The sequence below is a fragment of the Streptomyces sp. NPDC001135 genome (genome assembly GCF_053598395.1).
On record NZ_JBSFKD010000024.1, the window covers coordinates 1 to 57,158 of the forward strand.

Here is a 57,158-nt window from a genome sequence, read left to right on the forward strand (position 1 = left end):
GGCAAGGCTGTCCGCGGATCCGGCCGGCGAACGGCGGCCGGCGGCGCCACGGGCGGTGCCGGCGGCACCGGCGGCACCGGCGGACGCGGCTCCGACCGCCGGGGCGGCCGCCGCACCTCGGCCACCTAGCGCCCCGACAGGCACCGTTCGCCGGGTGAAACCGGATCCGTTCGCCGCGTGAAACAGGATCCGTTCGACTGGTGAAACAGGATCCGCTCCGCTTGCTCAACCGCCCCCGCAGGCCGCCCCGTTGAGCGTGAAACCGTACGGCGACCGGTTTCTGTCGTGCCAGGTGCCGAGGAAACCGAAGGAGAGCGTGCCGTGCGCGGCGACGGTCCTGTTGTAGTCGGCTGCGGTGGCGGTGACGCGGGAGCCGGTCTGGCGGGCGGTGGCGTCCCACATCTGGCCGACCCGCTGGCCGTCGCGGAAGGCCCACGACACGTGCCAGCCGTCGAGGGGGCGGTCGGTGGTGACGGTGACGGTGGCCTGGAAGCCGTCGGGCCACTGGTTGACGAGGACGTAGGAGACTCGGCAGGTGGCCGCCGGTGCGGTGGGCCGGGGGCCCGGTCCGGGCCGGTGCGTGGCGGAGGAGGCCCCCTGCGGTTCGGGGTCGGGCTGCGTACGGTGCGAACCGGCGGTCGTACGCGGCGCGGAGGGGGTGACGGCGGGTGCCGCCGCGGTCGAGGCCGGCGCGGCGGTCGCACGGGAGACGCTGGGGTCGGCGACCGGCTGCCGGTCGTCGCGGGCGGCGGCGGTGTCGTCGCCGGAGCCGCCGAACGGCATCATCGACACGCCGAGCGCCAGCGCCGACAGCAGCACGGCGGCGGCGAGCAGGCTGCCGCGCAGGACACGGCTGCGGCCGGTGCCCTCCGCCGGATCACCGCCGGTGGGGTCGGCGCCGCCGGGGCGGCCCGCGCCGAGGCGGACCTCTGCGGCGCGGCGGCGGCGTTCCAGGTAGGCGAGGCCGCCCCAGCCGATGACACCGCCGGCCAGTGCGGCGGGCAGCCCGCCGCCGTGCAGCCGCAGACAGGCGGCGGCCTCGGCGCACCGCACGCACGTCGCCAGGTGCCGGGAGAGGTCGTCGGGGGTGTCGGCGGCCGGCGAGCGGGTGACCGCGTCCAGCAGGCGGGCGTAGGAGCGGCACCGCGCGTCCATCGGGGTGTCGAGGTGGGCGCGGTGGCAGCGGTCCCGGAACAGCGTGCGGACCTGTTCGAGTTCGTCGGCGACGGTGACCGGGTCCAGGCCGAGCCGGCGGGCGACGGCGGGCAGGGGCAGCGCCTCCACCTCGGCCAGCCACAGCAGCGAGGCGTCGGCCTCCTGCATGTCCCTCAGGCCGCGCAGTGCGAGCGGGCGTTCCAGCGGCGGGCCCGGGAAGCGGGCGGCCTTCGGGGAGTTGAGCCACAGCCGGAGGTCGGGATCGAGCTTGTGTCCCTGCCCGTCGGCCTCCCAGGCGGCGGCGGTGTCGCGTACGGCGGTGAGCAGGGCCGGGATCGTGGGCAGCCGCGCGGTGCGGCGGCCCGCGCCGCGCACATGGGTGCGCGCGGCGGCTCGGACCTCCCGCATGCCGAGTGTGAACGCCTCCGTCGCCAGCTGATGGGCCGTCAGGGAACCGGAGGTGCACAGGTCCGCGTAGCTGAGCACCGCGTCCCAGCCCTCCGCGAACAGCGCGGACTCGGTGGCGTCCTGAGGGGTCGGCAGGTCGGGCATGGGACTCCTGCATCCACGAGCGAGGTCAACTCACCACGGTAAAAAGGGAGTTGCAGGAAACCTCGCGGCAGACTCAGAGCCTTTCACGTCCTCGACACAACTGACAAGCGGCCTGTTCAGATCCGGTTACCGATGGTGGCGGGGCGGACGCGGGACGCGACGGGTCCGCCGCATCCGGCCTCTGGTACGGATGCGGGCGCCGCCGCGCTCACCGTACGCCGGGTCGCCGAGCCGCCGCGTCGCCGAGCCGTCCGGAAGCCGAGCCGCCGGCCCGCCGCCGCACCGGATCACACCTCGGCCGCCTCCGCCACGGGTTCGTCCGCGGGCAGGCTGTCCATGAAGGAGCTGACGGAGAAGACCGCGCGGCCGGGTCCGGGCGGGCCGTAGCCGGGCGGGGAGGACAGCCCGAACTCCTCCATCGTCCGGCGGTAGGCCTGCAGCAGCCGGATGTGGTACTCCAGCGGCGCGCCCTGCGGGTTGGCCTTGCCGAGCGGGGTGGTGGGCTCCGGGCACCAGGTGGTGAAGCGGGGTGTGATGCCGTGCGACATGAAGAAGCGCAGGCCCTCGGTGGTGGAGGCGATCGCCTCGTCGACGGTGGTGAAGCCGAAGGGCTCGGCCATCTCCACGCCCGCCACGAAGTTGGGGATCACGTTGCGCGCGCCGAAGACCTCGGCGGAGTCCAGGATCCTGCGGTGCCACTCGTCGCGGCCGACGTACCGCTCCTTGCCGGGGCAGTACAGCTCGAACAGCCGGCGGTCCCACACCTCGAAGTTGGGGTGGTAGATCTGCACGCCGTAGTCCCTGAACCGCTGTACGTCCGCCTTGGGCAGCGCCTGGGCGACGACCTTGCCGATCCAGCGGCCCGGGAAGCGCTCCTCGATGGCCTTGGCGTAGCGGCCGTAGAAGTCGGCCTCGTCCCGCCCGGCAACCGTTTTCGTAATGGCGCCGCCGGTCAGCGTGTACGCGGTGGAGGCCTTCTGGGTGTCGTACCGGTCGATGATCTCGAGGGCCTCGAGGACCTCCTCGACGTCCTTGACTCCGGTATACGGTCGACCGGCGGCCTTGTGCTGGCGCCAGTTGTGGTTGATGTCGCAGTACTGGCACTCCTCCTTGGCGCCGAAGTACTGGCAGACCCGGAAGACGGTGAGGTAGATCAGGTAGCCCCACTGGATGGTCGGGGCCACCTCCATGACGGACTTTCCGTTGGAGAGGGTGTGCCGGTAGTACTCCGGCATGGGCGGCACACCGACGTCGGCGATGCGCTTTCCGTCGAGGTAGAGCCCGAGCAGCCCCTCCTCGTCGGCGGCCACCCGGTACGGCGAGGCCGGGTTCACCCGTACGGAGACGACGGTGCGGCGCAGGTCGTACGGGCCGCCGGTGAGGATGATCTCCTCCGGCGGGCGCCGCAGTGCCGCCTCGCCGAGTTCGGGCAGGGTGCCGTGGTCGAAGGAGAAGATGAAGTACGACTTCGGCTTGACCTCGCCGCTCTCGTTGTCGCTGAGGGCGGACGGGTCGAAGGCGACGCCGCCGCGGAGCAGGTCCTCCTTGAAGACGGCTTCCCGTGGCACGTGCGGGAACCGCTCCATCAGATCCTCGACCAGCGCGGTACGACTGCCCATCCGTCTGTCTCCTCCCGGTTCAGGCGTACGTCTGACACCGTATGCCCCCGCCTGCGGGTCAGCCGTGCCGGGTCCCCGCACGGCGCCCGATGTGTTCCGGTACGGCGGCCCGGGCGGGCAGTGCCGGGTCGGGCTCCGGCGCACCCCAGAGCGTGGTCAGCGGCAGGACCCCCGCCCACAGGCCGAGGGCCGCGTCGGGTCCGTCGCCGTCGTCCGGGGCACCGCTGCGGATCTTGACGGAGGCCTCCTCTAGGGAGAGGGCGAGGAGGGTGGTGGCGGCGAGCTCCTTGCGGCTGGGGCGACGGGCGTACGACCACTGGCCCGGCGCGGAGTGCTCGGTGAGCCGGCGCAGGCCCTCGAGCTTCTCCTCGGGGTCGGTGATCCTGCGCGGCGTGCCGTGGATCATGGCGCTGCGGTAGTTGACGCCGTGCTCGAAGACGGACCGGGCGAGCACCAGCCCGTCCACGTGCGTCACGGTCACGCACACGGGCGTCTCCGCGGCGAGACTGCGGCTGGCCACGGACCCGTGCAGATACAGCCACCGCTCGTCCCGCCCGTACACGGTGGGCACGACGACCGGCCGCCCGTCCACCAGCACACCGAGATGACAGACGAACCCGGCGTCGAGGATCGCCTCCAGCTCCGCCCGCTCCACACTGCCCTGCTCGCGCAGGCGGCGGTGGCGAGTGCGGTCGGTGACGGGCAGCCGGGCGGGCAGGGGTTCCTGGGTCATGGAGGAGAAGGTACCGATATCGCATTCACGGAGCCAGGAAGATTTCGGATACGCCAATAGCGCTGACGTAGACAACGAAATCCGCAGCACGTCTCCCTCCTGTGCCGGGCAGGATGAGAGGGTCGGCCCAGACGGACTCTCCGGGAGGGACGCAACTGTGACAGGGACGGCCGAGACCGCCGGGACGGTCACCAACTGGGCGCGCACCCTCACCTACACCGCGCGGGAGTTCCACCGTCCGCGCACACTCGACGCACTGGCGGCGCTGGTGGCGGACAGTGCGCGGGTGCGGGTGCTGGGCAGCGGGCACTCCTTCAACCGGATCGCCGACCCGGGTCCGGACGGCGTACTGCTGTCCACCGCCGGGCTGCCGCGGGTGATCGACGTCGATGCGGCGGCGCGCACGGTCCGGGTGTCGGGCGGGGTCCGCTACGCCGAACTGGCCCGCGCGGTCCACGCGCACGGTCTCGCCCTGCCCAACATGGCATCCCTGCCGCACATCTCGGTGGCCGGTTCGGTGGCCACGGGCACGCACGGCTCGGGGGTGGACAACGGCCCGCTGGCGTCGGCGGTCCGGGAGGTGGAGATGGTCGTCGCGGACGGCGGGGCCGGGACGATGGGCCGGGACGACCCGCGGTTCGACGGTGCCGTGACCTCCCTCGGCGCACTCGGCGTCGTCACCGCGCTCACGCTCGACCTGGAGCCGGCGTACGAGGTGGAGCAGCGGGTCTACACCGAACTCCCGCTGGCGGGGCTGGACTTCGACGCCGTGGCGGCTGCGGGGTACAGCGTGAGCCTGTTCACGCACTGGCGGGAGCCGGGCTTCAGGCAGGTGTGGGTCAAGCGGCGCACGGACCGGCCGGCGGTGGACTTCCCGTGGGCCGCGCCCGCGGCGGGACCGCTGCACCCGGTGCCGGGCATGCCCGCGCAGAACTGCACCGGGCAACTGGGCGTGCCCGGGCCGTGGCACGAGCGGCTGCCGCACTTCCGGGCGGAGTTCACGCCCAGCAGCGGGGAGGAGATCCAGTCGGAGTATCTGCTGCCGCGGTCGACCGCCGTCGACGCGCTGTATGCAATCGACGGTATCCGGTCGACGGTCGCCGGTGTTCTGCAGACCTGCGAGGTGCGGACGGTCGCCGCGGACACGCAGTGGATGAGCCCGGCCCACGGACGGGATTCGGTCGCGCTGCACTTCACCTGGGTCCGGGACGAGACGGCGGTGCTGCCGGTGGTGCGCCGGCTGGAGGAGGTGCTGGATCCGTTCGACCCGCGCCCGCACTGGGGGAAGGTCTTCGAGACTCCTTCGACCGTACTCCGCGGGCGGTATGCACGGCTCTCCGACTTCCGGGCCCTGGTCCGCTCCATGGATCCTTCCGGCACGTTCACCAACGCCTTCGTGCGGGACCTGCTCGGCCACCTCGACGGCTGACCGTCGCCCAGAGACTTTCTACAGCCCCTTTCCAAACTCCTTGTCGAAAGCCGTCCGCAGCCCATAGCCTGGCGCTCGCGCCGGTGCCCATGCCGCCCCGGCCTGGCCTGGACGGGATGGGAGGGGCAGCCGCGTGAAGCGCACATCACGTGACATCCGCACCGCGAACCGCTACGAGGTGTTGCGCCAGATCATCGCCGGGTCTCCCACCTCCCGGCAGGAGCTGGCCGCCGCCACCGGGCTCAGCCTGGCCACGGTGGCCACACTGGTCGGCGAGCTGCTGGACCTGCGCATGATCACCGAGGTCGGGTTCGAGGACTCGGCCGGCGGCCGGCCCCGGGGCCTGGTGGCCGTCAACGCGTCGGGGGGCGCGTTGATCGGCGTCGACATCGCCGAGACGTACGTCCACGTCGAGCTGTTCGACCTGGCGCTGAACGTGCTGGCCCGCGCAGACGAGGACATGCGGCCCGGCGAGAGCCGCCCGGAGCAGGTGGTCGGCCAGGTGGCCGCGGCCGTCGGCTCGGTGGTGGCGCAGGCCGGGGTCGAGGCGGCCCGGGTGCTGGGCGTCGGGGTGAGCGTGCCGGGGCAGGTGGACCGGGACACCGGCATCGCCGAGTACGCGCCCAACTGGGACTGGCACGACGTGCCGTTGCTCGATCTGCTGACCGAACACATCGCCTATCCGCTGCACCTGGACAATCCGCTGCGCGCCTGCGCGGTGGCCGAGCTGTGGTTCGGGGCCGCGCGGGGCCGCGGCGACGCGGTCGTGGTCAATCTGGGCACGGGGGTCGGCGCCGGTCTGGCCCTCGGCGGCGGGCTGCACCGGGGCGTGAGCAACAGCGCCGGCGAGTGGGGCCACACCACGCTCGTGCTGGACGGACGGCTGTGCCACTGCGGCAACCACGGCTGCGTGGAGACGTACGTCGGCGCGCCCGGCATCATGCAGAACCTGCGCGAACTGAGCCCGCAGTCAGCGCTGTTGCACCCCGGGGACCAGACCGCCACCATCGACGCGCTGGCCCGGGCGGTCGCCGCGCAGGACCCGGTAGCGCTCAAGGTGGTCCGGGACACCGCCCGCTATCTGGGCGCGGGCCTCTCCGACCTGGTCAATCTCCTCAACCCCGAAGTGGTCGTGCTCAGCAGCTGGGTCGCCTCCCGGCTGGGCGAACCGCTGCTCGACGAGGTCCGCCAGGCCGTCGCCCGGCACGCGCTGCGCCGCCCACTGGCCGCCACCGAGATCGTCCTCTCCCCGATCCCCACCGACCCGGTCTCCCTCGGCGCGGCCACGTTCGCGCTGGAGGGGGCGCTGCAGTCCGTCGGGCAGAGGACCGGCACCACCAAGCGCACCACCCCCGTAAGGAGCCGTACCGCACCGCCTTCATGACGACGGAAGGGATGCACGTGTCTCACCCCCGCAAGAGATCCCTGCTGCTGACAGCCTCCGCCGCGTTGGCCGTCACCGGAGCCCTCCTGGCCTCCCCGCCCGCGCGTGCCACCGCCGCCCCGGCCACCGCCGCCCCGTCCGCTGCCGAGGTTTCCCCCCACGCCGCCCAGACCATCGACGACATCGGCGCGTCCGGTGCCTGGTGGGTCAACGACCTCCAGCACTTCGATCCGGAGGTCCAGGCCCGGGTCGCTCAACTCCTCTTCTCCCGGAGGGGGTTGAACCTCAGCGCGTACCGCTACAACATCGGCGGCGGCGGTGTCGCGGTCACCACCCCGGCCCGTGCCGCCGAGGACTTCCTCGCCTCCGACGGCTCCTACGACTGGAGCAGGGACAAAGGGAGCCGGACGTTCCTGACGTACGCCGCGCGGTACGGCGTGAAGGACCTGATCGGCTTCGTCAACAGCGCGCCCGCCCGGTGGACGAGCAACGGCAAGAGCTGCGACGGCCGGTTGAAGGCCGAGAACGAGGGCGACTTCGCGGCGTACGTGGCCGATGTCACCGACCACCTCGCGCGGCAGGGAGCGCGCCTCGACTACATCAGCCCCTTCAACGAACCGGACAACGGTTTCGCCGACTGCGGCCAGGAGGGCATGCCCGTCCCCGTCGACCAGCGCGACGACATCGTGCGCGCGCTGGGCGCCGAACAGCGGGCCCGGCACCAGAAGACCGGCATCATCGCGGACGAGTCCAGCAAGACCACGCAGTTCACCAGCGAGGTCCCGCAGTGGATCACGCAGCCGGGCACCGCGCAGTACGTCGCCAGGCTGGCCCACCACACGTACAACGACCCCGACGACGGCCAGCTCGGCACCGTCTACGAGACGTCGAAGTCGGTCGGGAAGACACCGTGGGCGACCGAGATCTGCTGCTTCGGCAAGGGCACCACGGGCTGGAACCAGGAGTACGACCCGACCATCGACAACGCCCTGCTGATGTCGCGGATCATCTACAAGGACTTCGCGACCGCCCATGACTCGGCGTTCCAGTGGTGGGTGGCGCTCGCAAGCGGTTACGGCGCCGATCCGGCCACCAGGAACGACCAGGGCTGGAACGACGGCCTGATCTACTACGACCCCGACTACGCGGCCAACGGAAACCAGAAGCTGTACTTCACCAAGCGTTACTACGCCCTGGGTCAGTACAGCAAGTTCGTGCGGCCGGGCGCGGTCGCGCACAACGTGACCGGGGCCCCGGACGGCGTCGAGGTGTCGTCGTACGACCGGAACGGCCGGTGGGTGGTCGTGGTGAACAACCACAACACCACCGACACCGCGCTGAACCTGCACTTCAACGGCAAGGCGCCGGTACGGGCGGCACAGGCGGTGCGCACCTCGGCGGCCGAGGACTGGGCGACGGTGGCGAAACCGGCCGTCCGTGACGGAACCGTTTCCACAACTCTCGCTGCCCGCTCGATCACGACCTACGTCCTCGACCAGAAGGGGGTACGGCAGCTCGACGCTGACCGGCGCCCTGGCGGGCAGGCAGCCGGGCACGTGCCTGACCGCAGATCTCGTGTTCCTCTTCCTGCAGCGCTGGCTGGTGCAGGGAATCGCGCGGACCGGTATCAAGGGCTGAACTAGGAGACCGATGTCCTGTCCCCACCGCACCGTCACCGATTATGTCGAGGACGTCTCACCGGGCTCCGGGGCGCTGCCGCCCCGCGCCTGGTACGCCTCCTCGGACGCCACATCCATGTCCTTGAACGGAGTTTGGCGGTTTCGGCTGTCGCCGACAGCCGACGCCGAGGACGACTCCTTCGCCGAGGAGGGGTACGACGCCGGCGGCTGGAACGAGATCCAGGTCCCCGGCCACTGGGTCCTCCAGGGTCACGGTTCCCCGATCTACACCAACCACCTCTACCCCTTCCCGGTCGACCCCCCGCGCGTGCCGACCGAGAACCCGACCGGCGACCATCTGCGGGTCTTCGACCTGCCCCAGGACTGGCCGGACCTCGCCGAGGGCGGCGCGGTGCTGCGGTTCGACGGGGTGGAGTCCTGCGCCCGGGTATGGCTGAACGGCACGGACCTCGGCGAGTTCAAGGGATCCCGGCTGCCGCACGAGTTCGCGGTCGGCCATCTACTGAAGACTGTCGACAATGTACTGGCGGTCCGGGTCCACCAGTGGTCGGCCGGCTCCTACCTGGAGGACCAGGACCAGTGGTGGCTGCCGGGCATCTTCCGTGACGTCACCCTGCTGCACCGCCCGGCGGGCGCCGCCCTCGACTTCTTCGTGCACGCCTCCTACGATCACCGCTCCGGCACCGGAACCCTGCGCGTCGACTCCGACGTGGACGGCCGGGTGACCGTGTCCGAACTCGGCGTCGACATCGCGACCGGCGACAGCGTGACCGTGCCGGTCGAGCCGTGGTCGGCGGAGACTCCGCGGCTGTACGCGGGTGAGCTGGCCACCGAGGGCGAGCGGATCCCGCTGCGCATCGGTTTCCGCACGGTGGAGCTGTCGGACGGCCTGATCGAGGTCAACGGCAGGCCGGTGCTGTTCAAGGGCGTCAACCGGCACGAGTGGCACCCGCGGAAGGGCCGCGCGCTGGACCCGGAGACCATGCGCGAGGACGTGCTGCTGATGAAACGGCACAACATCAACGCCGTCCGCACCTCCCACTACCCGCCGCACCCGGCCTTCCTCGACCTGTGCGACGAGTACGGGCTGTGGGTGATCGACGAGTGCGACCTCGAAACGCACGGCTTCACCGAGCAGGCCTGGCGGGACAACCCCGTCGACGACGACCGCTGGACCCCCGCCCTGCTGGACCGGGCGGTCCGCATGGTCGAACGGGACAAGAACCACCCCTCGGTCGTCGTCTGGTCCCTCGGCAACGAGGCCGGCACCGGCCGCGGCCTGACCGCGATGGCCGAGTGGATCAAGGGCCGGGACGCCTCCCGGCTCCTGCACTACGAGGGCGACCCCACCTGCCGTGACACGGACGTGTACTCGCGGATGTACGCCGGCCACGCCGAGGTCGAGCGCATCGGACGCCGCCTGGACGGCGGTCCGCACCGACGGCGTGAACTCCCTTTCATCCTCTGCGAGTACGCCCACGCCATGGGCAACGGCCCCGGCGGACTCGCCGACTACCAGCGGCTGTTCGAGTCGTACGACCGTCTCCAGGGCGGCTTCGTCTGGGAGTGGATCGACCACGGCATCGCCCATCCGGAGCTCGGCTACGCCTATGGCGGCGACTTCGGCGAGGAACTGCACGACGGCAACTTCGTCTGCGACGGCCTGCTCTTCCCGAACCGGGAACCCTCCCCGGGCCTGCTCGAGTACAAGAAGGTGATCGAGCCGGTCGCCATCGACGGGGACGCCGCCGACGGCACCGTCCGCATCACCAACACGTATGACTTCGCTGACCTGTCGGCGCTGGCGTTCACCTGGTCGTACCAGGTCAACGGCGAGACGGTCGAGTCCGGCCCCCTGTCGGTGCCCGCGCTGGCGCCCGGTGGGTCGGCCGAGGTGAAGCTGCCCGAGCCGCCGGTCGCCACCGCGGCCGGCGAGGCCCACTGGACGGTACGGGCCCAGCTCGCCGCCGACACCCCGTGGGCGCCGAAGGGCCACGTCGTCGCCTGGAGCCAGTTCGCCGTGTCCGCGCGCCGGCTGCCGTCGGTCCCGGCGACCGAACGCCCGGTGCCCGGCGACGGCCGGATCACCCTGGGCCCGGCCGCCTTCGACGCCCGCACCGGCGCCCTGAAGACGGTCGGCGGGGTGGAGGTCACCGGGCTGCGCCTGGACGTGTGGCGGGCCACCACCGACAACGACGACGGCGCCGTCTGGCAGACCGACGTCCGCTACGGCCTGCTGTGGCGCAAGCTCGGCCTGCACCGCATGCGGCACCGGCTGGACGCGGTGGAGGTGGGCGACGACGCGCTGACGGTCCGCACGCGGGTGGCGCCGGCCGCCTGGGAGATGGGACTGTCGACCGTATACCGCTGGACGTCGGACGGAGATCGTCTACAGCTGACGGTATCCGTGACACCCGAGGGCGACTGGACGGTGCCGCTCCCCCGGCTCGGCGTACGCTTCGGATTGTCTGCAGCCGACCGTGTGCAGTGGTACGGCGGCGGCCCGGGTGAGGCGTATCCGGACAGCAGGATGTCGTCTGCGGTCGGCCGTTGGCAGTCGACTGTAGACGATCTGCAGACGCCGTACGTCCGTCCGCAGGAGAACGGCGCCCGCGCCGACGTCCGCTGGGCGGAGCTCGGCGGCCTGCGCATCGAGGGCGCCCCGGAGTTCTTCTTCACCGCCCGCCGCTGGACCACCGAACAGCTGGACGCGGCCGACCACCTCACCGACCTCATCCCCGGTGACACCGTCTGGGTCAACCTCGACCACGGCCAGCACGGTCTCGGTTCCCAGTCCTGCGGTCCCGGACCGCTCCCCCAGTACCACCTGAGGGCCGAGCCCGCGGAGTTCTCCTTCGTGTTCTCCACCGGCCGCGGCCCGCAGTCCGGTTGACCGGCACGGTCCTGAGTCCCACCATCGCGGCCGGCCGGGTCTTCTCCCGGCCGGCCGCGATGGTGTCCTGCGGGGGTTTCGTCCTCGTCGGCATGCTCCAGACGCTGTACGGCCCGGCGGTCCCGGGCCTGCGGGCCGCATTCGCCGGCCTGCGTGGTCGGTGTCCTGGCCCCGCTCCGCCACGAAGTGGGACGCCGTCTCCTCGGCGCCGACCACCGCTGTGAGACGCCGCGGCAGCGAGATGTCATCGAACAGCCTGTCCCTCAGCCGTGCCGGAGTACCACGCTTGATCTGTCGGGCAGGCTGCCTCGGTGCAAGAAGCTCAGAGTTGAAGCGACTTGGTCTGCAGAAATTCCATGAGGCCGTGCTCGCCGAGTTCTCGACCGACGCCTGACTGCTTGTAGCCGCCGAAGGGCGCAAGCGGGTTGTAGGCACCTCCGTTGAGCGTCACTTGGCCACACGCCATCGAGCGGGCGAAGGTGATTGCCTGCTCCTCGTCGGCTGCCCAGACGGAACCCGCGAGGCCGTAGTCGGAGTCATTGGCGATGCGCAGGGCATCCTCCTGGTCTTCGTACCTCATGAACGAGAGCACAGGGCCGAAGATCTCCTCCCGAGCAAGGCTCATCTCGGCGGTGACGTCAGCGAAGACCGTGGGACGGATGTAATAGCCCTTGTCACGTCCGTCGGGGGCCTCGGAGCCGCCCGCGACAAGGCGTGCGCCCTCTGCCAGGCCCCGACGGATGTGGTCGCGGACCTTTTCCTGCTGGGCGCCGCTCACGACCGGGCCCAGGCGGCAGTCGGGATCGGTCGGGTCCCCGGGAGCAAAGGCGGCAATCTCCTCGACGGCGATGCGAACCGCCTCTTCATAGTCATCCGCGTGGACCAGCGTACGCGTCAGCGCGTTGCAGGACTGCCCCGCGTTGCGGACGACGTCGGCGACATTGGCACGGACAGCCTCTGCGAGGTCTGCTCCAGGAAGGATGACGTTGGCGGACTTGCCGCCGAGTTCAAGGGCGACACGTTTGACAGCGGCGCCGGCAACAGAACCGATGTGCTTGCCGACCGCCGTGGAACCCGTGAACGAGACCATGTCGACCCCAGGGTGGCGTACCAGCGCCTCTCCGGCTTCGGTTCCCGTGCCGGTGACGAGGTTGAAGACTCCCTCGGGGATGCCTGCGGCCGCGAGGCACTCCGTGAACAATTGGGCCGACAGAGGTGTCAGCTCCGCAGGCTTGAGAACCACCGTGCAGCCTGCGGCGAGGGCGGGAACGACCTTGCAGACGATCTGATACAAGGGGTAATTCCACGGAGTGATCGCTCCGACGACGCCGACGGGCTCGAGCAGGACCAGTGAATTGCCCGCCTTCCTCTCGAAGGCGAAGTCGGCCACAAGCTTGGCGTGCAAACGCGTGATGGTGACCGGCAAGCCGGCCTGCACTCTGCGCGAGAATCCGATCGGGGTGCCCACCTCGGCTGTGATGAGGGAAGCCATCTGGTCCTGGCGGAGGGCGAGTTCGCCGGACAGGGTCGTCAGTAACTCGGCACGGCGGGTGGGCGCTGTGGACGCCCAACCCGGCAGTGCCGATCGGGCCGCATTGACTGCGGCGTCGACGTCAGCGGCGGAACCAGCCGGAACGGCACCTATAACCTGTTCGTTGGCCGGGTTGACCACATCGATCGAATCGGTTCCGACCGCAGGCCGCCAGCGCCCTCCGATGAACACCTCGTCGCGTGCCGTCACAAGCATCCTCCTCCGTGGATCACTGGTATCGGTGGAAACCTAACCCTGCAGGCTGAAAGCACACCAGGTTGCAGTAAGAGATCCAGTCGGCGAGGCGTGACGTGCCCCATACCGGAAACACCCGAAGAAATCGGCAGCGTTGACGGTCGACTGGTCCGAGCCGCCGTTGCTTTGGTTTCAGCGCCTTGAGAACCCCCGGCGGAATGGGCGATGTGAGGGGGCTCAGCGGTTCCGGGTTCGGTTGATGAGCAGCAGGGCGATGCAGACGATGGAGCAGACCGCCCCCGCGTACAGCAGGGGCGCGGTCCAGAACCACACCTGTTCGGTGCTGTGGCCGCTGGTCCAGTGGCAGGTGAGGGACGGAGGGAAGTGGTCCACGCTCACCGACGTCAGGCTGTAGTCCCGCCCGGCGTCCATGTACACGCCGTCGCCGGTCTTGTCCCCGCACACGTCGAGCGGGTTCGTGAAGGCGAGCCCGTAGACGGTTCCGGCTCCGTAGGCGGCGATCGCTGCCGCGCCGCCTATCACGGCCCAGCGGGCCGGCTGCGAGGGCTTCCTCCTGGTGACCCACAACGCGTACGGGAATGCCCCGACGACGAAGAGCAGGAGTGTGATCGCGGGTGGGCCGAACAGTGCGAACAAGGAGACCATGCGCCCTGACGCTACTCCCAGCGGGGGAACCGTTGCTGGTTCGCCCGGCTGGGTGACGTCGTCGCGAGTGCCGCCGGTCCGCGTGACCGCGAGTGGATGCCGCCGAGGGTGCGCGCCTCGCCACGGGACCGGTCAGCCGCTGTGATGTGCCGGCCGGATGCGACTGCTCCTCTGCCCACGCGTGGCTCACCCGGTACGCGGTGCTCCCTGACACTCGATGCCCGTGTCCGTGGCCTGTCTCGGTTCCGCGGCCTGTGTGTCGGCAGTGGCTGCCGGGGCCGCTGGGGCCGCTGGGGCCGCTGTGCGCGATCAGGCACACCCCCCGCGGGCCGGCAGCCCGGGGGGCTCGCCGGGGAGGGGGTCTCGGTGGTCGCGATCGGTCAGTGGCCGGGGTTCCCGCCGGCCCGTCCCGCGGTGGGACTGCCGGCCGGGTGGCGGGTCTTCGGGTGGCGCCGCTCGCGCTGAGGGTGGCGCCGCTCGCGCAGGTGGCGGCGGCCCTCATCGCCCCGATCCGCGGGCCGGACGAGGGTTTCGGCCGCCTGAGTGACGGCGCTGCCGCATCGCGTCGGTCAGGCCCTGCGGATCGGGGTGATGAGGGCCGTGAGGGCGAGCAGGACGCAGGTGGTGCCCGCGGTCAGGGCGGCCGGTGTGGTGCCCCAGCGTTCGGCGGCCCAGGTGAGCAGGGCCGCGCCGGCGGGGGCGGCGGAGTACTGCAGGGTCCAGTAGGCGGAGGTGACGCGGCCGAGCAGGTGCTCGGGGGTGACCTCCTGGCGCAGGGACATCGAGCAGGTGCCGGCGACGCCGACGCCGGCCAGGAAGGCTGCGGTGAGGACGGCGACCGCGAACACCGTGTGCACCCGGCCGAGGCCGGCGCAGGCCAGCCCGCACAGCGCGGTCGCGCCGATCCAGGCGGTGCCGAAGCCGAACAGCCGGCGGATGCGGGCGACGAGCAGCGACCCGGCGATGGTGCCGAGAGCACCGGCGCCCAGCACGGTGCCGACCGCGCCGTCGTCGTGGCCGAGGTCGTGCTTGAGGTGGTAGATGACCAGGTCGTTCAGGCCGAGGGTGAGGAAGCTGAAGCCGAACAGCAGCACCGTGAGCGAGCGCAGCAGGGGGTGCCGGTAGAGGAAGGCGACTCCGGTGCGCAGGTCCTGGCGTACGGTGCCGCGGCCGGGCGCGGGCGTGTCGTCGCCGGTCCGGGCGCGCAGGCGTACCCCTCGCAGGCACGCGGCGGAGGCGGCGAAGCTGGCCGCGTCGACGGCGACGGCGGCGGCCGGTCCGGTCCAGGCGGCGACGAGTCCCGCGCACGGCGGTCCGAGCACTCCGGCCGCCGCGGCGGTGGCGTTCAGCAGGCCGTTGGCCTCGGTGAGCCGTCCGGTGCCGACGAGGCCGCGGACGACGGTGACGTAGCCGACGGAGAAGAACATGCCGACGGCCTCGCAGACCGGCAGCACCGTGTACAGCAGCCACAGGTGCGGGCCGAAGGCCCACACGAGCGGGATCACGCCGTACAGGGCCATGCGCACGAGGTCGCAGGCGATGAGCAGGCGGCGCCGGTCCACGCGGTCGACCACGGTGCCGGCGAACACGGCCGCGAGGACGGCGGCGGCTCCGCCGACGGCGGTGAGCAGGCCCATCCGTGCCACCGATCCGGTGGCCTCGAGCACCAGCAGCGGCAGGGCGATCAGGGCGAAGGAGTCACCGAGGACGGACAGCGTCTGCGCGCCCCAGAAGACGGCGAAGTCCCGTTCCCGCCACAGGGGTTGTGTGCCGCCGTGCGCCTCTGCGGCCCCGTGCCTGTTCCCCTTGCGTGTCCCGCGCCCCACCGTTGCCCTCCCGCCGTCCGTTCACCCTACGCCCGGACGCCGCTCCCCGGTCATTCATGGATCGCCGGTTTCACCGGTCGCGGGGCGACGACATCGACGAACTGGGCGTGGTGTACGCGCCGATCGGCTGAGTCCCGTCCGGACGGGCACGTCCGCTCCCGTCCGGCGTCAGCCTTCCCGCGCGGTGCGCGAGGCTTCTCTCACGGGCCCCGCGCCGGGAGGATCCGCGGTGCCTGCTGGAGCGCAGCGGTTCGGGGTTCCGGCCGACTCGGTGCATGTGGCCTTCTACCGGCCGTAGGCCGTGGGGCCGCGGTCGCTCGGGCGGGCCGTGGCGTGTGCGCCGGTGCGCGTGGCGCTGGGCGGCCGGCGGCTGGGCCCGTCTCTTCGACCTCCGGTCGGGCGGGGGCGTACCGGTCCGCCGGGTCCTGCCGTTGCTGGTGCTGGTCGCGGCCCTGTCCGTGGCGATCGGGGCGCGCCGACCGGTGGGGAGAAGGCAGCCGCCCGGACGGTCGCGGACACCGGCACCGCCGCCGACACCGCCGCCGGGAAGCGCTGTCCCGCCGCGTACTTCGGCATCCGGGGCGACGTCGTCCGCGTCGAACGGCTCGACGCGAAGATCCCGGTCTCATCAAGGGGCACCGGCGGGCACTGCGCCACCCGAGCGGCACCCTCCAAACCTAGATGCCCTAGGATAGATACTAGGTATCCAAGGAGGAGGTGTCGGATGGCCCGAGCCGGGCTCACCGTCGACCGCGTCGTCGCGGCCGCCGCCGAACTCGCCGACGAGGCGGGCTTCGCGAACGTCACCCTGTCCGCGCTGGCCCGCCGCTTCGGCGTGAAGGACGCGAGCCTGTACTCGCATGTCCGGGGCCTCGCGGACCTGCGGACCCGGCTCGCGCTGTACGCGGGCGGCGAGTTGATCGACCGGATCGCGGTGGCCGTGGCCGGCCGCGCGGGCAAGGAGGCTCTGGCCGCCTTCGCCGGCGCCTACCGGGCCTACGCCCTGGAGCACCCCGGCCGGTACGCGGCCACCCAGATCCGGATCGACCAGTCCCTCGTCGCCGACTCCCCCGCGATGCGCCGCACCGCCGAAATCACCTACGGCATGCTGCGCGCCTACGGCCTGGACGAGCCCGACCTCACCGACGCCGTACGCCTGCTGCGCAGCACCTTCCACGGCTACTGCGCCCTGGAGTCCGCCGGGGGGTTCGGCGCCGACCGGGACGTCGAGGCCTCCTGGGACAAGGCGGTGCAGGCCCTGCACCTGGCACTGGAGCACTGGCCCCGCGAGGCCCGAACAGGAGAACACCGGTCATGAGCGAGGAACTTCACTACGACGTGACGGGCAGCGGTCCCGTGCTGCTCGTCCTGCCGGGCGGGGCCGGGCATCCGATGGGGTTCGGGCCGCTGACCGAGCGGCTGGCCGCGCGGTTCACCGTGGTCACGTACGACCCGCTCGGCCTCGCCCATGGGCGGCTGGGCCGGCCGGTGGCCGAGCAGCGGGTGACGGACTGGAGCGAGGGGGCGCACCGGGTGCTGGAGGCGGTGCTCGCGCCGGGCGAATCCGCGTACGTCTTCGGGACCAGCTCCGGCGGTGTCGCCGCCCTGGACCTGCTCGCCCGGCACCCCGGACGGCTGGCGCACGTGGTCGCGCACGAACCGCCCGTCGTGGAGGTCCTCGCGGACGCGGCCCGGCAGCGGGCGATGTTCGCGGAGGTGGCCGGCACGTTCCGGGCGGCCGGGGCGCGGGCGGCCGGGGCCCGGCTGGCCGCCGTGCTCGACGGGACACCCGCGCCCGCCCCGGCGGATGCCGATGCGCAACCGCCCGCGTCCGGCGAGGAGTTGGCCACTCCCTTCGGTGTCTTCCTCACCCGCGTCCTGCTCCCGTTCACCGGGTACGTGCCGGACACCGCCGCCCTGCGGTCCCTTGCCGCGCGTCTCACCCTGGTCGCGGGCAGCGGCTCCCGCGGCCGGCTGCTGCACCGTACGGTCGCGACGGCGACCGAGTCGGCCGGCGCCTGTTTCACCGAGTTCCCCGGCGGCCACCTCGGTGTGCTGGAGCACCCGGAGGAGTTCGCGCGGTGTCTCGTGGACGCCCTGTCCGCCTCCGGTGCCGGGGTCGCGCGGTCGTAGTCGCTGTTCGGTGGCGGGGCGCCCCTCGCCCCGAGCCCCGGGCGAGGCGGTCCGCGCCGGAGGGGTTGGTGGTGGCCGGACCCGGGACGGGTGCCGCTGCCGGTGGGGGCCCGGGTGCTGCGGGTGCCGCGGGGGCGCGGGCCCGGCCCGGCGGACCGCGCCCCTGTGCGGGGCGCGGAACGCTGCACCGGCACCTTCGCGGGCACGCATCTGCGGCTCGTGGACCGGAACGGGAAGTTCGCCGGCGGCGAGGTGGTGAACGCGAGGATCACGGGTGACATCGCGGTACTCAAGGACTCCACCCTCACCTGGGCCTACGCACCCGTCACCCCGGCCTACGCCACCGCTCTCGACGGGGCGTCAGCGACCACGACGCGCCTCAGGATCGCCCGTCTGAAGCCGTGAGACCCGCCCGCCGCAAGCGGTGAAGACGAAGACACCCCGCGCGCCGGACGCCCAGCGGACGCTCACCTCGCGTTCCTCCTCGTGGTCCTCCGTCACCTTCACGGACACCAGGTCCGTGAGGGGCCGGGGATCCGACTCGCCGGTGAGACGGGCGAGCACCACGAACAGCGTGGCCCGGCCCGTCCCCGTCCTCCCCGTCAGCCCCTCCGGCTCCGCCGACAGGCCCGACACGGGCAGCAGGTCGGCCCGGAGCCCGTCCGGCGCCGGCCAGCCGGTGACCCGCACCGGCGTGCCGGGTCCGGTCCCGGCCACGAGATGGGCGCGCACCTCCACCGCTCCCTCGGCGAGCACGAGGCTGGTGACGGTGATCCCGTCGCGCACGGTGTGCCGGGAGGCGATCCACCCCTCCCCCGTGCCGAGCGGCTCGATCCGGGTGCGGCCCGGATCACCGCCGACGATCACGCTGTTGTCGTACGACACCGTGGGTACGGTCGCGGTCGAGTAGGCGAGCCGGGTGTAGTAGGGGTCGTAGCGGACGTCCTCGCTGCCGTGGTTGTGCAGCCGGACCAGTCCGTCCGAACGGGTGGACTGCAGCAGCCAGTTGGGGACGGGGAGGGGGTGCACCTCGTCGGCGCGGTCCGCCGGGGCGGGTTCCTCGGGCGCCGTCCACACCTCGTGGCCGGGGGGCAGGAGCAGGCCGAGAAAGCCTTTGCCGGCCCAGTAGGGGGAGGCCGGGCCCGAATAGCTCTGCGCGAGTGAGGTGTCGGGGCCGAGCCAGCCCAGCGGGAGCAGACCGCGCTCGTCGACCGCGCCGCCGTCGAGGAAGTACCGCAGCGCGCCGGAGGCCAGGCGCCGCGTCTCGCCGGGCGCCAGGGGGGTCTGGCCGGTCAGGGCGCCGAGCCAGAGCGGGGCCGCGGTCGCGAAGCGGTAGGTGAGGGAGCGGCCCTGGTGCAGGGGGGCGCCGTCGCCGCCGAAGAGCCGGGCGTAGTCGGCGAGGTGGCGGGACAACCGTCGACCGTATACAGAAAGCAGTTCGCTGTCGTCCGCCAGCCATGCGTGGAGGACTGTATACAGGTGCATGGCCCAGCCGTTGTAGTAGTCGAACTTCCGGCCGTCGCCGTCGGTGTACCAGCCGTCCCCGAGGTACCAGCCCTCGATCCGTTCCAGGCCCCGGTCGATCGCCGTGCGGGCCGCATGGGGCCGGTGGCCGATCTCCTGGAGGAAGCCGCCGACGGTGACGGGGAACAACTCCCAGTTGCACGGCCAGGGTTCGGCGGTGAGCGCGTCCGCCAGCCAGTCGGCGGTGCGCTGCCGCACGGAGTCGTCCAGGCGGTCCCACAGCAGCGGCCGGGTCAGCCGCAGGGCGAGGGCGACGGACGCGGCTTCGACGAGCGGCTGGCTGCGGTCCTCGATGTGCGGCCAGACACCGCCGGGACCGGCCGCGAGTCCGTCGGCGTAGCGGCCGAGCGCGGTCTCGTCTTGGCGGAACGCGGCCAGCAGCAGGGTACGGGCGTATCCCTCCAGGCCGTCGGAGTGGTGGCCCGCGTGGCTCACCTGGTCGCCGGGGAGGTGGTAGAGGGCGCGGTCGGGGGTGGCGTAGGGCTCGACGGCGGCCAGCAGGGCGTCGGCGGCGGCCACCCAGTGGGCGCGGGTGTAACCGGTGTACGGGCTGGACGCGCGGTCGTCGGCGGGCAGTTCGATCACGGCGGTGCTTTCCTTCCTGGCGGGGCCTGGGGCGCCCGGTTCCGGTCGGGGCGCCCCAGGGCTTCATCCCACCCGCACGCCCGCGGGCACCGGACGCAGGGTGAGAAGTGCGTCGCGGACCAGGCCCGCGTAGACGGTGGCGCCGTGCACGGAGGTGTGCGTGTTGAGGTCGGTCAGCGGGGCGTGCTCGGCGGCGGCGACGGAACGGACGACGGCCGGGAGGTCCACGCCGAGGCCGTTGACCAGCAGGGAGGTGCCGTTGTCCAGGGTGCCGTCGGTGTGGAACCAGCGGCGGACGATCGGGGTGACGAGCACCGGTTCGCCACCCTGGTCCCGGACACCCGCGCCCAGGGTGTGCAGGTTGGCCCGGTAGGTGGCCTCGTCGGTGGTCGTGATGCTCGTGCTCGACGCCGTCTCGCCGCCGAAGCGGATCGTCACGTCGTACGTGCCCGCGGGGACGTCGCAGTGGCGGGCGGTGTCGGTGCAGTTCCAGGGAGCGCCGCGAGAGCCACGGCCGGTCCGCGACGCGCGCCGCGCCCTGAGAGCCACGGCCGGTCCGCGACGCGCGCCGCGCCCTGGGCGGCGCCGAGGCGGCGGGCCGGCTCCACGTGCCGGTCGAGCGGCCAGGCGGTGGCCGGCTCGCCCGGCGTGTCCTCCAGCCCCAGGGCCACGTCCCCGTCGGGCCGGTCCACGGCGGCCAGCAGCCGGGAGCCCCGGAGCCCGGACGCCCGCCCTGCACCGGCGAGCCCGGGCGCGTACACCCCGGCCTCGCGGCGCCAGAGTTCCAGTGACGCGGATCCCCCGACGCCGCCCGGCCCGCCGCCGTCGCCTTCGACCGCGTCAGCACCTTCAGGATGGCCGATCGGCGCCCGGCCCGGACCCGCCGGACGCCGGCCGTGACGCCGTTGCGGGGTTGTGGACGAGAGGGGTGCGGACCCGTCGAACCGGCTAAAAGCAGCCAGGAGTTCTTCGTGAAGCGAGCCGGGGAGCCGGGTGGTCATCGCCTCAGGTCGGTCAGATCCCCGACGCCGGCCTGACCGCGCCGTACCGCCGGAGTATTAGGAGTTTCCACATACCCCCGGCCTGGCTGGTTCATGTAGAAAACTACGAAGACCTGGCCTCGGCCTGCGGGGGCTTTCATGTCTTCCGCTCCTGGCTGACTTCGCTCGGTTGGCTGTGTACTCCTCACAGATGTTGCAACGGGGCAAGGCGAGTTGTGACGAAGCAAGGGATGAGTGCCGTGGGCTTCTTGCCTCCGCTCACCATCCTGACATCTTGCCGAACTAGGGGGAAAGCCTTGACTGAAACGTTGTCCGGTCGGGATATCGAGATTTCCTGGCCTGATCTGGGTATCACCGTTACCGCGGAACTCGACGACCGCAACACCGTGCTGGCCGATGCGCTGTGGGAGGCGTTGCCCTACCAGAGCCTGCAAGGGCATGCGCTGGTGGCGGGGCAGCATCTGTATCACGTGGCACCTGTCCATTCACTGCTGCATCTGTCCGCGTCGTATCGGCTTGCCGACCGGCGCGAGGCGCCCGACGGGACGGTGTTCTGTTCCGCTCTGCAGCACCTGGGCATCAAGTACGGCACGTTGACCGAACCGATGCCGGCCTCCCCGGTGGGCCAGGTCCGGCCGCAGGACATGCCCGCTCTGCTCGAGGCCGGACGCGCGGTGTGGGATGCGGTCTATGCGACGAAGAAGCCGGTCCTGGTGGAGGTCCGCAGGGCAGGCATGGGGGGCGGCCACCGCATCCCCCGTCTGACCGCCGCCGACCCCGACGCGGACCTGCTGCTCCGCGACGTCCACGCCGAGACCGAGCGGATCTGGCTGTCCGAGCCGGCCGAGCTCGGCGATCTGCACCGGGGGTGGATACCGTCCGGGGCCGGCAGCTTCGAGACGGTTCTGCCCACCCTCCTGTTCGTCAACGGTGAGACCCGCCCGCTGGGGTACGCCAGTTACGGCGGCCTGGTCCGGGCCGTGACCGGTGGCATGCCGATGGATTCGCTGCGCCAGATGACGCGCCTGCTGGTCGGTGTTCCGGCCGAGTTCCTGGGCTACTGCGGTCTGGAGAAGCTGTGGGGCTTCACCCAGCGTTTCCTGTCCTGCCTCGACCGCCTCGACCGTGACGACTTCCTGGCCGTGGTGAGCCAGATGGCCCTCTACGTCAACTGCCTGGGCGGGTGGAACCTGCATCTGTTCCCGTGGGACACCGGAGACCACCTGCGCCAGCTGCACTCGGCCGAAGCGGGTCAGCGGTCATGAGCGCTCTGCCCGAACGGACGGACGTCGTCGTCATCGGCGGAGGCGTCGTCGGCACCTCGGTCGCGTGTCATCTCGCCGAAGCCGGCGTCCGCACCGTCCTGCTGGAGCGCGGCACGCTCGGATCGGGATCGTCCGCGGCCACCGCGGGCGTTCTGCGGACCTACTTTCCCGGCGACCCCCACACCGGCGGCCTCGCCGTCCGCAGCATGGCGGCGTACCAGGCCTTCGCCGAGCGGACCGGAAGCCCCCTCGGTCTGCAGCGGGTCGGCTTCCTGGTGGTGTTCACCGAGGAGCACCAGGTGGAGGAGTTCCGGCGTACCCAGCCCGCCCAGCAGGCCGCAGGAGTGGATGTCGAACTGGTGACCGCGTCCGAAGCGGTGCGACTCAACCCGCTGCTCGGCGTACGCTCCGTCCTCGCGGCGGCCTGGGCGCCCGAGGCGTACGCCTGCGACCCCGCCGCCATCGTGCGCGGCTACGCCGCGGCCGCCCAGGAGGCGGGCGCCGTGCTGCACACGGAAACACCCGTCATGGGCATCGACCCCGACGGGCAGGTCCACACCCCGATGGGCAGCATCCTCGCCGAAACCGTTGTCTGCGCGGCCGGCCCCTGGTCGAGGACGGTCGCGTCCATGGCCGGTGTCGACCTCCCGATGGCCACGTATCCCATCGAACTGCTCCTCACCGACGCGCCCGCCGCCCCGGTCGGCACCCTGCCGATGACCCTGCACGCCTCCTCCGGCCTGAGGATCCGCACGTGGAGGGACCGCATCCTCATCGGGATGGGCCGCCCCGGTCCGGACGAGTCCCGGCAGGCGTGGCTGCAGCGGCTGTCCCGCCAGCTCAGCACCACCTACCCGGTCCTCGACGGCATCCGCCTGCACCGCGGGTGGAGCGGAGCCTTCGACGGCAGCCCGAACGGGAACGGTCTCATCGGCCGGCATCCCTCCCGCCCCTTCCTCTACGCGGCGGGGTTCTCCGGCCAGGGACTGTGCCAGGCACCCGCGGTCGGAGAGATCGTCCGTGACCTCGTGGCCGGCAAGTAGCCCTGGACGGAGAAGGAAACTGTCATGATTGTCTTGGGGTGCAACGGTTTCACTCGCGTTTCCGGAATCTTCGCCGAGCACTTCGGCGCGGTCGGTACCGAAAGGCACTACCTCCTCGGCCACGACGCGGGTGCGTCGCTCCTGGTGGACGGCGAGCTGGTCGCCGCCGTGGAGGAGGAGCGGCTGAACCGCGAGAAGAAGACCTCCGACTTCCCGGTCGACGCGGTGCGGTGGTGCCTTGAATCCGCGGGACTGAAGTTCTCCGACGTCGACCTCATCGCCATCCCCTGGGACTTCTCCGCCGAGGTCCTCGACGGAATGCTGTCCGACATCACGTCCGCGCCCATGGCGGCCCCGGCCAAGCTGGATCTCGTCAAGAACATCGGCGAACTGTTCACCGGTGCGGTCGGCCATGACGCGATCCTCGCCGACTTCGCCGCGCGCACCGGCTTCACACCCGATCCGGACAAGGTGGTGTTCGTACCGCACCACCTCGCCCACGCGATGACCGGCTATTACCTGGCGGGTATGAAGGACGCCGCGTTCCTCGTCAGTGACGGCCGCGCCGAACGATTCTCGTCGCTGACCGGAGAAATCCGCGACGGCCGGATCCGCGTCTTCGACGAGTCGGCCATCGGCGCGGAACATTCGATGGGGCTGTTGTTCGCCGCGATCACGCGCTACCTGGGCTTTGTGCCCAACAATGACGAATACAAGATCATGGGCCTGTCCGGGTTCGCCGAGCCCCCCGCGCCGAACCCGTTCCTCGAGCACATCGTCGAACTGCGCGAGGACGGGCGCTACACCTTCTGCAGGCCCCTCGAGACGGACAACCCGCGCGGCTTCGAGCCCCTCTTCGAGCAGCATTTCGGTCCTGTGGAGGACACCCTCGAGTACAAGGCCCGGGTGGCTGCCGCGGCGCAGGAGATGCTCACCGTCACAACGAACCACCAGCTCCGCGCGCTGGAGGGCAAGACGGATCTGAACCATGTGCTGTTCGAAGGCGGCGTGGCGCTGAACTGCCTCAACAACACCCCGCTGTTCGAGGCGTCGCGGTTCGACGACATGGACGTGAGTTTCGGTGCCAGCGACACGGGCATCACCATCGGCGCCGCGGTCCACGCCTGGGTGCATCACCCTGACTACGCCGGCGGCAGGAAGTCAGCGCCGCGGATCACTCCGTACCTCGGACCGGAATACGACGACGCGGCGATCGAGCAGGCCCTGCGGGAGTTCACCGGTCGGGTGGTGTGGAGCAGGCTGAGCGATGACGAGGTCGTCGCCCAGGTGGCGGAACTGCTCACCGAGAAAGTCGTCATCGGCTGGTACGAGGGGCGTCTCGAGCACGGCCCTCGGGCCTTGGGGCACCGCAGTATTCTCGCGAACCCCATGTTCCCGGACATCAAGGACATCATCAATACCAGGGTCAAACACCGCGAACCCTTCCGCCCGTTCGCACCGCTCGTGCTCGAGTCGGACGCGCCGAAGATCTTCGAGATGGGCCGCAAAGCGCGTTCGCCGTACATGACGTTCGTCTTCCCGGTGCGGCCGGAGTTCCGTGATGTGATCCCGGGTGCGACCCATGTGGACGGGACCTCCCGGGTGCAGACGATCACCGATGAGGACACCCCGCGGCTGGCGGCTCTGCTGCGCCGGTTCACCGAACTCACCGACGTCCCCTGTCTGATCAACACCTCGTTCAACGTCGCAGGCGAACCGATCGTCTGCACCCCCGCCGACGCGCTGAACTGCTTCCTCGGAACGGAGATCGACCACCTCGTGCTCGGCAACCATCTGGTCACCAAGGCGGAGGCCTCCCGATGACCGGCCGGACCTCCCCCGCCCGCACCCCCCGGGAACTCGACCGGGCGGTCACCGGCGGCATCGGTGACAGCCCGCTGCGCCCCGGCGGAACCCTCGAGGTGAGCGGGGAGCACGCCTCCTCCTTCGACCTGTGGGCGGAAGGCATGCTGGGGGGCGCCGCCCTGCGCAGTTCCCGCCCCTGCGCCGGGGTCACCTCCATCGGCATGGGCCCCGCGGTCCAGCAGCCCGGCGTCCACGCCGTACTCACCCTCCAGGGCGTCCCCGGCGAGAACGTGCACGGCCAGGGGTTCTCCGGCACCCCGGTCCTCGCCGAGGACGTCGTCCGGCACCAGGGCGAGCCGGCCGCTGTCGTCGCCGGCGGTCATCCCGAGAGGGCCCGCCGCGCCGTGGCGGGGATCGTCGTCGGCCCCGAGGTGCTCGAACCGGTCACCGACCCCGAGCGCGCCGCACACGACGACACGCTCCCCGGGCTCCACCCCGGCGGCGACGTCGTGCGCCACCAGCCCGTCACCAAGGGCGACCCCGGGGCCGGGGCCGACGTCGTGGTGTCCCGTCACGGAGGAGATCGAGGTCAAGGGCGGCAGGATCCGCAACCCGTCGTTCGCCGACTGCCTGATCCCGACGGTCCCGGACACGCCGCCGATGACGGTGCACGTGATCGGGAGGACCGGCCCCGACGCGCCGTACGGCGTGCGCGGGGTCGGCGAACCGCCCACCGTCTCCGCCACCCCGGCCGTCGTGAACGCCGTCCACAACGCGCCGGGTCCGAACCTCACCCACACCCCGGTCACGCCGGAGCAGCTCTGCGGCGTCCAGCCGCGACGGCCTCCCCTGCGCGCCGGCCCCCCGTACCCACCCCCCTCCACCCTCTCCACCCCTCCACGAAGGAGCAACCATGACCCTGCACACCCAGGAGACGAGCGTCCAGGAGTTCGAGCGCGTCTGGATGGGACAGGCGATCACGTTGGCCACCAACAGCGTGGCGAACGGCGGCGGTCCGTTCGGCGCACTGGTCGCCAAGGACGGTGAGGTCGTCGCGACCGGGAACAACCAGGTCACCTCGACCCTGGACCCGGTGGCGCACGCCGAGGTGAGCGCGATGCGCGCGGCCTGCAAGAAGCTGAACACCTTCTCGCTCGAGGGCTGTGTCCTGATCAGTTCGTGTGAGCCGTGCCCGATGTGCCTGTCCGCCGCGCTGTGGGCGCGCGTCGACCGGCTCGTCTACTCCGCCGACCGGCACGACGCCGCGGTGGCCGGCTTCGACGACCGCAACTTCTACGACCTGCTCGAGAAGAAGCCCCAGTCGATGTGGCCGATGTCGGTCGAGCACCTGGACCTGCCCAACCGCACGGCACCGTTCGACGCGTGGCTGGCCAAGGCCGACCGCATCGCCTACTGACGTTTCTGACGAGGAGTTCCCGTGACGATCACGCGGAAGCACACGATGCACCACTCGACGATCGTCGACGCCGACCCGGACACCGTCTGGGCCGAGGTCCGCGACCCCATGAAGCTGGTGAAGATCGTGTCCGGACCTGCGGTGAAGGACGTGGGCTGGGCCGAGGGCGGCGCACTGGAGCGGGTGCCGGCCCGGTACGACTTCACGCTGGTGTTCAACGAAGGCCTGGTCCAGCAGGAGGTCGCCGGACGCAACGAGGTGGAGCGGTCCTCCACCTACCGAGCCGTCGCGCCGACGTCGGGCGTCTCCGGCTATCTCGCCACCCTGCGCGTCCGCCCGATCACCAACGATCCGAACCGCAGCTACTTCGAGTGGTCACGAGAGCTGACGATCGCCGCCGGCGCCGACCCCGACGTCATCGAGGGGATCATCGCCATGATGGAGAGACAGACCGACTCCGTGCGGGACCACTTCGCGCCCTCGGCGAACTAGCCGGCCGGTGAAGGAGGCGATGGACGCCGGGCTCCCGGGGCGTGACCGGGAGCCTGCGGTCGAGCAGGCGGCTCCGGCTGCTCCGGCAGGCCGGGGCCGGCCGGCCGGTCGGGGCAGCCCGACGACGCTCGTGCTGCTGCGGCACGGTGAGACGCCACTGACGCCGCAGAAACGGTTCTCCGGCAGTGGTGGCTCGGATCCGTCGCTGTCGGAGGCCGGACGGCGCCAGGCCGAGGCGGCCGCGGCACAGCTGGCCGCCCGCGGCGGTGTGCAGGCGATCGTCGCCTCACCGCTGCGGCGCTGCCGGCAGACGGCGCAGACGGTCGCCACGCGGCTGGGCCTGGACGTAGACGTCGAGGACGACCTGCGGGAGGCGCACTTCGGCGCCTGGGAGGGCCTGACCTTCGCAAAGGTGCGCGAGCACTACCCCGATGACCTGACGGCGTGGCTGAAGTGCCCGGCGGCGGCGCCCCCGGGCGGCGGCGAGTCACTCGACGCGGTGGCGCGGCGGGTGGCGGCCGCACGGGACACGCTGCTGGCCCGGCATGCCGGGGGGACCGTGCTGGTCGTCTCGCACGTCGTCCCGCTCAGGACCCTGGTGCGGCTGGCGCTGGATGCGCCGCCGCGGTCGCTGTTCCGGATGGAGCTGGCGGCGGCGTCGCTGTCGGCGGTGACCTACCACGCGGACGGTGAGGCGTCGGTGCAGACGCTCAATGACACGAGTCATCTCCGGTAGGCGACACGGGCCACCTTGGGTGGGCGGCACGGGGGCCACCTTGGGTGGGCGGCACGGGGCACACCTTCGGTGGGCGGGGCGCCGGAAGGCGCCCGTCCCGAGCGGCCCTTGCCCCCTGGTGCATCGCGGAACAAATCCTTAGCGTCGAGACATGATCAGCAACACCTCCCCCGGCCTCGCCGACGCGCTCGCCACCGGGACGGTCGTACTCGACGGCGGCATGTCCAACCAGCTGGAGTCCGCCGGGTACGACCTGAGCGACGACCTGTGGTCGGCGCGGCTGCTCGCCGAGCGGCCCGAAGCGGTCGCGCAGGCCCATCTCGCCTACTTCCGCGCGGGCGCCGACGTGGCCATCACCGCCGGCTACCAGGCCACCTTCGAGGGCTTCGCGCGGCGCGGTATCGGTCACGACGACGCCGCGCGCCTGCTCACCCTGAGCGTGGACCTCGCGCGGGACGCCGCCCGGCAGGCCAGGGACGAGGGCGTCGGACGGCCTCTGTGGGTCGCGGCCTCGGTCGGGCCGTACGGCGCGATGCTCGCGGACGGGTCCGAGTACCGGGGCCGGTACGGGCTGAGCGTGGCCGAGCTGGAGCGGTTCCACCGGCCGCGCATCGAGGTGCTGGCCGCCGCCGCGCCGGACGCCCTCGCGCTGGAGACCGTACCCGACGCCGACGAGGGGGCCGCGCTGATGCGGGCGGTACGCGGGCTCGGAGTGCCGGCCTGGCTGTCGTACACCGTCGACGGTCGGCGGACGCGGGCCGGGCAGCGCCTGGAGGAGGCGTTCGGCCTCGCCGCCGACGTGGACGAGGTGATCGCGGTCGGGGTGAACTGCTGCGCCCCCGAGGACGTGGAACCCGCGGTGGAGATCGCGTCGCGGGTCACCGGCAAGCCGGTCGTGGTCTATCCGAACAGCGGGGAGGCCTGGGACGCCGAGGCGCGTGCCTGGACGGGGCGTACGCGGTTCGGCGCCGGGCAGGTCGTGACCTGGCGGGACGCCGGCGCACGGCTCATCGGGGGATGCTGCCGGGTGGGCCCTGAGGCGATCGCTTCGATCGCGCGGGCACTGGGCAGGACCTGAACCGCCCGTCCGGCACCGAGGCCCGTGGACGTGCCCCGGCGTCACCGCCGCGTACACACGGGACCACAGGCCTCCAGGGCGCTTGCCTCCCGGCGCGGGAACCGGTTGCCGTCGTGTGGCCGCGGGTGCCTGGCCACCGTCTGCCGTCAGTGGCGTCGGCTTGCGACCGACCGTCGTAACCGTCTTACCGCCGCGGCCAGTTCGGCTCCGGGGGCCCGGATGTCGGTGGCGGGGTCGGGGGCCGGGGCCGTGGGCGAGGTCTGCCAGAGGGTGAATTCCGCATCCCGTGGACCGTATGCGATATACGGTTCACCGTCGCCGAAGATCCGCACCGGGTGGGAGGCGTCCCAGGCCTGCCAGCCGGGGTTCCCGGTCGTCGCGAAGCGGACCCAGGCCCCGTGCATCGCGTCGCACAGATCCTGTGGGGCACCCTCACCGGCCAGCCTCTTCGATTCGGGTATGTCACCGCTGTCGAAGACGAATCCCAGCTCCAGGGCGTGGCAGGCGCCGAGGCCCGGAAGGCGGGACGGCCAGGCGAACTCGTAGAGGTAGGAGGTGCCGGGGCGGGCGTCGGCGAGGCGGTGCAGCGGGACGCGCAGCAGGTGGTCGGTGACCATCTGGCCGACGATCTCGGCGGTGCCGGCGTCGGGATGCAGGGTGCGGTAGCCGCGCGCCACCTCGTGGCCGGCGTGGCAGCGGGCCATGGCCCCGGCGAGGGCGACGGGGCCGAGCCGGTCGACGCGCTCCAGCAGCCCGCCGGGTACGAGCCAGAGCCGGTACTCGTCGCGGGTCCAGCCCAGGAGCAGTTCGACGCCGCGGGCGGCGTCACCGTCGGTCAGGGCCTTGAGCGGGTCGCGGGGCACGAGGTCGCCGTCCACGACGATGCCGAAGGCGGGTCCGCCCAGGACGGGGCTGCCGAGCCGGCCGACCTCGGCCTGGGTGCGCAGCAGCAGGTCGCGGTCGACGGTGGCGAAGGCCGCCGCGGTGGCGGGGATCCTCAGCCGGGTGGCCATGCGGCGCACCAGGCGCCGTACCTTGTCGCGCTCGGATGCCTCCGGCGGGCCGCTCTGCAGTACGGCGCGGCGGATCAGACCGCGGCTGTGGGGCGCGGCGAGCAGGACGCCGGCGCTGATGGCGCCGGCCGACTGGCCGCACAGGGTGACCTGGTCCGGGTCGCCGCCGAAGGCCCCGATGGCGTCGTGCACCCAGCGCAGGGCGGCGAGCTGGTCGCGCAGGCCGAGGTTGGGGGGTGCGTCCGGGAACAGGCCGTATCCCTCGATGCCGAGCCGGTAGTTGACCGAGACGCAGACGACGCCGTCCCGGGCGAAGGTGGCGCCGTCGTACACGGGTACGGCCGAGGATCCCCTGGTCAGGGCGCCGCCGTGCAGCCAGACGAGGACCGGGAGCCGGGCTGTGCGGCTCGGGTCCGGGGTCCATACGTTGAGGTTGAGGCAGTCGTCGCCGGGGATCTCCGGGTCGGAGAGGTACTGCGCGAACGCCTCGGAGTACGGCGGTTTCGGCGCGGTCGGTCCGAAGGCCCCGGCGTCACGGACGCCGTCCCAGGGTTCGGGCGGCTCGGGCGGGCGGAACCGGCGGGGCCCGACGGGCGGGGCGGCGTACGGGATGCCCCGGAAGACCGCGACGCCGTGCTCGTACCGGCCGTGCACGGCCCCGTACGGCGTGCGGACCACGGGGCCCGTCCGGTCTGTCCCAGCCGCGGGGTTCGCCTGGTCTGCCGTCATCGCCCACCAGCCCTTCGCCGCACACTCCTGCACGCGCGCACGTGTGCACTGTGCAACAACAGAGCACCACAAGAGCGTCCGGTATTCCGGTGCACGGGCGCGCGGGAGGGCCGTTCGGGTTACGGCGGGACGGGGAAGCGGGGGGGCGGTCACGTGGCGTACACGCGGTTGCCGAAGCCGAGCTGGTCGTGGCCGCCGCGGGGGGAGCCGTAGTCCCCGCCGCCACCTTCGGCGGGCGATCGCTCCGAATCGCCGAAGCGCCTGAGCGGACGGGGTTCCCACCCGAATGTTCCGGTAACCGATTACGCGCCGGGCAGCGGGAGACCTCAGTGCCCTCGCCGAAAGCGGAAGCACGCCTCTGCCAGTTCCGGCCCCACCGCTACCGATTGACCGCCCATTCCCGGCAGACCTAAGTTAGAAGGCGCTTTCTGAAAACGTTTTCTACCGACGTTTCGTCAGGAGAGTCATGCCCAGCCCTCAGCCGCCGCGGGCCGTGTTCGCGATGGACCCGGTGCACCTCCCGTTGCTCTTCCCCCCGCCGCTCATGGCCCGGCTGAGGCGGACGGCCGACCTCGATCCGGAGCTGGTCGTACGGGACTTCGCCGATCCGGCGGTGGCCGACGCGCTGGCCGCGGCCGAGGTGCTGATCACCGGCTGGGGCTGTCCGCACCTGGACGCCGGTGTCCTCGCCGCCGTACCGAAGCTGTGTGCCGTCCTGCACGCGGCGGGCTCGGTCCGCTCCCTGGTCGGCGAGGCCGTGTGGAAACAGGGTGTCACCGTGTCCAGCGCGGCCACCGGCAACGCCCTGCCGGTGGCGGAGTACACGCTGGCGATGATCCTGCTCCTCGGCAAGGACGCCTTCGAGCAGCGTGAGCGCTACCGCCGCACCCACGCCCGGCCGAGCCCCGCCGAGACAGCGGCCAGCGGCAACCTCGGCCGCCGTGTCGGGGTCATCGGCGCCTCGCGCGTGGGCCGCCGACTCATGGAACTGCTGCGGCCGTTCGACCTCACGGTCCTGCTGCACGACCCCTGTGTGAGCCCCGCCGAGGCCCACGCCCTGGGGGCGCGGCCGCTGCCGCTGGAGGAGTTGCTGCGGCGCAGCGACATCGTCAGCCTCCACGCCCCCGACATCCCCGAGACCCGCCACATGCTCGACCGGGCCCGGCTCGCGCTCATCCCGGACGGCGCCGTGCTGATCAACACCGCGCGCGGTGCGCTGGTCGACCAGGACGCGCTGACGCAGGAGCTGGTCTCGGGGCGCCTGCGCGCGGTCCTCGACGTCACCGACCCCGAGCCGCTGCCCGCGGGCTCCCCGCTGTACGAGCTGCCCAACGTCTTCCTCACCCCGCATATCGCGGGCTCGCTCGGCAACGAGCTCGAACGGCTGGGCGCCATCGTCGTGGAGGAGCTGGAGCGGCTGGCCGAGGGCGTGCCGCCGCGGCACGAGGTGCGGCACGCGGATCTGACCCGGGTCGCCTGATGCGCGCGCCGGGGCCCTGTCCACAGTCCCCCGGCTGTCCACAGGGCCCCCGCCCGCAGTGACGATGGAATACGGTCTGCGCACCGGCGCGGGCGGGGCGCCGAGCGGGTGATCGCGCCACGACGTCGAAGGAGCCGCAACGGGACGGCCGCGCCGTCCGGCGGGCGACCCGCCGCGTGACGCCGGTGGCGGCAACGGCCGGGCACCCTCCCCACGGGGTACCCGGCCGCTGGTCAGCGGACGGTTGCCGTCCGGCGGCCGGTCGTCTCGGGGTCGCTCAGTCCCAGACCTCCCTGCGCTGGTGGCCGCCTCTGGTGAGGGCCTCGATCGCGTCCACGGCGCTGCCGTCGTGGTCGCTGCCGGCGGTGCCCTTGCCGGTCTGGACGTTGGCCGCGCGGTCGACCTCCAGCCAGGAGTCGGCGTGGGAGTTGTCGACCACGGTGATCAGGCCGCCGGACGATGCCGCCGGCGCCGCACCGGCCGCAAGCACCGCGAAGGCGACCGCCGCCGCCATCCCGAGCCGGGGAACGGTACCGGTCACACGCCCACGCCCTCGGGGGTGAGCCGCTCGCGGGCGATGTTGCGTTCCAGCAGGCGGGTGGAGGCCTTCACACCCACCCCGCCGGCCGGGTCCACCTCCGGCAGCCGGCCGTCGGCCGCCTTCAGTACGGTGAGCGCGGAGTCCATCGCCTCGTGCGCGGCGAACAGGCACGGGGTGCTGTAGATCGCGACATCGACGCCGAGGTCGGACAGTTCGCCGAGGGAGAGGCGGGGCGACTTGCCGCCGGCGATCTGGTTGAACAGCAGCGGCTTGGTTCCGACGACCTCGCGGATGCGCTTGATCCACTCGACGCTGCGCACCCCGTCCACCAGGACCACGTCGGCGTCGGTCGCGGCCAGCCGCTCGGCGCGGTGCAGGATGTCGTGCTCGTCGGTGGCGTCCGTACGGGCGACGACGACCAGATCTCGCCGGGTCTCGAGGACCTTGTGCAGCTTCTCCAGGTACTCCTCCAGCGGCAGTACCTGTTTGCCGTCGGCGTGGCCGCAGCGGCGGGGCCGTTTCTGGTCCTCCAGGATCACCCCGGAGGCACCGATGCGCTCCAGCCCCTCGACGACGTGACAGGCGACCTCGGGGTCGACGTACCCGTCGTCGATGTCGACCAGCAGGTGATGGTGCGGGAACGCGCCCCGCAGCCGCTGGACGAAGGCCACCATGTCGGGCCAGGCGATGAATCCGATGTCCGGCAGCCCGTAGTACGAGGCCGCGAACCCGAACCCCGAGACGAACATCCCGTCGTAGTGCTTGGCCGCGATCGACGCCGAGTACATGTCGTAGACGCCGATCAGCGGTGTGGTCCCGGGCCCGGCGATGCGCTCGCGCAGCTTCTTACCGTAGGTCAAGGTCCGGCTCCTCCTGTGGGTGGGTGACGCGGGGCCGGATGGACCACCGCGCCTCGAAGCCCTTTGCCAAGACAAGAGCATCTCTAGATACTCACATGACCATCCATGTAAGCGAGCTTTACTCACTCCAATGGCGCAACCGGTTCACCGCAGAAACGTCACGCAGGAAGCCGTCCCGCCCAACCCGGCCCGCCGTTCAGGTGAGCCGGCCGCACCCGCCGCCGTACGACGCCTCGTCGGCGGTGGTCCGCGGTGCGGATGCGGAACAGCGGTCGCGCGGCCATGCGACGAGGGTAGGCCAGGAACCGCGGCCCGCTCCAACTCCCTTGAGCCACAGGACCGGTGACCGTGACCGCGCCCGGCACGAACGCCGCTCCCCGCTCCTGGACCGGGTGCGCATCCCGGCCCGGGTGATCAGCCCGCTCGACCCGGACACGGCGATCATGAAGGCCCCGCGGGGTCTCCTCCCGGGCCTCCGGTGTCCGATTCCTTCAAGACCGGGCCCTCCGCCCCTGCCTACGGTGACGGCATGACAGCACAATTCGCCCTGATCGGCGTGGTGGCTTCCGACATGGCAGCCTCGCTCGCCTTCTACCGTCGCCTCGGACTCGTCTTCCCCGAGGGGTCCGAGGAGCAGCCGCACGTCAACGCGGAACTGCCCGGGGGACTGGCCTTCGCCCTGGACACCGAGGACACCGTCCGCTCCTTCTACCCCGGCTGGCGGCCGCCCGAGAGCGGCGGGCGCGTGGGGCTCGCCTTCCGGTGCGGGTCACCCGCCGAGGTCGACGCCCTGTACGAGGACCTGGTGGACGCCGGGTACCACGGGGAGCTCAAGCCGTGGGACGCGTTCTGGGGACAGCGGTACGCCACCGTGCACGACCCCGACGGCAACGGCGTCGACCTGTTCGCCCCGCTACCCGCCGCCGAGTAGCTCCCCGAGCGGCATTCCCGTCAACTGCCGCACCTCGCGAGCGAGGTGGGGCTGGTCCGCGAACCCCGCGCGGACGGCCGTCTCAGCGTACGGCGTCCCGGAGCGGGCCAGCGCCAGCGCCCGCTGCAGCCGCAGAATGCGGGCCAGGGTCTTGGGTCCGTAGCCGAACGCGCCCAGGCAGCGGCGGTGCAACGTGCGGGTCCCGACGCCGAGTTCGGCAGCGGTGACGGAGACCGGACGGCCCTCGTCCAGGCGCTCCACCAGCCGGTGCAGCAGCGGATCGGGGGCGGTGGTCCGCTCGGCCTGCTCCAGGGCGATGTCCTCCAGCGCAGTCGCCGGGTCGGGTGCCGCCTCGACCCGGTCGCGCAGCCGCCGGACCCGGGCGGCGGGCCACAGATCGGCCAACTCGACGCGCAGATCCCGAAGTTCGTGCGCGGGTACCCCGAGCAGAGCGGGCGCGGTACCGGGGAAGAAGCGGACGCCTGCCCAGAAGCGGGGCGGGCCCTCGGGGACGTAGGGGCGGGTGTCGGGGCCCGCGACCAGCAGCCGGCCCTCGCTCCACAGCAGGTCCATGCAGCCGTCCGGCAGCACGGCACCGCCAGCGGCCCCCTCCGGGGTGTTCGTCCACACGACCGCGCCGGTCAGCCGGGACGCCCGCTCCGCGTACACGGGGCCAGCCTACGGCGCCAGGCGGCGGGCGTGCGGCACGATCTCCCGCTCACCTCGGGCGCCGGTCCGGGGGCGCCGGTGACGCCGGGCTGTGTATCGCGCCGTCCGCCGCCACCTGACGTTCCTCGGTCGGAGCGCCGGCACGGCCCCCGGTGTCGGGGGCGCCGAGCAGCGGAAGACCGTGCCGGGTGCGGAAGCGGCGGGCGTAGGCGGCGGTGACCGCGGCGGCCAGGGCGAGCAGCAGGAGGGAGAGGACGCGGCCGAGCAGCGGCACCACGTCGGTCGGCAGCGTGGCGGCTGCGAGTGTGCCGATTCCCCCGTCGAGCAGCTGCTCGGCGCCCCAGACCACGGTCAGCACACGCAGGCCCCGGCGGAACTCGGCGGAGTCCCGCCACAGGCCCGCCCGTATCCGGGCCGCCGGACCCCGGTGCAGGCGCTGTCCCAGCTGGAAGGCCAGCGGCCTGCCGGTGAAGCCGGTGCCGAGCACCCAGCCGCCGACCACGAGGGACAGCGCCGCGTCCTTGAACAGCAGGAGCCGCGTGCTGCCGCCGATCAGGGTGGTCAGCGCGGCGAGGGCCAGCAACACGGTGAAGAACAGGTCCACGCCGTCGATGCGGCGCTGCCGGACCGCGCCGGTCACCAGGCGCAGGGCGGGTGGCGCGCCGCTGAGCAGCAGGGCCGGGCCCTGTCCGGCCCCGAGGGCGCGAGCCGCGTAGTAGACGAGGAGCGGCAGGGCGATGTCGGCGGCGATCGCGAGCAGCGGACCGTGGGCGGACCCGCCCGTGCTCACCCCCGTGCTCGCCTGCGTACTCGCCCCCGTGCGTGGCCGCCTCGCCCCCGTGCGTGGCCGCTGCTCCCGGCCCGTCGTGTCCACCACGTCCACCATCTCGTCCGCCTCCTCGCCCTGCGTCATGCCGCTGCCGGACGGCACCGGCCTGCGGAAAAACGCTAGGTGAGGGGCAGGGCAGGACGGATCGGAGCACGGGTGGAGAGCCGGGTGGAAGAGGGGTGGAACGCCGCATCACTCGCCGGGTGGAGAACCGCCCCCCTCCCCCGCCCGCGCCACAGACGCGCCGCACCACGCTCGCACCACGGCCCCAGCCACACCGCACCACAGCCACACCGTGCCGAAGCCGCGCCGCACCCTCAGGGCCGGCCCCCGCCCCGGCCGGCCCGGTGTTCCTGCGGGCTCACGCCGTACACGCGCTTGAAGGCGGTGGAGAGGGCGAACGCTCCGCCGTAGCCGACCTGGCGGGCGATGGTGTCGAGGGTGAGGTCGGTGTCGCGCAGCCGGTCGGCGGCCAGAGCGAGCCGCCAGCCGGTCAGGTAGGACATCGGGGGTTCGCCCACGAGGTCGGTGAAACGGCGGGCGAGGGCCGCGCGGGAGACCCCGGCCTTGGCGGCGAGCGCGGCCACCGTCCAGGGGTGCGCCGGGTCGTCCTGCACCAGGCGCAGCGCGCGGCCGACGACCGGGTCGGCCAGCGCCCGGTACCAGGCGGGGGCCGCCGCCTCCGGACGGGAGAACCAGGCCCGCAGGGCGCTGATGAGCAGCAGGTCCAGGAGGCGGTCCAGGACGACCTCCTGGCCGGGTTCGTCGCGGACGATCTCCTCGGCCAGCACGGGAGTGAGCGGGCAGTCCCACAGCTCGGCGGGGAGGGTCAGCAGGGGTGGCAGGGCGGCGAGCAGGCGCCCGGTGATCTCGCCGCGCATCAGATAGGTGCCGATCAGCATCACCGTGCCCGCGTCGGGGCGGTCGCCCCAGGTGCGCACCCCGAGGTCCATGGAACCGTTCAGGGAGGTGCCGTCGGGGTAGCGGCACTCGCCGCCGGGCAGGATCAGCGCCTGCGGTGCGGTGTCCGGCCGGTCGCCACAGGTGTACGGGTCCGGGCCGCGGGCGATCGCCAGGTCTCCGGGGCCGAGGCGCACCGGCACGCCGTCCGCGTCCGGGGTGACGCAGGCGGTGCCGCGCGCCATGACCATCACGGTCAGCGGCGCCTCGTCGTGCACGCGCACGGCCCAGGGCGGGTCGAAGCAGGCCCGGATCATGAAGGCGCCGTGCGCGCGCGGACCGTCCAGCAGACCTGCGAGTGCGTCCATGGGGGCAGCGTAGACGCACGCTTATGGGGGCGAGCGGTTCGACGATGTCGCCCGGCCCGGCAGGGCAGTTGACTGACGGGCATGACGCAGAACACGGAGAACACGCAGAGCACACGGACCACGCAGACGGTGCAGACGGTGCAGACGGTGCAGACCACGCGGAGCACCGCGCCGAACGCGCGCAACGCACGGAGGACGCAGCGGCCGGAGAACGCGGGAGCCGAAGCGCGCACGCCGGACGCGGCGGTGTCGACGGTGGTCGTGACCGGTGCCTCCGGCCGTACCGGCAGTCGGGTCGCGGCGGCGGCGCGCGCCGCGGGCCTGACGGTCCGGGCCGCCTCCCGCGCGCGGGGTTTCGACGTGCACGATCCGTCGACGTGGGAACCGGTGCTGCGCGGCGCCGACGCCGCCTACCTCGTCCATCCGTTCGACGTGGGCGCGCCGGACGCGCCGGACACCGTCGGCCGGCTCGCCGGTGCGGCGGTGCGGCTCGGGGTACGGCGGCTGGTGCTGCTCTCGGCCCGCGGCGAGGAGCAGGCCCTGCCGACGGAGGAGGCGCTCGCGGGGTCGGGGGCTCGGTGGACGGTCGTGCGGGCCGCGTGGTTCGCGCAGAACTTCAGCGAGGGGCCGCTGCTGGCGGAGCTGCGGGAGGGCGGGGAGCTGGTGTTCCCGGGCGGGGCGGCGCGGGAGCCGTTCGTCGATGTGCGGGATGTCGCCGACGTGGTGGTGGCGGCACTGACCGGCGGCGACCGGTATGTGCGGCGGACGCTGGAGGTGTCCGGGCCGCGGCTGCTGACCTTCGGTGAGACGGTCGCCGAGGTCGCCGCGGCGGCCGGGCGGGAGCTGGCGTACCGGGCGGTGTCCCCACGGGACTACGGTGAGCGGCTGGCCGGGTTCGGGGTGCCGCCCGAGGAGGTGGAGTACCTGGTCGGACTGTTCGCGTCCCTGCTCGACGGGCGGAACGGGCATGTGTGCGACGGCGTACGGCAGGTGCTGGGGCGGGCGCCGCGGGACTTCGGTGACTTCGCCCGGGAGGCGGCGGCAGCCGGGACCTGGACGGTCTGACACCGGCACGGAGCGACCACCGGAACCCGCACGGGACCGACACCGGCACGGAGCGACCACCGGAACCCGCACGGGACCGACACCGGCACTGGAGCGGCCGCCACCGGAACACGGACGGGACCGGACGGGACCCGCACCGGCGCGGGGCCGTTCACCGGGCCGGTGCGGCGCCCGTGGGGCAGTGTCCGTGGGGCGCCGTCACGTCCCTCACTTCTCCGGCTGCCCCGTCCCCCCGTCCCCGTCCGGCTCGTGCGGATCCCGGCCGTTGGTCTTGTGGGCGTGGTGGACGTGCTTGGCCTGGGTGCGCAGGCGGGACGTGACGTCCTCCGGGGGCAGGAAGCGGGACCAGCGTTCGGGGAACTCGGAGGGCATGTCGGGGTCGTCGGGGTCGGTCTCGCGGGCCACCGCCGCCCAGGCGACGTACTCGGCGACCTGGGCCTCCCGGATCCGCTCGTTGGCCGCGCGGGCGGCGGCCGTGGCGGCGGCGGGCCACACCCGGTCGATGGCGGCGTTCACGGCCGCGCCGACGAGGACGGCGAAGGCCGCCACACCGATCCACAGGAGTACGGCGACGGAGGCGGCGAGGGAGCCGTAGATGGTGGCGCCCTCGATGGTGTGCACGAGGTAGATCCGCAGCAGGAAGCTGCCGAGGACCCACATGGCCAGGGCGACGAGGGCGCCGGGGACGTCCTCGATCCACGGGGAGCGGACCGGCACGGAGACGTGGTACAGGGTCGTCAGGAAGGCGATGGACAGGACGATGACGACCGGCCAGTACAGGACCTGCACCACCGTCTCCGACCAGGGCACCACCCGTACCACCGCGTCCGGGCCCGCCACCATCAGCGGCAGGGCCACCGAGCCGATCAGCAGCGCCACGATGAACAGCAGGAACGACATCATCCGGGTCTTGACGATGCCCCGGACGCCGTCGAGGCCGTACATGACGGTGATCGTGTCGATGAAGACGTTCACGGCGCGGGAGCCGGACCACAGGGCGAAGACGAAGCCGATGGAGATGACGTCGGGCCGGCCGCCCTTCATCACGTCGTGCAGGATCGGCTGGGTGATCTCCTTCACGCCCTTGTCGGACAGGACCGTCCGCGAGGCGTCGAGGATGTTCGTCTCCAGGCTGCGGATGGTGTGGGCGCCGGTCCAGGTGTCGACGTAGGCGAGGAGCCCGATGAGGCAGAGCAGCAGCGGCGGCACGGACAGCAGCGTGAAGAAGGCCGCCTCGGCAGCCAGGCCCAGGATGCGGTACTCCATGCAGGAGTTGACGGTGTCCTTGAGCAGCAGCCAGGCGGTCCTGCGCTTGGAGACGTTCCGGTAGAGGGCTCTGGCCCGGTGGAGGCGACCGGCGGGCCGCTCGGGGGGTTCACTTGCTGGCTGCACGACCCAAAGGTATCCGCAGCGGCGGACCGCCCTCACCTTCCGGGGCGGGCAACCGCGTCCGGCGCGCCCGGCGGCGCCGCTGTGCCACTCTGGAGGCCATCACCGCCGCCGTCCCGGGTAGGTTCGCAATCATGGCAGGCACCTCCACCCACACCGTGACGAACCAGCCGCCCGACCTGGTCGGCTACGACCTGTTCACCGCCGACCGGGCCCTCGTGGCGGCCGTCGGGCGGCACACCGGTCCGGACGTGCTCGACGAGGTGCGCGCGGAGCTGTCCGCGCTGGGCCGGGCCGCCGGCTCGGCGCAGGTGCGGGAGTGGGCGGCGCAGGCGAACGAGCACCCGCCCCGGCTGCGCACCCACGACCGGTACGGCCACCGGATCGACGAGGTCGACTTCCACCCGGCCTGGCACCGGCTGCTCGGCAAGGGCGTCTCGGCGGGCCTGACCGGGGCCTGGATCCGGCCGTCGGGGCACGTCCGCCGGGCCGCCGGGTTCCTGGTCTGGACGCAGGCCGAGGCGGGCAACTGCTGCCCGCTGTCGATGACGCACGCGGCCGTGCCGGCGCTGCGCACCGATCCGGTGCTCGCCGCCGCGTGGGAGCCGCGGCTGACGTCCACGGTCTACGACCGGGAGCTGCGGCCCGCCGAGCGGAAGGCCGGCGTGCTCTTCGGTATGGGCATGACCGAGAAGCAGGGCGGCAGCGACGTCCGGGCGAACACCACCGAGGCCCGGCCGCTCGCCGAGGCCGGCACGTACACGCTGACCGGGCACAAGTGGTTCTGCTCGGCGCCGATGTCGGACGCGTTCCTCGTGCTCGCCCAGGCCCCCGGCGGCCTCACCTGCTTCCTGGTGCCGCGCGTGCTGCCCGACGGCGGCCGCAACGTCTTCCTCGTCCAGCGGCTGAAGGACAAGCTGGGCAACCGTTCCAACGCCTCCGCCGAGGTGGAGTTCGCCGGCACCTGGGCCCGCCGGGTCGGCGAGGAGGGGCGCGGGGTGCGGACGATCATCGAGATGGTCGCGGCGACGAGGCTGGACTGCGCGCTGGGCTCGGCGGGTCTGATGCGGCAGGCGGTGACGCAGGCGATCCACCACTGCACCTACCGGGAGGCCTTCGGCGGCCGGCTGCTCGACAAGCCGCTGATGCGCAACGTCCTCGCCGACCTCGCGCTGGAGTCCGAGGCCGCGACCACGCTCGCGCTCCGGCTCGCGGCCGCGTACGACGACGGCGGCGAGCAGGAGCGTGCCTTTCTGCGGCTGGCGGTGCCGGCCGCCAAGTACTGGATCACCAAGCGCTGTGCGCCCGTTGTGGTCGAGGCCGCGGAGTGTCTGGGCGGAAACGGTTACGTCGAGGAGTCGGGCCTGCCCCGGCTGGTACGGGAATCGCCGCTGAACTCCGTCTGGGAGGGCGCCGGGAACGTCCAGGCGCTGGACGTGCTGCGGGCACTGCAACGGGAGCCGGGCGCGCTGGACGCCTGCCTGACCGAGATCGGCCGGGCGCACGGCGCCGACCACCGTCTCGACCGCGCCGTGAAGGACTTCTTCACCGAGCTCGCCGACCTCGACGCCGTCGAGGGCCGCGCCCGGCGGCTCGTGGAACGCCTCGCCCTGGTCCTCCAGGGTTCCCTGCTGGTCCGCTTCGCCCCACCGGAGGTGGCGGACGCGTTCTGTGCCTCGCGGTTGGGCGGCGACCACGGCGCGTCGTTCGGTACCTTGCCGACGAGCTTGGATCTGGAAGCCGTCGTGGAACGAGCGCGCCCGGTCTCCTGAGCACGGACCGCGCCGTCCCGCTCCAAGGGGTGCGGTGCGCCCCTGTGGTGCGAAGCCGGCCGGAATTTTGGCAGGGGTGATGCTGCGCCGACACGGCACCACCCCCACCGCCTGGGCCCGTTGAGCCCGCGGACGCGACAAGTCTCGGCCACCCCCCGAGCGTCCACCAGGGTTGCAAGGGGTTGCAACTTGTCGGGGCACGTGCGCGGAGTGTGTGCCTCCGGCCTGTCCGGAGCGGCAGTATGAGAGGCACAGCCGGGCCGGAAACCGCCGCCCGGACGGCTTGACAACTATGTTCGACGTCCTTTCGGGAGGACCCCCGTGGCGAACCCGCCGATGAACGTGGCGCGCCTGGCCGCCGTGGACGCGACACAGGCGGCGCGGCTGCTGAGCGAGGTACGCGACGCCACGCTTGCCGGTCGACGTGCGAGGGTCGCGCCCCGGCCGGTGATCGAGCAGTCCTGGGGGCGGATGCTGCGCAGTGGTGTCGATCCCGATCGCGACTTCAGATCCGGGCTGCTGTCCGTCGAGGAAGTGCGGCGGCGGCGCGAGGAGTCACCCCTCAGGCATGTCCTGCCGGTGCTGCGTGAGGGTCTGCTTTCGGTCGCCGATGTGGCCCAGCACATCATGGTCGTCGCGGACGCCGACGGGCGGGTGCTGTGGCGGGAGGGGGCCCCGCCGGTGCTGCGCAAGGCGGACGGGCTCGGCTTCGAACTCGGCGCGGACTGGCGCGAAGACGTCGTCGGCACCAACGGGGTGGGCACCCCGGCGGTCGTACGACGGCCCGTTCAGGTCTTCGCCGCCGAGCACTTCGTCCGCTCGCACACCTCGTGGACCTGCACGGGCGCGCCGATCACCGATCCCAGGGACGGGCGTCTGATCGGTGTCGTGGACGTCAGCGGCCCGCTGGAGACGATGCATCCGGCGACCCTCGCCTGGGTGGACTCGGTGGCCAAGCTGGCCGAGGCGCGGCTGCGGGAACTGCATCTGAACGCGTTGGAGCGGCTGCGGTCGGTGGCGGCGCCGGTGCTGGCCCGGCTGGACGGGCGGGCGCTGGCGGTGGACCGGGACGGCTGGACGGCGGCCGTGTCGGGGACGCCGTACGTACGGCGGGTCGCGCTGCCCAAGTCGCTGGCGCCGGGCCGCCGGTGGCTGCCGTCGCTGGGTTCGTGCGCGGTGGAGCCGCTGGCCGGGGGCTGGTTGCTGCGGGTGGCCGAGGAGCCGCTCGGCACCGCCACGCGGATCGTGCTGGACCTGGCCAGGCCGGGCCGCAGTACGCTGACGGTTTCCGGGTCGGCGGGTTCCTGGTCGCGTGAACTCAGTCCGCGGCATGCCGAGTTGTTGTATCTGCTCGCCGACCACCGGTCCGGCCGCGGTGCGGCGGCGCTGGCCGGGGATGTGTTCGGGGATCCCTCACGTACGGTGACGGTACGGGCTGAGATGTCCCGGATCCGGCGGTACTTCGGGGATCTTCTGCAGCACCGGCCGTATCGATTTCGCGAGGACGCGGAGATCGAGGTGCTGCTCCCGGACGACCCGCGTGACCTGCTGCCCTCCTCCACGGCGCCGGCGATCACGCGGAGCCGGACGGCCGTGCGGGGTGCCGGATCCGCGCCTCGATGAGCGTGTCTTCCGCATATGTGCGGGGACTTCGCCCTGCGCGGGCCGTGACTGCCGTAGCATCCCCTAGGGGCCTGACCGGTCGCCTCTTGCGTCAACGTACGGATCATCAGGCGCAGTTGGCCGTCGGCGGCCGGCGCGCACCGGCGGCGAAGGAGCCCTGGAAGAGGGGACGAGATGAAGCATCGCGGCAGACATCGCCGGCGCAGACGGGGCGCTGCACTGCGCGCGGTCCTGACCGGGACCGCGCTGGCGCTCACCGCGGCCGCCACCCTGATCAGTGTCTCCCAGGCCAACGTCACCGACAGCCCCGGCGCGCTCAAGCCGCTCTCCTCCCCGGCGGAGACCGGCCGGCTGCGGCTCCAGGAGCGGCTGGTGCCCGCCCGTGCGCTGAACCGGCTGTCCGCCGCGATGGGCCGCCCGGTCGGGGTGGACGCCGTCCTGGCGAGCGCCGACCGCGGGATGCGCGGGTCCGCCGACTGCTCCTCCGCCGACCGCGCGTCGCTGCCTGTCGCCCCGGCCGCCACGCGCGCCTACTGCTGGGACCCGGCCGACTCCGCCGGCACGGACTGGCGGCCGGCGTCGGTGACCACCTCCGGGGACGCGGACGACGACGGCGTCTGGGGTGCCCACCGGGTCGTCCTCGCCGGCTGGACCCACGACGCCGCCACCGGCCGGGCCGACGAGCGCGGGCTGGCCAGGGTCGCCTTCGTGAACGCCGACGACCCCGCCCGGCTCGCCTACCGCTGGGTCCTGCTGGTGGTGCCGGTCGACGGCGGCCGTGACTACCGGGGGCTCGGCTCCGGGATCTCCGGGATGGTCTGGTACCAGGACAAGCTGCTGGTCACCACCAGGACCGGCAGCGCCGACGCCCTGTACGTCTACGACCTCGACCGGATCCAGCGCGCCGGTGTCGACGGGCCGGCGATCGGCCGGGTGCCCGGCGGCTGGTCCGCCGACGGCTACCGGTACGTGATGCCCGCGGTCGGCTCCTACCGCTTCACCGCGGGCCGCTGCACGCGTTCCGGCCCGCCCTGTCCCGGGGCGCTCGCCCTCGACCGGAGCACGGTGCCGGACAGCCTGGTCGCCGCGGAGTGGACCGCCCCGGACGGGGGCCGGAACGCGCGGCTGTGGCGGTATGCGTTCAGCTCGGATCCCGCGCGCGGCGGGCTGCTCGCCACGGACGCCGCGGGGCGGGTGAAGGCGGTGGAGGCCTTCCGGACGCGGGCGGCCGGGATCCGGGGCGTGCTGTCGTACCGGCGGCCCGGGGCGGACCAGCCGTCCTGGTATGTGGGACGTCTGCCCGGTTCGCGGGACGGACACGGCGGTCTGTGGCGGCAGGACTCCGGGGGAGCGAAGGCCGCGCACTGCGGTGCGGACGCCTCACACCGCTGCTGGGCGCAGTCGGCGGGGTCGCTGTCCTACTGGCAGGAGACGGGCGAGGTGTGGTCCCTGTCGGACCGCATGCTCTTCGCCATACCCCTGGCCGGCCTGGACCGCTCCCTGGGCTGATCAGGCCGATCGACAGACCGTGCGGCGGGATGGTTCCCTGGCCCGTATGAGCAGCGTCCCCGTCACCACCTGGTACCTGGAGCAGACCTCACCGGCCGATCTCCTGCCCGCCGCCGCGCCCGAGGGCGAGGTGCGGATCGTGCGCGCCGAGGTGCCCTCGCCCGAGTTCAGCCGCTTCCTGTACGCCTCGGTCGGCGGCGACATCCGCTGGACCGACCGGCTGGGCTGGACGTACGCCCGGTGGCAGGAGCATCTGGACCGGCCCGGCGTGGAGACCTGGGTGGCCTACGACCGGGGCACCCCGGCCGGCTATGCGGAGCTGGACCCGCAGGACGAAGGTGTCGTCGAGATCGTCTACTTCGGTCTGCTGCCCGCCTTCCGGGGGCGGCGCATCGGCGGGCACCTGCTGTCGTACGGCACGGCCCGCGCCTGGGACCTGGCCGAGCGGTGGCCGCAGCGGACGCCGACGAAGCGGGTGTGGCTGCACACCTGCAGCCTCGACGGCGAGTTCGCCATGGACAACTACACGCGGCGCGGCTTCAAACTGTTCGACACCAAGGCCGAGCTGGAGCCCGACGTCGCGGCGCCGGGGCCGTGGCCCGGGGCGTACCCCGCCTGATAGCCCGTCCGACCTGGCGGGACAAGCCCTCCCGCGGCGTATGTGAGCGACAACACCCTTGTTCCATATTCCGGGACAAGGGTGTCCGCATGATGGATAAAGCTGGACTGTGTCCAGATCGCCGTGACACGCTTCCGTCATGTCTGGAACTGGAATTGCCTTGGTGAGTCGGCGGCACGTCGACCTCGGCCGCATGTCCAGCGCCATCTGTCCGGCGAGCTGAGCCTCCAGCACCGCCGCGAACCCCCGTACCTGATTCTCCTTGCGCAACGCCGCGCACGCCTGCCCGCGTGCGCGCTTCTGTGCAGGTCAGTGCTGATTCCCATCGGTCCCGAAGGACGTAGAACCATGGCCGCCACTCCACCGAACCCCGCCGCCTCCGCGCCCCGCCGCAAGGTGAGCCGTCACCGTGGTGAGGGTCAGTGGGCCGTGGGGCACTTCACCCCGCTCAACGGCAACGAGCAGGTCAAGAAGGACGACGACGGTCTCAATGTGCGGACACGCATTGAGACGATCTACTCCAAGCGCGGATTCGACTCGATCGACCCCAGCGACCTGCGCGGCCGGATGCGCTGGTGGGGGCTGTACACCCAGCGCAAGCCCGGGATCGACGGCGGCAAGACCGCGGTCCTGGAGCCGGAGGAGCTGGACGACCGCTACTTCATGCTGCGGGTCCGCATCGACGGTGGCGCGCTGACCACCCGGCAGCTGCGCGTCATCGGCGAGGTCTCGCAGGAGTTCGCGCGCGGCACCGCGGACATCACCGACCGGCAGAACGTCCAGTACCACTGGATCCGGATCGAGGACGTGCCCGAGATCTGGGACCGGCTGGAAGGCGTGGGCCTGTCGACCGTCACCGCCTGCGGTGACACCCCGCGTGTGATGATCGGCTCCCCGGTGGCGGGCATCGCCGAGGACGAGATCATCGACGGCACGCCGGCGCTGGAGGAGATGAAGCGCCGCGTCCTGAACAACAAGGCGTACTCGAACCTCCCGCGGAAGTTCAAGACGGCCATCTCGGGCTCGCCGCTGCTGGACGTGGTGCACGAGATCAACGACGTCGCGTTCGTCGGCGTACGGCACCCCGAGCACGGCCCGGGCTTCGACGTGTGGGTGGGCGGCGGCCTGTCCACCAACCCCAAGCTGGGTGTGCGGCTCGGCGCCTGGGTGCCGGTCGACGAGGTCCCGGACGTCTACGAGGGCGTCGTCTCCATCTTCCGTGACTACGGCTACCGCCGGCTGCGCAACCGCGCCCGGCTGAAGTTCCTCGTCGCCGACTGGGGCGCGGAGAAGTTCCGGCAGGTGCTGGAGGACGAGTACCTGGGCGGACGCAGGCTGATCGACGGGCCCGCCCCCGAGCAGCCGGTCCAGCAGTGGCGCGACCACATCGGTGTGCACCGGCAGAAGGACGGCCGGTTCTACGTCGGTTTCGCACCGCGCGTCGGCCGGGTCGACGGCGCCACGCTGACGAAGATCGCCGATCTCGCGGAGGCGCACGGCTCGGGCCGGGTGCGGACCACCGTCGAGCAGAAGATGATCGTCCTCGATGTCGAGCAGGACAAGGTCGAGTCGCTGGTCGAGGGGCTGGAGGCGCTGGACCTCACCGCCCGGCCGTCCTCCTTCCGGCGCGGCACCATGGCCTGCACCGGCATCGAGTTCTGCAAGCTCGCCATCGTCGAGACCAAGCAGCGCGGCTCGACGCTGATCGACGAACTGGAGCGCCGCCTGCCGGACTTCCACGAGCCGATCACCATCAACCTCAACGGCTGCCCGAACGCCTGCGCCCGTATCCAGGTCGCGGACATCGGTCTCAAGGGCCAGCTCATGCTCAACGACCAGGGCGAGCAGGTCGAGGGCTACCAGGTGCACCTCGGCGGCGCCCTCGGTCTGGAGCCGGGCTTCGGCCGCAAGGTGCGCGGGCTGAAGGTCACCGCGGACGAACTGCCCGACTACATCGAGCGGGTGCTCAAGCGGTTCCAGGCGGAGCGCGAGGACGGCGAGCGGTTCGCCACCTGGGCCGCGCGGGCTTCCGAGGAGGCCCTGTCGTGAGCGAGCGGGCCGCACCGTTCTACTGCCCCTACTGCGGCGACGAGGACCTGCGTCCGAGCGACGCCCTGGGAGGCAGCCACGGCGCCTGGGAATGCGCGGCATGCAACCGCGCCTTCCAGCTGAAGTTCCTCGGGCTGCTCGCCCGGGGCCTTCAGCGAGCCGACCACGGAGGGGACGACGCGATATGACGACGGCTCAGGACCAGCAGCGTACGGCCGACGAGTTGAAGGCGCTCGCCGAGCAGGCGGGCCGTGAGCTGGAGGACGCCTCCGCGCCGGAGATCCTCCGGTGGGCGGTCGACACCTTCGGCGCGAAGTTCTGCGTGACCTCCTCCATGGAGGACGCCGTGGTCGCCCATCTCGCCTCACGCGTGCTCAAGGGCGTCGACGTGGTCTTCCTCGACACCGGTTACCACTTCCCGGAGACCATCGGCACCCGCGACGCCGTCGAGGCCGTGATGGACGTCAACGTCATCACCCTCACGCCGAAGCAGACGGTCGCCGAACAGGACGCGCAGTACGGCCCGAAGCTGCACGACCGCGACCCGGACCTGTGCTGCAGGCTGCGCAAGGTGCAGCCCCTGGAAGAGGGACTGCGGGGCTACCAGGCGTGGGCGACCGGCCTGCGCCGCGACGAGTCCCCGACCCGGGCGAACACCCCGGTCGTCGGCTGGGACGAGAAGCGGCAGAAGGTCAAGGTCTCCCCGATCGCCCGCTGGACGCAGGACGACGTGGACGCCTATGTCGCCGAACACGGTGTCCTGACCAACCCGTTGCTGATGGACGGCTACGCCTCGATCGGCTGCGCCCCGTGCACCCGCAGGGTCCTGGAGGGTGAGGACGCGCGGGCCGGCCGCTGGGCGGGCCGTGCCAAGACCGAGTGCGGGCTGCACGGATGACGAACGACTCGACCCAGGAGAACCACGTGAGAACCGGAGCCACCGTCTGGCTCACGGGTCTGCCGAGCGCCGGCAAGACCACCATCGCGTACGAGCTGGCCGGCCGGTTGCGTGCGGAGGGCCACCGCGTCGAGGTGCTCGACGGCGACGAGATCCGCGAGTTCATCTCGGCGGGCCTCGGCTTTTCCCGCGAGGACCGGCACACCAACGTGCAGCGCATCGGCTTCGTCGCCGAACTGCTGGCCCGTAACGGCGTCAAGGCGCTGGTACCGGTGATCGCGCCGTACGCGGACAGCCGGGACGCGGTGCGGAAGCGGCACGCGGAGAACGGGACGTCGTACCTGGAGATCCATGTCGCGACCCCGGTCGAGGTGTGCAGCGTGCGCGATGTGAAGGGGCTGTACGCCAAGCAGGCGGCGGGCGACCTCAAGGGGCTCACCGGGGTCGACGACCCGTACGAGGAGCCCGAGACGCCGGATCTGCGGATCGAGTCGCAGCACCAGAGCGTGCAGGAGTCCGCGGCGTCGGTGTACGCCCTGCTGAGCGAGAGGGGACTGGCATGACGACCGTCGCCAAGGCCGCGACGGGCGGCGAGGGCACGGAGAGCCCGTACGCCCTGTCGCACCTGGACGCGCTGGAGTCCGAGGCGGTGCACATCTTCCGCGAGGTGGCGGGCGAGTTCGAGAACCCGGTGATCCTGTTCTCCGGCGGCAAGGACTCCATCGTCATGCTGCATCTGGCGCTGAAGGCCTTCGCCCCGGCCGCCGTGCCGTTCTCGCTGCTGCATGTGGACACGGGACACAACTTCCCGGAGGTTCTTGAGTACCGGGACCGTGTGGTCGCCGCACATGGTCTGCGCCTCCATGTGGCCTCCGTCCAGGACTACATCGACCGCGGTGTACTCAAGGAACGTCCCGACGGCACCCGCAACCCGCTGCAGACCCTCCCCCTGACGGAGAAGATCCAGAGCGAGAAGTTCGACGCGGTCTTCGGCGGCGGCCGCCGGGACGAGGAGAAGGCCCGCGCCAAGGAGCGGGTGTTCTCGCTGCGCGACGAGTTCTCCCAGTGGGACCCGCGCCGCCAGCGCCCCGAGCTGTGGAACCTGTACAACGGCCGGCACGCCCCCGGTGAGCACGTCCGGGTCTTCCCGCTGTCCAACTGGACCGAGCTGGACGTCTGGCAGTACATCGACCGTGAGGGCATCGAACTGCCGCAGATCTACTTCGCCCACGAGCGTGAGGTGTTCCAGCGGGGCGGCATGTGGCTGACGGCGGGTGAGTGGGGCGGCCCGAGGGACGGCGAGAGCGTCGAGAAGCGGCTCGTGCGCTACCGCACGGTCGGTGACATGTCCTGCACCGGCGCCGTCGACTCCGACGCGACCACGCTGGACGCCGTGATCGCCGAGATCGCCGCCTCCCGGCTGACCGAGCGGGGCGCGACCCGCGCCGACGACAAGCTCTCCGAGGCCGCGATGGAAGACCGCAAGCGCGAGGGGTACTTCTAAGCATGAGCACGACCACGACCGAGGCTCTCTCGGCCACCACGCTGCTGCGGTTCGCCACCGCCGGCTCCGTCGACGACGGCAAGTCCACGCTCGTCGGACGGCTGCTGCACGACTCCAAGTCGGTCCTCGCCGACCAGCTGGAGGCCGTGGAGCGGGCCTCCGCGAGCCGCGGCCAGAACGCCCCGGACCTCGCCCTCCTCACCGACGGCCTGCGCGCCGAGCGGGAGCAGGGCATCACGATCGACGTGGCGTACCGCTACTTCGCCACCCCCCGGCGCCGGTTCATCCTGGCCGACACGCCCGGCCATGTGCAGTACACCCGCAACATGGTCACGGGTGCGTCGACGGCCGAGCTGACCGTGATCCTCGTCGACGCCCGCAACGGCGTGGTCGAGCAGACCCGCCGGCACGCGGCGATCGCGGCCCTGCTGCGCGTCCCGCACGTCGTGCTCGCGGTCAACAAGATGGACCTGGTCGGGTACGAGGAGCACGTGTTCGCCGCGATCGCCGAGGAGTTCACGGCGTACGCGACCGAACTGGGCGTGCCCGAGGTCACCGCGATCCCGATCTCGGCGCTGGCCGGTGACAACGTGGTGGAGCCGTCCGCGAACATGGACTGGTACGGCGGCCCGACCGTCCTGGAGCACCTGGAGACCGTGCCCGTCAGCCATGACCTGGCGCACTGCCACGCCCGGCTGCCGGTGCAGTACGTGATCCGGCCGCAGACCGCCGAACACCCGGACTACCGGGGATACGCGGGCCAGATCGCGGCCGGCACCTTCCGGGTCGGCGACGAGGTCACGGTCCTGCCGTCCGGGCGGACCACGCGGATCTCGGGCATCGACCTGCTGGGTGAGCCGGTGGACGTGGCGTGGACGACGCAGTCGGTGACGCTCCGGCTCCGGGACGACATCGACGTCTCGCGCGGCGACCTGATCGTGCCGACGAAGGACGCGCCGGCCACCACGCAGGACGTGGAGGCAACCGTCTGCCACGTGGCCGACGAGCCGCTGACCGTCGGCCACCGGGTGCTGCTCAAGCACGGCACCCGCACGGTCAAGGCGATCGTGAAGGACATCCCGTCCCGGCTGACCCTGGACGACCTGTCCCTGCACCCGCACCCGGGACAGCTCGTCGCCAACGACATCGGCCGCGTGAAGATCCGTACCGCCGAGCCGCTCCCGGTCGACTCCTACGCCGACTCGCGCCGCACCGGCTCCTTCATCCTGATCGACCCGAGCGACGGCACCACGCTGACCGCGGGCATGGTCGGCGAGTCGTTCGCCTCCCCCGAGCCGGTCAAGGACCAGTCCGAAGACGACGGCTGGGACTTCTGACCATGAAGACGACCGACGCCTACTCGACGTTCGCCAAGGAGGGCGGCCGCATCGGCAGCGGCGCCCTCGGCAGCGGGCAGGGCGGGGTGGCGCGATGTGTGCGCTGACGTACGCGCACCGCTTGCGCGCCCCGTCCCCCCACCCGGCGCCGTCCCGGAAACGACGAAGACCCTTTGCCGAATTCCCGGCCACGACCTGAGAGACCGTGACCGCCGGGCCAACGAGAGGAAACCCTCCCGTGCCTGCCAACCGCTCGAAGCTGTTCCGTCGCGGTATAGCCGCGCTCGCCGCACTCCCCCTGCTGACCCTGGCAGCCTGCGGCTACGGGTCCGAGTCCAAGAACGACGACACCGCCAAGATCGCCGCCGGGGCCAAGAAGGTCGACGGACTCGACTCCGTCAAGATCGGCTACTTCGGCAACCTGACCCACGCGACCGCGCTCGTCGGCCGTCAGCGGGGCATCTTCCAGAAGGACCTGGGCGCCACCAAGGCGGACTACCAGATCTTCAACGCGGGCCCGTCCGAGATCGAGGCCCTGAACTCGGGCTCCATCGACATCGGCTGGATCGGCCCCTCCCCGTCGATCAACGGCTACACCAAGTCCGACGGCAAGAGCCTGCGCATCATCGGCGGTTCGGCGTCCGGCGGCGTGAAGCTGGTCGTCGACCCGAAGAAGATCAAGTCCCTGAAGGACGTCAAGGGCAAGAAGATCGCCACCCCGCAGCTCGGCAACACGCAGGACGTCGCCTTCCTCAACTGGGTGGCGTCGCAGGGCTGGAAGGTCGACGCGCAGAGCGGCAAGGGCGACGTGTCGGTCGTCCGCACGGACAACAAGGTGACCCCGGACGCCTTCAAGTCCGGCTCCGTCGACGGCGCCTGGGTGCCCGAGCCGACCGCGTCGAAGCTGGTCGCCGAGGGCGGCAAGGTGCTGCTGGACGAGTCGTCGCTGTGGCCGGACAAGAAGTTCGTGATCACGAACATCATCGTGCGGCAGGCGTTCCTCAAGGAGCACCCGAAGGCCGTCGAGGCGGTTCTGAAGGCCTCGGTCGAGGCCAACAAGTGGATCAACGCCAACCCGGACCAGGCAAAGGCGGCGGCCAACAAGCAGCTGGAGAGCGACTCCGGCAAGGCCCTGCCGGCGAAGGTCCTGGACCCGGCGTGGAAGTCCATCCAGTTCACCGACGACCCGCTGGCCGCCACCCTCCACACCGAGGCGCAGCACGCCGTGAAGGCCGGCCTGCTGGAGAACCCGAAGCTGGACGGGATCTACGACCTCACCCTCCTGAACAAGGTCCTCAAGGCCGAGGGTGAGAGCACCGTCGACGACGCCGGTCTCGGCGTCAAGTAACCCCCGTAGCCGATGAGTTCCCAGGAGGTGACGACCATGGCCACGACCTTCGCCAAGGCCGCCGAGTCGGTCGAGCACGCGGCGCACATCGAGCATGTCTCGAAGTCCTTCGCGGGACCCGGTGGGCAGCAGCTCGTCCTGGACGACATCAGCCTCGATGTCGCTCCGGGCGAGTTCGTCACCCTCCTGGGGGCCTCGGGCTGCGGCAAGTCGACGCTGCTGAACCTGGTGGCCGGGCTGGACCAGCCCTCCGCCGGCAGCATCACGACCGACGGGCGTCCGGCCCTGATGTTCCAGGAGCACGCCCTGTTCCCGTGGCTGACCGCGGGCAAGAACATCGAACTCGCCCTGAAGCTCGGCGGCGTCGCGAAGAACGAGCGGCGCGGCCGGGCCGAGCAGCTGCTCGAACTCGTACGGCTCCAGGGCGCGTACGGCAAGCGGGTGCACGAGCTGTCCGGGGGGATGCGCCAGCGTGTCGCCCTGGCCCGCGCGCTCGCCCAGGACAGCCGGCTGCTGCTGATGGACGAGCCGTTCGCGGCGCTGGACGCGATCACCCGTGACCTGCTGCACGACGAACTGACCCGGATCTGGCAGGAGACGGGCCTGTCCGTCCTGTTCGTGACGCACAACGTCCGCGAGGCGGTGCGGCTCGCGCAGCGCGTCGTGCTGCTGTCGTCCCGTCCGGGCCGGGTGGCCCGGGAGTGGCAGGTGGACATCCCGCAGCCGCGGCGCATCGAGGACGCGCCGGTCGCCGAGCTGTCCCTTGAGATCACCGAAGTCCTGCGTGGGGAGATCCGCCGCCATGGCCAGCACTGACACGACCAAGGCCGTCCGGCAGGACGCCGCGAGCGTCGAGGCGGGCCTGGACGCCCTGGAGGCGGGTGTCGTCGGCCGGACCCCGTTCCGGCAGACGTTCGGCAACAAGATCCTGCCTCCGGTCGTCGCCACCCTGGTGGTGCTGGCGGTGTGGCAGGCGCTCATCTCCTTCAAGCTCGTCGACGACCCGACGAAGCTGCCCTCCCCGGCCGACGTGGGCAACGAGTTCAAGGACGCCTGGCTGCAGGGCAAGCTGCTCGGCTACATCTGGACCAGCGTCTCCCGGGGCCTGCTGGGCTTCCTGTTCGCGCTGGCCCTCGGCACGCCGCTGGGGCTGCTGGTGGCCCGGGTGAAGTTCGTGCGCGCAGCGATCGGCCCGGTGCTGTCCGGTCTGCAGTCGCTGCCGTCGGTGGCGTGGGTGCCGCCGGCGGTGATCTGGCTGGGTCTGGACAACTCGATGATGTACGCGGTGATCCTGCTCGGCGCGGTCCCCTCCATCGCCAACGGTCTCGTCTCGGGCATCGACCAGGTGCCGCCGCTGTTCCTGCGGGCCGGCCGCACGATGGGGGCGACGGGGCTGAAGGGGGCGTGGCACATCGTCCTGCCGGCCGCGCTGCCCGGCTATCTGGCCGGCCTGAAGCAGGGCTGGGCCTTCTCCTGGCGTTCGCTGATGGCCGCGGAGATCATCGCCTCCTCGCCCGACCTGGGCGTCGGCCTGGGCGCCCTGCTGGAGAACGGCCGCAACGCCAGCTCCATGTCCATGGTGTTCGAGGCGATCTTCCTGATCCTGTTCGTCGGTATCGCCATCGACCTGCTGATCTTCAGCCCGCTCGAGCGGTGGGTGCTGCGCAGCCGCGGCCTGCTGGTGAAGGGCTGACATGCGCGCTCCGGTTCTTCTCGTCATCGCCCACGGCAGCCGTGACCCGCGGCACGCGGCGACCGTGCACGCGCTCGTGGAGCGGGTACGGTCGCTGCGGCCGGGGCTGCGCGTGGAGACCGGATTCCTGGACTTCAACGTCCCGTCCGTGCACGGGGTGCTGGAGTCCCTGGCGGCGGAGGGCGTACGTGACGTCGTAGCCCTCCCCCTCCTGCTGACCCGCGCCTTCCACGCCAAGGCCGACATCCCCGCCGTGCTGCGGGAGGCGCCGGCGCGGCTGCGGATCCGCCAGGCGGACGTGCTCGGTCCCTCCCCGCTGCTGCTGTCGGCGCTGGAACGGCGGCTGTACGAGGCGGGGCTGACACCCGCCGACAAACCCTCGACCGGGGTCGTGCTGGCCTCGGCGGGGTCCTCCGACCCGGAGGCGATCGCAGTGATCGCCGACATCGCGCGGGAGTGGTGGCACACCGGTTGGTGCGCCGTGCGGCCTGCGTTCGCCTCCGCCGGTTCTTCCCCGGGGTTCCCCCGCACCGAGGACGCGGTACGCGAACTGCGCGCCCTCGGCTGCGAACGGGTCGCCGTGGCGCCGTACGTCCTGGCACCCGGGTTCCTGCCGGACCGTATCGCGCGGGGCGCGGCCGGGGCCGACGTGCTGGCCGACGTGCTGGGCCCGGCACCCGAGGTGGCGCGAGTGCTGCTGGAACGCTACGGCGCGGCGTGCCGGCCGGCACTGGCGGCGCTGGGCGCCTGACGGCCGTCCCTGCGGCGGGACTTCGGCCGGTCAGAGGCCGAGTGCGTGCGTGAGCTGCTGGGTGAAGGTGAGGCTGCCGGTGCCGGCCCCCGCCGCGACGGCGACGGTCTCCAGCGCGGTGCGGATCCTCCCCCGGTTGGGCGGCAGGCCGTCCTCGGCGGACAGCGCCAGCTCGGCCTGGATGCTCTCCCCGCAGCCGGCCAGCCCCGGGTACTCGGCGCGCAGTGCCCCGGTGAGCCGCTCGGCGACGGCCATGAGGATCTCGAGGTCCGGTGTGCCGTTCCTGGTGTCGACGAGGCCGTAGTCGCCGAAGCCGGCCGGGCCGTTGAGGTTTCCGAAGTTGTAGGTGCTCATGTCCTGTCCTCGCTTGTGGCCCGAACGGGCCCTCGGGGGTGGTGAGTTGGCCCTGACTGGCCGAAGAATCCGGGACCGCTGACGTTACCGATGTCGAGGGGCTGCTCGCTGCCGGGGACGGGGAGCCGGTTGTTCACCCGCGGCCCGCGCGGTCCCGAGACGCTCTCCAGGTGGCGTGCCGCGTCGGTGTCCGGGGCGAGGACGTCCGAAAATCGTCACCCGTCCGAGGACCGGTGTCCGTTGACCCCGTCCTCGGGCGGCGAGGAGCCCGGCCGGCAGGACCGCCTCGGCCGGCCCGGTCGGTGCCGGGCCCGGCTCCGGGGCGGTCGGCCGCCGGGGCGCGCCGTTCCTGCCGTACCGCGGCAGCGCAGCCCGCGGTCTGTCCGTCACGCTCATACGTCCCCCTCCGGCCGTCAGCGCGCTTCACCCTAGGGACAGCCCGACGGGTTTGTCGCGAGGTTCGGTGAGCGCCGGCCCTGACGGACGTGGGCGTGGTAGGGGCCGCCGGGTCCGGCGCTCCCCTGTGACGTCGGACCGCGGCGGCGTTTCGTTCTGCGCCGGTCGCGGCCCATGTGTCACACGAACGGGTAACCCGACGGGCTCGAGGGGCGTTTATCGGCCACTGTGCATGCCGGTCAGTCGAAACGGAGGGCGCCGGTGCGGGTGCGCTTGAGCTCGAAGAGGTCGGGGTGGCGGGCCAGCACCCGGAAGCTGTCGAAGAGTTCGGCCGCCTCGGCGCCGCGCGGAACGGCGCGCAGCACGGGCCCGAACCACACCGTTCCGTCGATGTGGAGGGTCGGTGTCCCCACGTAGCCGCCCGAGTCCGGCTCGGCGCCGGCCGTGTGACTGCGGCGCACGGCGTCGTCGTACGACGGGTCGTGGGCGGCGGCCGACAGCTCGGCGGGCAGGCCGAGTTCGTCGAGGGCCTCGGTGATCACCTGGTCGAAGTCCTTGATGCCGCGTTCATGGATCCGGGCACCGAACGCGGTGTACAGGTCGCGCAGCACCGTCGCGCCGTGCCGTTCGGCCGCGGCCACGGCGACCCGCACCGGGCCGATGGAGCGGTCCACCAAGTCCCGGTACCAGTCGGGCAGTTCGTTGCCCGCGTTGTGCAGGTACAGGCTCATCACCCGGAACCGGAGGTCGAGCGGGCGCAGGCGCTCCACCTCCAGCAGCCAGCGGGAGGTGATCCAGGCGAAGGGGCAGGCCGGGTCGAAGAAGAAGTCGACCCGGGTCGGGGCAGGCTCGGTGGCGGCTTGGGCGGCAGGCTCGGTGGCGGGTTCGGCGGCGGTGGCGCGGTACGTCATGATGAAGACGCTAGTCACCCATTGGCCCAGTGTCCCGACCCAATCACTCCTTCGATCAGTAGTCCAATCCTTCGAAGCCGCCGGCCCCCGCATGACCGGCCTCCGCGTACCCCGGGTCCACGACGGCGATCTCCGTCCCGCGCAGGCGTTCCGGCTCGGCCACGACGTCGACCCGGGTGATCCGGCCGTCCGCCCCGAAGTCGAAGGCCAGGACCAGGCGCGGTCGCCCTTGCTCCGCCATGACCAGGCCGAACTCGCCGTCCAGCAGGGCGAGTCCGGTGGACCGGGCGCGGTCCATGGCCGCCATGGCGCCCCGGGCGACGGGTTCGGCACCGCGCACGGTGACCGGTTCGGGCGTCGGCACGACCAGCGCGTCGGCGTGCAGCACCACATCCGGGTCGAGCAGGGCGACCAGGGCGGTGAAGTCGCCGCCGCGCGTGGCGGCGAGGAACGCCTCGACGGCCCGGCGGCGACGTGCGGCGTCGGCGCCGGGCGCGGGCGGCCGGCCCCGGACGCGACGGCGGGCCCGGCTGGCCAGCTGCCGGGCGGCGGCGGGGGTCTTCCCGATCAGCGGGGCGATCTCCTCGAACGGCACGGTGAACATGTCGTGCAGCACGAAGGCGACCCGCTCGGCCGGGCCGAGGGTGTCGAGGACGACCAGCAGGGCGACCCCGATCTCGTCGGCCGTCAGCGCCTCCCGGACGGGGTCGCCCGCCTCGGCGGAGACCGGCGGGGTGCCGGGGGCGCGGTCGCCGGCGTCTTCGTAGGGGGCCTGGCCGTAGGCGTCGAGGAAGTCCTCGCGCCGGTTGCGGCGGGCGCGCAGCAGGTTGAGGCAGACCCGCGTCACCACGGTGGTCAGCCAGCCGGTGAGGTTGTGCACCGCGTCGAGGTCGGCCTGCCGGGCCCGCAGCCAGGCC

At 72.1% G+C, this 57,158-nt stretch carries 48 protein-coding genes and 3 pseudogenes (1 of these 51 running past the window's edge); 33 read left to right on the forward strand and 18 right to left on the reverse strand.

Annotated elements, in window-relative coordinates:
- Window positions 1-225 precede the first annotated feature (225 nt).
- The 3 genes from ACWC94_RS26390 to ACWC94_RS26400 form a co-directional block, all read right to left on the reverse strand.
- Window positions 226-1,707 carry a cellulose binding domain-containing protein gene (locus ACWC94_RS26390; protein WP_450799532.1) on the reverse strand — a complete coding sequence of 494 codons (1,482 nt, stop codon included), beginning with the start codon at window positions 1,705-1,707 and terminating at the stop codon, window positions 226-228.
- A gap of 287 nt (window positions 1,708-1,994) precedes the next feature.
- Window positions 1,995-3,326 (reverse strand): radical SAM protein, encoded by a 1,332-nt coding sequence (locus ACWC94_RS26395; RefSeq protein ID WP_450799533.1) that lies wholly within the window; start codon window positions 3,324-3,326, stop codon window positions 1,995-1,997.
- Between the two features lie 58 nt (window positions 3,327-3,384).
- Entirely contained in the window at window positions 3,385-4,059 is a 675-nt protein-coding gene (locus ACWC94_RS26400) for a pyridoxamine 5'-phosphate oxidase family protein (protein ID WP_450799534.1), read from the reverse strand.
- A gap of 157 nt (window positions 4,060-4,216) precedes the next feature.
- On the opposite strand from ACWC94_RS26400, the gene ACWC94_RS26405 reads away from it, so the two are divergent.
- The 4 genes and pseudogenes from ACWC94_RS26405 to ACWC94_RS26420 all read left to right on the forward strand — a co-directional run bounded on the left by ACWC94_RS26405 (window position 4,217) and on the right by ACWC94_RS26420 (window position 11,405).
- Window positions 4,217-5,488 carry an FAD-binding protein gene (locus tag ACWC94_RS26405; RefSeq protein WP_450799535.1) on the forward strand — a complete coding sequence of 424 codons (1,272 nt, stop codon included), beginning with the start codon at window positions 4,217-4,219 and terminating at the stop codon, window positions 5,486-5,488.
- 133 nt (window positions 5,489-5,621) lie between these two features.
- Window positions 5,622-6,872 carry an ROK family protein gene (locus ACWC94_RS26410; RefSeq protein ID WP_450799536.1) on the forward strand — a complete coding sequence of 417 codons (1,251 nt, stop codon included), beginning with the start codon at window positions 5,622-5,624 and terminating at the stop codon, window positions 6,870-6,872.
- Window positions 6,873-6,883: 11 nt separating this feature from the next.
- Window positions 6,884-8,444 (forward strand): annotated as a pseudogene (locus tag ACWC94_RS26415) (glycoside hydrolase); the annotation flags it as partial.
- A 78-nt stretch (window positions 8,445-8,522) separates the two neighbouring features.
- Entirely contained in the window at window positions 8,523-11,405 is a 2,883-nt protein-coding gene (locus ACWC94_RS26420) for a glycoside hydrolase family 2 TIM barrel-domain containing protein (RefSeq protein ID WP_450799537.1), read from the forward strand.
- Between the two features lie 322 nt (window positions 11,406-11,727).
- On the opposite strand, the gene ACWC94_RS26425 is transcribed toward ACWC94_RS26420, so the two are convergent.
- From ACWC94_RS26425 to ACWC94_RS26435, 3 genes are all read right to left on the reverse strand, one after another.
- Entirely contained in the window at window positions 11,728-13,146 is a 1,419-nt protein-coding gene (locus ACWC94_RS26425) for an aldehyde dehydrogenase family protein (RefSeq protein ID WP_450799538.1), read from the reverse strand.
- Between the two features lie 222 nt (window positions 13,147-13,368).
- Window positions 13,369-13,797, reverse strand: coding sequence for a hypothetical protein (locus tag ACWC94_RS26430; RefSeq protein WP_450799539.1), 429 nt, complete (start codon window positions 13,795-13,797; stop codon window positions 13,369-13,371).
- A 569-nt stretch (window positions 13,798-14,366) separates the two neighbouring features.
- Window positions 14,367-15,623 carry an MFS transporter gene (locus tag ACWC94_RS26435; protein ID WP_450799540.1) on the reverse strand — a complete coding sequence of 419 codons (1,257 nt, stop codon included), beginning with the start codon at window positions 15,621-15,623 and terminating at the stop codon, window positions 14,367-14,369.
- A gap of 724 nt (window positions 15,624-16,347) precedes the next feature.
- Between ACWC94_RS26435 and ACWC94_RS26440 the strand changes: the two genes are divergently transcribed.
- The 3 genes from ACWC94_RS26440 to ACWC94_RS26450 all read left to right on the forward strand — a co-directional run bounded on the left by ACWC94_RS26440 (window position 16,348) and on the right by ACWC94_RS26450 (window position 18,161).
- Complete coding sequence (locus ACWC94_RS26440) at window positions 16,348-16,941, forward strand: TetR/AcrR family transcriptional regulator (protein ID WP_450799541.1); 594 nt, start codon at window positions 16,348-16,350, stop codon at window positions 16,939-16,941.
- On the forward strand, window positions 16,938-17,756 hold the full coding sequence (locus ACWC94_RS26445; protein ID WP_450799542.1) for an alpha/beta fold hydrolase: 819 nt from the start codon (window positions 16,938-16,940) through the stop codon (window positions 17,754-17,756). The genes ACWC94_RS26440 and ACWC94_RS26445 overlap by 4 nt, the downstream gene beginning before the upstream one ends.
- A 90-nt stretch (window positions 17,757-17,846) precedes the next feature.
- Window positions 17,847-18,161, forward strand: coding sequence for a hypothetical protein (locus ACWC94_RS26450; RefSeq protein ID WP_450799543.1), 315 nt, complete (start codon window positions 17,847-17,849; stop codon window positions 18,159-18,161).
- On the opposite strand, the gene ACWC94_RS26455 is transcribed toward ACWC94_RS26450, so the two are convergent.
- Window positions 18,117-19,862, reverse strand: coding sequence for a DUF2264 domain-containing protein (locus ACWC94_RS26455; RefSeq protein WP_450799675.1), 1,746 nt, complete (start codon window positions 19,860-19,862; stop codon window positions 18,117-18,119). The genes ACWC94_RS26450 and ACWC94_RS26455 overlap by 45 nt on opposite strands.
- Before the next feature lie 66 nt (window positions 19,863-19,928).
- A pseudogene (locus ACWC94_RS26460) lies at window positions 19,929-20,255 on the reverse strand (carbohydrate esterase); the annotation flags it as partial.
- Between the two features lie 907 nt (window positions 20,256-21,162).
- Between ACWC94_RS26460 and ACWC94_RS26465 the strand changes: the two are divergent.
- The 8 genes and pseudogenes from ACWC94_RS26465 (at window position 21,163) to mmuM (ending at window position 28,703) form a co-directional block, all read left to right on the forward strand.
- Entirely contained in the window at window positions 21,163-22,131 is a 969-nt protein-coding gene (locus ACWC94_RS26465; RefSeq protein ID WP_450799544.1) for a cucumopine synthase-related protein, read from the forward strand.
- Complete coding sequence (locus ACWC94_RS26470; RefSeq protein ID WP_450799545.1) at window positions 22,128-23,174, forward strand: NAD(P)/FAD-dependent oxidoreductase; 1,047 nt, start codon at window positions 22,128-22,130, stop codon at window positions 23,172-23,174. Before ACWC94_RS26465 ends, ACWC94_RS26470 begins: the two co-directional genes overlap by 4 nt.
- A 24-nt stretch (window positions 23,175-23,198) precedes the next feature.
- A complete protein-coding gene (locus ACWC94_RS26475; RefSeq protein WP_450799546.1) occupies window positions 23,199-24,998 on the forward strand; it encodes a carbamoyltransferase family protein in 1,800 nt (599 codons plus the stop codon).
- Complete coding sequence (locus tag ACWC94_RS26480) at window positions 24,995-25,897, forward strand: hypothetical protein (protein ID WP_450799547.1); 903 nt, start codon at window positions 24,995-24,997, stop codon at window positions 25,895-25,897. The genes ACWC94_RS26475 and ACWC94_RS26480 overlap by 4 nt, the downstream gene beginning before the upstream one ends.
- Window positions 25,894-26,397 carry a nucleoside deaminase gene (locus ACWC94_RS26485; protein WP_450799548.1) on the forward strand — a complete coding sequence of 168 codons (504 nt, stop codon included), beginning with the start codon at window positions 25,894-25,896 and terminating at the stop codon, window positions 26,395-26,397. The genes ACWC94_RS26480 and ACWC94_RS26485 overlap by 4 nt, the downstream gene beginning before the upstream one ends.
- Before the next feature lie 45 nt (window positions 26,398-26,442).
- Window positions 26,443-26,889, forward strand: coding sequence for an SRPBCC family protein (locus ACWC94_RS26490; RefSeq protein ID WP_450799677.1), 447 nt, complete (start codon window positions 26,443-26,445; stop codon window positions 26,887-26,889).
- Window positions 26,879-27,625, forward strand: a pseudogene (locus tag ACWC94_RS26495) (histidine phosphatase family protein); the annotation flags it as partial. The gene ACWC94_RS26490 and the pseudogene ACWC94_RS26495, both read left to right, overlap by 11 nt.
- Window positions 27,626-27,776: 151 nt before the next feature.
- Complete coding sequence (gene mmuM, locus ACWC94_RS26500) at window positions 27,777-28,703, forward strand: homocysteine S-methyltransferase (protein WP_450799549.1); 927 nt, start codon at window positions 27,777-27,779, stop codon at window positions 28,701-28,703.
- 146 nt (window positions 28,704-28,849) lie between these two features.
- On the opposite strand, the gene ACWC94_RS26505 is transcribed toward mmuM, so the two are convergent.
- Entirely contained in the window at window positions 28,850-30,394 is a 1,545-nt protein-coding gene (locus ACWC94_RS26505; RefSeq protein WP_450799550.1) for a carboxylesterase/lipase family protein, read from the reverse strand.
- Window positions 30,395-30,911: 517 nt separating this feature from the next.
- Here ACWC94_RS26505 and ACWC94_RS26510 point away from each other — a divergent pair.
- On the forward strand, window positions 30,912-31,925 hold the full coding sequence (locus tag ACWC94_RS26510) for a hydroxyacid dehydrogenase (RefSeq protein ID WP_450799551.1): 1,014 nt from the start codon (window positions 30,912-30,914) through the stop codon (window positions 31,923-31,925).
- A 277-nt stretch (window positions 31,926-32,202) separates the two neighbouring features.
- Here the strand turns inward: ACWC94_RS26510 and ACWC94_RS26515 are convergent, their stop codons facing one another.
- Window positions 32,203-32,466, reverse strand: coding sequence for a hypothetical protein (locus tag ACWC94_RS26515; protein ID WP_450799552.1), 264 nt, complete (start codon window positions 32,464-32,466; stop codon window positions 32,203-32,205).
- The gene (locus tag ACWC94_RS26520) at window positions 32,463-33,326 is read right to left on the reverse strand and encodes an isocitrate lyase/PEP mutase family protein (protein ID WP_450799553.1); all 864 of its coding nucleotides are present in this window, start codon (window positions 33,324-33,326) and stop codon (window positions 32,463-32,465) included. The genes ACWC94_RS26515 and ACWC94_RS26520 overlap by 4 nt, the downstream gene beginning before the upstream one ends.
- Before the next feature lie 529 nt (window positions 33,327-33,855).
- On the opposite strand from ACWC94_RS26520, the gene ACWC94_RS26525 reads away from it, so the two are divergent.
- Complete coding sequence (locus tag ACWC94_RS26525) at window positions 33,856-34,257, forward strand: VOC family protein (protein WP_450799554.1); 402 nt, start codon at window positions 33,856-33,858, stop codon at window positions 34,255-34,257.
- Here the strand turns inward: ACWC94_RS26525 and ACWC94_RS26530 are convergent.
- The 3 genes from ACWC94_RS26530 to ACWC94_RS26540 all read right to left on the reverse strand — a co-directional run bounded on the left by ACWC94_RS26530 (window position 34,240) and on the right by ACWC94_RS26540 (window position 37,023).
- Window positions 34,240-34,926, reverse strand: a complete 687-nt coding sequence (locus ACWC94_RS26530; protein ID WP_450799555.1) for a helix-turn-helix domain-containing protein — start codon at window positions 34,924-34,926, stop codon at window positions 34,240-34,242. The two genes, ACWC94_RS26525 and ACWC94_RS26530, sit on opposite strands and share 18 nt — an antisense overlap.
- A 49-nt stretch (window positions 34,927-34,975) precedes the next feature.
- Window positions 34,976-35,839: a VC0807 family protein gene (locus ACWC94_RS26535; RefSeq protein WP_450799556.1), complete on the reverse strand. Its 864-nt coding sequence runs from the start codon at window positions 35,837-35,839 to the stop codon at window positions 34,976-34,978.
- Window positions 35,840-36,072: 233 nt separating this feature from the next.
- Window positions 36,073-37,023, reverse strand: coding sequence for a cupin domain-containing protein (locus tag ACWC94_RS26540; protein WP_450799557.1), 951 nt, complete (start codon window positions 37,021-37,023; stop codon window positions 36,073-36,075).
- 81 nt (window positions 37,024-37,104) lie between these two features.
- On the opposite strand from ACWC94_RS26540, the gene ACWC94_RS26545 reads away from it, so the two are divergent.
- Window positions 37,105-38,088 carry an NmrA family transcriptional regulator gene (locus ACWC94_RS26545; protein WP_450799558.1) on the forward strand — a complete coding sequence of 328 codons (984 nt, stop codon included), beginning with the start codon at window positions 37,105-37,107 and terminating at the stop codon, window positions 38,086-38,088.
- Between the two features lie 207 nt (window positions 38,089-38,295).
- Here ACWC94_RS26545 and ACWC94_RS26550 read toward each other — a convergent pair whose 3' ends face one another.
- On the reverse strand, window positions 38,296-39,480 hold the full coding sequence (locus ACWC94_RS26550) for a YihY/virulence factor BrkB family protein (protein WP_450799559.1): 1,185 nt from the start codon (window positions 39,478-39,480) through the stop codon (window positions 38,296-38,298).
- Window positions 39,481-39,611: 131 nt separating this feature from the next.
- Between ACWC94_RS26550 and ACWC94_RS26555 the strand changes: the two genes are divergently transcribed.
- The 15 genes from ACWC94_RS26555 (at window position 39,612) to ACWC94_RS26625 (ending at window position 54,580) form a co-directional block, all read left to right on the forward strand.
- A complete protein-coding gene (locus tag ACWC94_RS26555) occupies window positions 39,612-41,249 on the forward strand; it encodes an acyl-CoA dehydrogenase family protein (protein ID WP_450799560.1) in 1,638 nt (545 codons plus the stop codon).
- A gap of 336 nt (window positions 41,250-41,585) precedes the next feature.
- Entirely contained in the window at window positions 41,586-42,872 is a 1,287-nt protein-coding gene (locus ACWC94_RS26560; RefSeq protein WP_450799678.1) for a GAF domain-containing protein, read from the forward strand.
- Window positions 42,873-43,046: 174 nt separating this feature from the next.
- Complete coding sequence (locus tag ACWC94_RS26565; RefSeq protein WP_450799561.1) at window positions 43,047-44,381, forward strand: hypothetical protein; 1,335 nt, start codon at window positions 43,047-43,049, stop codon at window positions 44,379-44,381.
- 46 nt (window positions 44,382-44,427) lie between these two features.
- Window positions 44,428-45,000: a GNAT family N-acetyltransferase gene (locus tag ACWC94_RS26570; RefSeq protein WP_450799562.1), complete on the forward strand. Its 573-nt coding sequence runs from the start codon at window positions 44,428-44,430 to the stop codon at window positions 44,998-45,000.
- Between the two features lie 139 nt (window positions 45,001-45,139).
- Window positions 45,140-45,223 carry a putative leader peptide gene (locus tag ACWC94_RS26575; RefSeq protein ID WP_309486338.1) on the forward strand — a complete coding sequence of 28 codons (84 nt, stop codon included), beginning with the start codon at window positions 45,140-45,142 and terminating at the stop codon, window positions 45,221-45,223.
- Window positions 45,224-45,348: 125 nt separating this feature from the next.
- The gene (locus ACWC94_RS26580; protein ID WP_450799563.1) at window positions 45,349-47,049 is read left to right on the forward strand and encodes a nitrite/sulfite reductase; all 1,701 of its coding nucleotides are present in this window, start codon (window positions 45,349-45,351) and stop codon (window positions 47,047-47,049) included.
- Complete coding sequence (locus tag ACWC94_RS26585; RefSeq protein WP_450799564.1) at window positions 47,046-47,237, forward strand: hypothetical protein; 192 nt, start codon at window positions 47,046-47,048, stop codon at window positions 47,235-47,237. Before ACWC94_RS26580 ends, ACWC94_RS26585 begins: the two co-directional genes overlap by 4 nt.
- A complete protein-coding gene (locus tag ACWC94_RS26590) occupies window positions 47,234-47,947 on the forward strand; it encodes a phosphoadenylyl-sulfate reductase (protein ID WP_450799565.1) in 714 nt (237 codons plus the stop codon). The genes ACWC94_RS26585 and ACWC94_RS26590 overlap by 4 nt, the downstream gene beginning before the upstream one ends.
- Window positions 47,948-47,973: 26 nt before the next feature.
- Complete coding sequence (gene cysC / locus ACWC94_RS26595; protein WP_450799566.1) at window positions 47,974-48,510, forward strand: adenylyl-sulfate kinase; 537 nt, start codon at window positions 47,974-47,976, stop codon at window positions 48,508-48,510.
- Window positions 48,507-49,451, forward strand: a complete 945-nt coding sequence (gene cysD / locus ACWC94_RS26600; protein WP_450799567.1) for a sulfate adenylyltransferase subunit CysD — start codon at window positions 48,507-48,509, stop codon at window positions 49,449-49,451. Before cysC ends, cysD begins: the two co-directional genes overlap by 4 nt.
- A gap of 2 nt (window positions 49,452-49,453) precedes the next feature.
- On the forward strand, window positions 49,454-50,788 hold the full coding sequence (locus ACWC94_RS26605; RefSeq protein WP_450799568.1) for a sulfate adenylyltransferase subunit 1: 1,335 nt from the start codon (window positions 49,454-49,456) through the stop codon (window positions 50,786-50,788).
- Between the two features lie 238 nt (window positions 50,789-51,026).
- The gene (locus tag ACWC94_RS26610; RefSeq protein WP_450799569.1) at window positions 51,027-52,136 is read left to right on the forward strand and encodes an aliphatic sulfonate ABC transporter substrate-binding protein; all 1,110 of its coding nucleotides are present in this window, start codon (window positions 51,027-51,029) and stop codon (window positions 52,134-52,136) included.
- Between the two features lie 12 nt (window positions 52,137-52,148).
- Window positions 52,149-52,952 (forward strand): ABC transporter ATP-binding protein, encoded by an 804-nt coding sequence (locus ACWC94_RS26615; RefSeq protein ID WP_450799570.1) that lies wholly within the window; start codon window positions 52,149-52,151, stop codon window positions 52,950-52,952.
- Window positions 52,939-53,829 carry an ABC transporter permease gene (locus ACWC94_RS26620; RefSeq protein WP_450799571.1) on the forward strand — a complete coding sequence of 297 codons (891 nt, stop codon included), beginning with the start codon at window positions 52,939-52,941 and terminating at the stop codon, window positions 53,827-53,829. Before ACWC94_RS26615 ends, ACWC94_RS26620 begins: the two co-directional genes overlap by 14 nt.
- Before the next feature lies 1 nt (window position 53,830).
- Complete coding sequence (locus tag ACWC94_RS26625) at window positions 53,831-54,580, forward strand: sirohydrochlorin chelatase (RefSeq protein ID WP_450799572.1); 750 nt, start codon at window positions 53,831-53,833, stop codon at window positions 54,578-54,580.
- Window positions 54,581-54,610: 30 nt separating this feature from the next.
- Here ACWC94_RS26625 and ACWC94_RS26630 read toward each other — a convergent pair whose 3' ends face one another.
- From ACWC94_RS26630 to ACWC94_RS26640, 3 genes are all read right to left on the reverse strand, one after another.
- Complete coding sequence (locus ACWC94_RS26630; RefSeq protein WP_450799574.1) at window positions 54,611-54,934, reverse strand: hypothetical protein; 324 nt, start codon at window positions 54,932-54,934, stop codon at window positions 54,611-54,613.
- 635 nt (window positions 54,935-55,569) lie between these two features.
- The gene (locus ACWC94_RS26635; protein ID WP_450799575.1) at window positions 55,570-56,241 is read right to left on the reverse strand and encodes a mycothiol-dependent nitroreductase Rv2466c family protein; all 672 of its coding nucleotides are present in this window, start codon (window positions 56,239-56,241) and stop codon (window positions 55,570-55,572) included.
- A 55-nt stretch (window positions 56,242-56,296) separates the two neighbouring features.
- On the reverse strand, window positions 56,297-57,158 hold the 3' portion of the coding sequence (locus tag ACWC94_RS26640) for a sigma-70 family RNA polymerase sigma factor (RefSeq protein WP_450799576.1). 128 nt of this gene lie beyond the right edge of the window; only the last 862 of its 990 coding nucleotides appear in the window; the start codon falls outside the window, past its right edge; its stop codon occupies window positions 56,297-56,299.

What these genes read in the sequence shown, in the direction of transcription:
- ACWC94_RS26390 (WP_450799532.1), bottom strand. Translation starts at nt 1,707, where the DNA reads ATGCCCGACCTGCCGACCCCTCAGGACGCCACCGAGTCCGCGCTGTTC.
- ACWC94_RS26395 (WP_450799533.1), bottom strand. Translation starts at nt 3,326, where the DNA reads ATGGGCAGTCGTACCGCGCTGGTCGAGGATCTGATGGAGCGGTTCCCG.
- ACWC94_RS26400 (WP_450799534.1), bottom strand. Translation starts at nt 4,059, where the DNA reads ATGACCCAGGAACCCCTGCCCGCCCGGCTGCCCGTCACCGACCGCACT.
- ACWC94_RS26420 (WP_450799537.1), top strand. Translation starts at nt 8,523, where the DNA reads ATGTCCTGTCCCCACCGCACCGTCACCGATTATGTCGAGGACGTCTCA.
- ACWC94_RS26430 (WP_450799539.1), bottom strand. Translation starts at nt 13,797, where the DNA reads ATGGTCTCCTTGTTCGCACTGTTCGGCCCACCCGCGATCACACTCCTG.
- ACWC94_RS26440 (WP_450799541.1), top strand. Translation starts at nt 16,348, where the DNA reads ATGGCCCGAGCCGGGCTCACCGTCGACCGCGTCGTCGCGGCCGCCGCC.
- ACWC94_RS26445 (WP_450799542.1), top strand. Translation starts at nt 16,938, where the DNA reads ATGAGCGAGGAACTTCACTACGACGTGACGGGCAGCGGTCCCGTGCTG.
- ACWC94_RS26470 (WP_450799545.1), top strand. Translation starts at nt 22,128, where the DNA reads ATGAGCGCTCTGCCCGAACGGACGGACGTCGTCGTCATCGGCGGAGGC.
- ACWC94_RS26475 (WP_450799546.1), top strand. Translation starts at nt 23,199, where the DNA reads ATGATTGTCTTGGGGTGCAACGGTTTCACTCGCGTTTCCGGAATCTTC.
- ACWC94_RS26480 (WP_450799547.1), top strand. Translation starts at nt 24,995, where the DNA reads ATGACCGGCCGGACCTCCCCCGCCCGCACCCCCCGGGAACTCGACCGG.
- ACWC94_RS26485 (WP_450799548.1), top strand. Translation starts at nt 25,894, where the DNA reads ATGACCCTGCACACCCAGGAGACGAGCGTCCAGGAGTTCGAGCGCGTC.
- ACWC94_RS26490 (WP_450799677.1), top strand. Translation starts at nt 26,443, where the DNA reads ATGCACCACTCGACGATCGTCGACGCCGACCCGGACACCGTCTGGGCC.
- mmuM (WP_450799549.1), top strand. Translation starts at nt 27,777, where the DNA reads ATGATCAGCAACACCTCCCCCGGCCTCGCCGACGCGCTCGCCACCGGG.
- ACWC94_RS26510 (WP_450799551.1), top strand. Translation starts at nt 30,912, where the DNA reads ATGCCCAGCCCTCAGCCGCCGCGGGCCGTGTTCGCGATGGACCCGGTG.
- ACWC94_RS26525 (WP_450799554.1), top strand. Translation starts at nt 33,856, where the DNA reads ATGACAGCACAATTCGCCCTGATCGGCGTGGTGGCTTCCGACATGGCA.
- ACWC94_RS26535 (WP_450799556.1), bottom strand. Translation starts at nt 35,839, where the DNA reads ATGACGCAGGGCGAGGAGGCGGACGAGATGGTGGACGTGGTGGACACG.
- ACWC94_RS26540 (WP_450799557.1), bottom strand. Translation starts at nt 37,023, where the DNA reads ATGGACGCACTCGCAGGTCTGCTGGACGGTCCGCGCGCGCACGGCGCC.
- ACWC94_RS26545 (WP_450799558.1), top strand. Translation starts at nt 37,105, where the DNA reads ATGACGCAGAACACGGAGAACACGCAGAGCACACGGACCACGCAGACG.
- ACWC94_RS26555 (WP_450799560.1), top strand. Translation starts at nt 39,612, where the DNA reads ATGGCAGGCACCTCCACCCACACCGTGACGAACCAGCCGCCCGACCTG.
- ACWC94_RS26560 (WP_450799678.1), top strand. Translation starts at nt 41,586, where the DNA reads ATGAACGTGGCGCGCCTGGCCGCCGTGGACGCGACACAGGCGGCGCGG.
- ACWC94_RS26565 (WP_450799561.1), top strand. Translation starts at nt 43,047, where the DNA reads ATGAAGCATCGCGGCAGACATCGCCGGCGCAGACGGGGCGCTGCACTG.
- ACWC94_RS26570 (WP_450799562.1), top strand. Translation starts at nt 44,428, where the DNA reads ATGAGCAGCGTCCCCGTCACCACCTGGTACCTGGAGCAGACCTCACCG.
- ACWC94_RS26575 (WP_309486338.1), top strand. Translation starts at nt 45,140, where the DNA reads ATGTCTGGAACTGGAATTGCCTTGGTGAGTCGGCGGCACGTCGACCTC.
- ACWC94_RS26580 (WP_450799563.1), top strand. Translation starts at nt 45,349, where the DNA reads ATGGCCGCCACTCCACCGAACCCCGCCGCCTCCGCGCCCCGCCGCAAG.
- ACWC94_RS26590 (WP_450799565.1), top strand. Translation starts at nt 47,234, where the DNA reads ATGACGACGGCTCAGGACCAGCAGCGTACGGCCGACGAGTTGAAGGCG.
- cysD (WP_450799567.1), top strand. Translation starts at nt 48,507, where the DNA reads ATGACGACCGTCGCCAAGGCCGCGACGGGCGGCGAGGGCACGGAGAGC.
- ACWC94_RS26605 (WP_450799568.1), top strand. Translation starts at nt 49,454, where the DNA reads ATGAGCACGACCACGACCGAGGCTCTCTCGGCCACCACGCTGCTGCGG.
- ACWC94_RS26615 (WP_450799570.1), top strand. Translation starts at nt 52,149, where the DNA reads ATGAGTTCCCAGGAGGTGACGACCATGGCCACGACCTTCGCCAAGGCC.
- ACWC94_RS26620 (WP_450799571.1), top strand. Translation starts at nt 52,939, where the DNA reads ATGGCCAGCACTGACACGACCAAGGCCGTCCGGCAGGACGCCGCGAGC.
- ACWC94_RS26625 (WP_450799572.1), top strand. Translation starts at nt 53,831, where the DNA reads ATGCGCGCTCCGGTTCTTCTCGTCATCGCCCACGGCAGCCGTGACCCG.
- ACWC94_RS26630 (WP_450799574.1), bottom strand. Translation starts at nt 54,934, where the DNA reads ATGAGCACCTACAACTTCGGAAACCTCAACGGCCCGGCCGGCTTCGGC.
- ACWC94_RS26635 (WP_450799575.1), bottom strand. Translation starts at nt 56,241, where the DNA reads ATGACGTACCGCGCCACCGCCGCCGAACCCGCCACCGAGCCTGCCGCC.